A 55,654-nucleotide genomic window follows, 5' to 3' on the forward strand; every position below is an offset into this window, starting at 1 on the left:
ATTCGCCATGTGAAAGTAGGACACCGCCAGACGCCCCATTGCAAAGCCCAGCTCAATCGAGCTGGGCTTTATGCATTGTGCTGACCGCCAGACGGCGCGATCGAACTCTCCTCCCTGTCTTTCCTCCTCTTTGGCTTTCTCCTTGATTATTAAGCCATTGTTCTTTTTGTGGCTGTATTTTCACTTATTTTTACTGAAATTTCGTCTAATTACTCAGCAGAACCTATTGGTTATGAATAGAATTCCAGCATCAAGATCGGGAATCGAGGCGGGAATTTTGAGAAATTTCAGGCGGGATGGTGTGCATTTATTTGTATTGGCCTGGGCTCTCTGCGCCTTGTTGGTGACGGTGCTGTGGGGGATGGGGGAGCTGCAGCGTTTGAGGGACGAGTTCGAATCAGTGGCGCAACGGGCGCATGCAATGGTGGCGCGCAAGCTGGACCAGAATGAGTCGGTGCTGTCTTCCGTGGATGCGCTGATGGCGGCAAGCCGGCCATTTGAGGCATCTGAGCTATCCACCTTTGCGCGCGAGCTATTGCCCCATTATCCGCAGCTTCATTCCTTTATCTTTTTTCAAAGCGTGCCCTTGGCGGAGAGGCCGCTCTTCTTGCGCCAGATGAGCGGCAAGTTTGGTGCGACCTTTTACATTCGCGATTTCGACGTGGCGGGCAATCGGGCATGGCGGCCGGCCGCCGTGCGTCCGCAGTCATTGGTGATTTCCATGCTGGAGCCGGATCGGCCGGAAGCCGGTCCGATGTTTGGCTACGATATTTTGGGCGATGCTTATTTCCGGCCGGCCTTGAGCAGGGCCTTGGAGACTGGGCAGCGAGTGGCCAGCGGCGCGTTCGAGTTGCACGAGGGCGGTGGACGCGCTTATTTCTTGTTCCAGCCCTTGTTCGAAGATAGGGAGAAGGCGCCGGGCAAATTGGTTGGCGTGGTGGGCCTGGTGGTGTTTTGCGATCGCCTATTGCAGGCGCCGGCTCTGGAGCGCTTGTTGCCTGGATTGGACTTGACCCTGTACCAGGACGGCGTCCTTGCGCCGGGCGCGCCCTTGTTTCAGCGCCTGCATACTTCGTCCGAGCGTGATTGGTGGCCGGTGTTGCGTAGGCTGGAGGCTCGGCTTCCGCTGTCCAGCGTGGCCCAGCCTTTTGTGCTGGGCGTGGCTCGGGATGTCAGAGTGACGGACTTGGCGTTGTTGCCTTGGCTGTGGCAGCAGTCTTTGTTGCTCGCTTTCTTCGTGTTCGCCGGCCTGGTTCACTTGCAAAGAATGGCTTTGCGGCATGAACGTCAGCAATCGGACGAGGCGATCTTTCTGCAGAGCGAACGGGCATCCGTCACGCTGAGCGCGATTCATGACGGGGTGATCATTCTGCGCCAGGATCATGCGATCGAGCTGGCAAACCCGATGGCCTTGGAGTTGATGGGCATGGCGGCGGAGGAGGTGGTTGGCCGCGTCTGCCACGAGGTGTTCCACTTGCAGGCCGAGTTGGCCGCGGAGCTGGCGGAGGATCCGATCCGAGAGTGTTTCCGGACCGCGCAGCCGGTGGTATTGGCGGAGAGGATGCAGCTGACGTCGGCGCGAGGTCAGATTCGTTCGGTGGAGGGCGGGGTATCGCCGTTGTTCTCGCGGGAAGGGGGGCTGATCGGCGTGGTGTGCGCCTTGCGCGACCTGGGGCCTTTGCGGCAACGCACGGTGGCGGCGTTGGAGGCCAGCGAGAGCAAAGTCAAAGAGCATTTGGAGAAATTGTCCCATGTGGCCCGGTTGCATACGATGGGCGAAATGGCGTCCGGCATCGCGCATGAGCTGAATCAGCCTCTGACGGCGATCGCTAATTATTGCCAGGCCAGCATTCAGTTGCTGGAGGGGGTTGAGGAGGCGCCGGCCCAGGTGAACGCGGCGCTGCGTCTGGCGGTGGCGCAGGCAGAGAGGGCGGGGGAGATCATCAAGCGCTTGCGCGCCTTGGTCAGCAAGCGCGCGATCGAGACGCGGCTGATCGATTTGAACCAGGTGGTGGGCAATTGCATGTTCCTGGCCGAGTACGATCTGAAGGAGCGCGGCATCGAGGTGGTTCAGCTGTTGTCGGGTTATCCGGTGGCGGTGCTGGCCGACAGCATTCAGCTGGAGCAGGTGGTGCTGAATCTGCTGTCAAACGCGATGGACGCTTTGCGCGACGAGCCGATGATGAAGCGTCATGTGATCGTGCATACCCGGCGAGAAGGCAAGAAAGCGATTCTGGAGGTGCGGGACACCGGTCGCGGCATTACGCCGAGTTCATTGGAGGTGCTGTTCCATCCATTCTTTTCAACCAAGCCAAACGGAATGGGGCTGGGTTTGTCCATCTGCCAGACGATTGTGGAGCAGTACGGCGGCCTGATCTCGGCGGAAAACATCCCGGCCAGCGGCGCTTGCTTCCGGATCGAGTTGCCTTTGTCGCGCCAAGGCGAGCCGGAGCGTGCTCCGGTGCCCTCGCCTGACGGCTGCGGCGCCGGTGTTTGACGGTGCTAGCTCTTGGGGGCCGGAGCCGGCGATGCGGTCTGCGTGCGATGCGAGCGTTCTTCGCGCGGGGTGATGCCGAAATGGTTGCGGTAGGTGCTGGAGAAATGGGGGCCGCTGGAGAAGCCGCAGGCCAGACCGATCTGTACGATGGATTTGCTGGTTTGCTGCAATAGCTGGCGCGCTCGGCTCAGGCGCAACTCCAGGTAGTATTTGGACGGCACCGTGCTCAGGTATTGTTTGAACAGCCGTTCCAGCTGGCGTCGGGAGACGCCGACATAGTAGGCGATGTCGTCGGTGCTCAGCGGCTCTTCGATATTGGCCTCCATCAGGCTGACCGCTTCCGTCAACTTGGGCTGGCTGCCGCCGATGCGGGTGGCCAGGGGGATGCGTTGGCGTTCATTGCCGGGACGGATGCGTTCCATGCTGAACAGTTCCGACAGCTGAGCGACAAATTCGTGGCCGTGCTGATTGCCAACCTGGGTCAGCATGAAATCGAAAGTGGCCGCTCCGCCTGCGCAGCTGAGGCGTTTGCCGTCGATTTCAAATAGATTGGACGAGGTGATGATGTCCGGAAACTCTTCGGTGAAACGGCTGATCTCGCGCCAGTGTATCGTTGCGCGCAGGCCGTTGAAGTGTCCGGTGCGGGCCAGCCAATAGCTGCCGCAGCCGATGCCGCCCAGTTGGATTTTATCCGGGCCGCAGGCGGTGAGCCCCTTGCTCAGGACGTCCAGGCTGAAGTCGGGATTGATGTCGTCGGCCAGGATCAGCAGGCAATCCAGCTTGGGGGCGCCGTCCAGCGGCAGATCCACCGCCAGCCGCGTGCCGTTGGAAAGCGGCACCGCTTGTCCGTCCAGGGAAAGCAGCAGGGTTTCGTAGAGTTTTTTCTCCGCCAGCCAATTGGCGTGCAGCAGAACCTCGGAGGCGATGGCGTAATCCGCCATCGAGGCATGGGGCAAGAGCAGGAAGCCGTAGCGCAGAGGCTTGGCGGGGTGGGACGGATGCTGACCCATTGGTTTTCGCGGCGAAGGGTGGAGATTACAAAAACACACCATGCCGGGCATGAGGCCGGCATGGTGTGCGACATTTTCCTATTGTACGATTTATTTCAGGCTGCCGGAGAGGAATTGTACCAATCGCTCGCTTTGCGGGCGGATCAGCACTTCCTTGGGGTGACCTTGCTCCTCTATCCGGCCCTGGTGCAGGAAGATGACGTGATTGGACACTTCGCGGGCGAAGCCCATCTCGTGGGTGACCACCACCATGGTGCGGCCTTCGCCGGCCAAGTCTTTCATCACGCGCAGCACTTCGCCGACCAGTTCCGGGTCCAGCGCCGAGGTGGGCTCGTCGAACAGCATCACTTCCGGTTCCATCGCCAGCGCGCGGGCGATGGCGACCCGCTGCTGCTGGCCGCCGGACATATGGGCCGGATACTTGTCTTCGACGCCGCGCAGGCCGACCTTGTCCAGGTATTTGCGGGCGCGGGCGCAGGCTTCGTCCCGGCTGAGCCCCAGCACGTGAATGGGCGCTTCGATGATGTTTTCCAGCACCGTCATGTGCGCCCATAGATTGAAGTGCTGGAACACCATGGCCAGCTTGGTGCGGATGCGCGCCAGCTGATTGGCGTCGGCGGCCTTGAGCGCGCCGGTCTTGCGATCGGATACCAGCTTGAGTTCTTCGCCGGCGGCGAGAATGCGGCCGCTATTGGGCTGCTCCAGCATGTTGATGCAGCGTAGAAAGGTGCTTTTGCCTGAGCCGGAGGAGCCGATAATGCTGATGACGTCGCCGGCGTGAGCGGTCAGCGACACGCCCTTCAGCACTTCGTGTGAGCCGTAGCTCTTATGCAGATCGCTGACTTGCAGCTTCAGATTCTTATCGGTGGGGGTGTGCATGATGGTGTTCCTGTATCGCTATCCGCATTAGTGCTTGCGTGGCGCCAAATAGGCCAGCCAGCGTTTTTCCGCCTGCTTCATCAACCAGACCAGCAGGAAGGTGAGCGCAAGGTAAATGGCGCCTGCGGTGAGGAAGGGCTCGAAAGCCATGTAACTGTCCGCGTAGATGCGGCGAGCCACGCCGGTGATGTCCGCCAGAGTGACCAGGCCGGCGATGGCGGTGCTTTGCAGCATCATGATGACTTCATTGCTGTAAGCGGGCAAAGCGCGGCGCAGCGCCGAGGGCAGCACAATGCGGCGCATCATCAGCCATTTACTCATGCCCATGGCCTGGGCGGCTTCGATCTCGCCCCAGTGGGTGTTGCGGATCTGGCCGGCGATGATTTCGGTGGTGTAGGCCGCCGTGTTCAGGGTGAAGGCGAGGATGGCGCAGAAATAGGCTTCCTGCAGGTAGTGCCAGGCCCAGCTGTCGCGGATCCAGCCAAACTGGGCCAGACCGTAATAAATGATGAACAGCTGGACCAAGAGCGGCGTGCCGCGGAAGACATAGCCGTAAACGCGGACCGCGCCGGAGGCCAGCCGGTTTTTGGAGACTTGCATCAGCGCCATCGGGACGGCCATCGCCATGCCCAGAATAAGGGAGATGAACAGCAGTTCCAGCGTCATCACCAAGCCGTCGCGGCTGCTCATGACGGCGTTGCCGTCTCCGCCGCCGAAGAAGGCGGGCAGTTTGTCCAGAATCAGTTGGAAGTCGATCACAGTCCGCTCTCCTTGACGCCCAGCGAATAGCGTTTTTCCAGTTTGCCCAACAGCAGATTGGACACCCCGGTGATCGCCAGGAACAGCAGGCCCACGATCAGATAGACGGTGAAGGGTTCCTGGGTGGTGGATTTGGCCGCGTCGGCGCGATACATCACGTCGTTCAGGCCGATGACCGAAACCAGGGCGGTGGATTTGACCAGCACCAGCCAGTTATTGGAGAAACTGGGCAGGGCGAAGCGAATCATCTGCGGAACGGTGATGCGGAAGAACACGCGCAGCGGCGTCATGCCGTAGGCCATGCCGGCCTCCATCTGTCCTTTGGGCACCGCCATCATCGCGCCGCGGAAGGTTTCCGTCATATAAGCGCCGAAGATGAAGCCCAGGGTCAGCACGCCGGCGACGAAGGGATCGATATTGGGACTTTCCCAGCCCATGCGGCCGCAGAGGTCGTTGATCATCATCTGGACGCCGAAGAACAGCAGAAACATCCAGACCAAATCGGGCACGCCCCGGACCACGGTGGAATAGAGTTCCGCCAGCCAGACCAGCGGTTTGGAGTGAGCGGATTTGAATAGCGCGCCAATCAGGCCCAGCACGATGGACACGAGCAGTGCTGAGCCGGCCAGCTGCAATGTGAGCACTGCTCCTTGCAATATGCTGGGAAGGTAACCTTGCAAAAACATGGTGTTACTGCCTCATTCATCAGCCTTGCGCGCAAGGCCGGTCCTTGCTCGGCCGCTGGGGGAACGGCCGAACAAAAAAGTCCCGGCGAGGCGCGCGGTGCGGGCGGCAGCAAGCCGCCCAGCGCCTGGGGCGCTTGGCCGGGACGGATGCGGTTACGAGGGGTTTAGCCGCCGTAGACGTCGAAGCTGAAGTACTTGTCTTGGACTTTCTTGTAGCTGCCGTCCTTGCGCACCTGATCAATCGCCTTGTTCAGGCGTTCGGCCAGCGCCTTATTGCCTTTCTTGACGGCGATGCCCGCGCCCAGGCCGAAGTATTTGACGTCGGCGTAGTTCGGGCCGACAAAGGCGTAGCCCTTGCCGTTGGCGGTTTTCAGGAACTCTTGATCGCCGACGGCGCCATCGACGAAGACGGCGTCAACACGGCCGGACTTCAGGTCCAGGAAGGACTCGGGCGACTTGGCGTACGGCACGATGGTGGCGCCGGATTTGCCCCAGTAGTCCTTGGCGAACTTTTCCTGAGTGGAGGCGCGCAGCACGCCGATCTTCTTGCCCTTGAAGCTGTTCTGGTCAACGGCGGTGCCGGATTTGGCGACGATGCGGCTGGCGATGTTGTAGTACTTGCGGCTGAAGTCGACGGCTTTCTTGCGCTCCTCGGTGATTTGCATCGAGGACAGGATGGCGTCGAACTTGTTGGCGTTGAGGGCGGGAATCAGGCCGTCCCAGTCTTGCGGAACGATTTGACAGCTGACTTTCATGGCGGCGCAAAGGGCATTGGCCATGTCGATGTCGAAGCCTTGCGGCTTGCCATCGGCGCCTTGTTTGGAGAACGGCGGGTAGTTGAGGTCAACCCCAAAACGCAGAGTCTCTGCTTGGACGGAAAAACCGGACAGCAGAGCTGCCGCTGCGGAGGCGATCAGGACTTTTTTCATGGCGTGGATTTCTACTTCTCTATCGGGTGTTCGCGTCGTTGCGACGAACGCAAACCCAAGCTTGTAAACCCGGCGCTTGGAACGAGGCTGCTCACGGTGTCTCGCCCAAGCCGGAACCATTGTAGTTTTTTCTACTTTTGCCAGTAGTTGGCCGCAGCTTGCAACGGTTATCCGCCGTGCGCAAGATGGGGCCATTGTCTGGCAATCGGTGTGAGCAAGTGTTCGTATTTTAACCGATATTCTTGCTTCATGTGAAATATGCGAAAAATCAATGGCTTATATTTCTTTTTTGGACTTGTGTACAATGTGGGGCTGGGAGAGAAACTTGTAAGCCGCCGTCGCATTGCTATAAGGCTAAAAGTGGCGTCCGCCACGATTTATCCCTGCGGCATTCGATGGGGGCGAACAGGCTTTTCCATGAAAATGTACGTCCACGTCGCATTAAGGAAATCCCGGCATGAAGGGGGTATCTACAATGCCTCGACACACTCCGTGCACACAACAAGAGAAGCAACATGTCGCTTACCAATAAGACCGAACTCGCGAGCCTGATCGCCGATATTCAGGCTGTAGCAGAGACCAAGCTTTCCGAAAAGGAGAAACACCAGCTCGAACCCTTCTTCCCGATCTACTTCGAGGAAGCCGAGCATGCCGACCTTAGACAGTTTTCGTCGCTGGATTTGTTCGGCGCCGCGTCGGCGCATTACGCGTTCGGCGCCAAGCGCGCGGCCGGTCAGCACAAGGCGCGCATTTACAATCCGGATTTCGAGCGCGACGGTTGGCAAAGCACCCATACCGTGATTGAAGTGGTCAACGACGATATGCCGTTCCTGATCGACTCCATCACCATGCTGCTGTCGCGCCATAGCCTGAACCTGCACCTGCTGGTGCACCCGGTGCTGTCGGTGGGCCGCGACAAGAACGGCGCGATCCAGGCGGTCAAGCGCACCGAGGACCGCAGCCTGCCGCTGGAGTCCTTCATCCACGTGCAGATTGACAGAGTCACCGATCCGGCGGTGTTGAAGCAGCTGGAAGCGGATTTGAACCGCGTGATTGTAGACATCCGCTTGGTGGTGAGCGACGAGCCCAAGATGCGCGAAGTGTTGGCCGACATCAGCAAGGACCTGTCCCTGGTCAAGGGCAAACGCGCGGCGGAAGCCAAGGAGGCGGTGGACTTCCTGGCCTGGATGTCCAAGCGCAACTTCCTGTTCATGGGGTATTGCGATTACGACCTGGTGCGCCGCAACGGCAAGGACAGCCTGAAGATCGTCAAAACCTCCGGTCTGGGCATCTTGAAGGACCAGGGCGACAAGGAATACTCCGCCAGCTTCGAACAGCTGCCGCAGGAGCTGCGTGAACTGGCTCACCTGCCGCAACTGATCATTCTGAACAAATCGCAGACCCGCTCCATCATTCACCGCCCGGCCTACATCGATTTTGTCGGCATCAAGCGTTTCAACGACAAGGGCGAAGTGATAGGCGAGCGCCGCTTCCTGGGCCTGTACACCGCCAGCGCCTACCAGGACTCCCCCAAGGACGTGCCCATCCTGCGCCAGAAAGTGGCGACCGTGGTCAGCAACTGCGACTACGTGGACGACAGCTATAAATCCAAGACCTTGAGCTTTGTGCTGGAGGCCTATCCGCGCGACGAGCTGTTCGAAATCCCGGCCGAGGTGTTGGGACCGATCTCCGAGGGCATCGTCAGCCTGCAGGAACGCCCGCGCGTGCGCCTGTTCGTGCGCAAAGACCGCTACCATCGCTACGTCAGCTGCCTGGTCTACGTGCCGCGCGACAGCTTCAACACCGAAGTGCGCCTGAAGATAGAGAAGGTGCTGATGAACGCCTTCAACGGCACCAGCGCCGAGTTCAGCGTGCAGATCAGCGACGGCTCGCTGGCACGCGTGCATTACATCATCCGCACCAACGCCGCCAAATTGCCGGAATTCCACGAGGCCGACATCGAGGCCGAAATCGCCCGCCTGGTGCGCGGCTGGGTGGAAGAGCTGCATCAACTGCTGGTGGAAACCCACGGCGAAGAACTGGGCAACGCGCTGTTCAACCGTTACAAGGGCGCTTTCCCGGTGGCTTACCGCGAAGAGTTCGCGGTGCGCAACGCGGTGCTGGACATCCAGCATATCGAATCGGTCAACGCCGACTCCCCGCTGGCGATGAAGTTGTACCGGCCCTTCCATCGCGGCGCTTCGGCCTTCAATCTGAAGCTGTTCCGCGAAGGCGAGGCGTTGGGCCTGTCCGCCAGCCTGCCGATTTTGGAAAACATGGGCGTCAAGGTCCGCGACGAGCATCCGTACTGCGTGCAGCGCGCGGACGGCCGTCAGGTGTGGATCAGCGACTTCGGCCTGGACGTGGGCTCCGCGGAAGAGCAGATCGCCAGCGAAGAAGTGCAGCAGGACTTCCAGGAGCTGCTGACCCAGGTGTTCGCCAAACGTTGCGAGAACGACGGCTTCAACCGCCTGGCGCTGGTGGCCGGGTTGGACTGGCGTGAAATTTCGCTGGTGCGCGCCTTGGCCAAGTACCTGCGCCAGGGCGGCCTGACCTTCAGCCAGGCTTACATCGAGCAGTGCGTGGCCAATTACCCGGCCATCACCCGCTTGCTGGTTGAACTGTTCGCCGTGCGTCTGGACCCGGCGCATGCCGACGACGCGCGCGCCGACGCCTTGCTGGCCAAGCTGCGCGAGCAGCTGGACGGCGTGGCCAATCTGGACGAAGACCGCATTCTGAACGGTTTCCTGTCGGTGATTCTGGCCACCCGCCGCACCAACTTCTGGCAGAAGGGCGCCGACGGCGAGTTCAAGTCCTATATCTCGTTCAAGCTGGAATCCAATCTGCTTCCCTTCCTGCCGCAGCCGCGCCCGATGTTCGAAATCTGGGTGTACAGCCCGCGCGTGGAGGGCGTGCATCTGCGCGGCTCTAAAGTGGCGCGCGGCGGCTTGCGCTGGTCCGATCGCATGGAAGATTTCCGCACCGAAGTGCTGGGCCTGGTGAAGGCGCAGATGGTGAAGAACTCGGTGATCGTGCCCATGGGCTCCAAAGGCGGCTTCGTCGGCAAGCAACTGCCGGCGCCTAGCGACCGCGAGGCGTTCCTGGCGGAAGGCGTCGCCTGCTACAAGATCTTCATCTCCGCGCTGCTGGACGTCACCGACAATCTGGTGAACGGCCAGATCGTGCCGCCGGCGGATGTGCGCCGCCTGGATCCGGACGATCCGTACCTGGTGGTGGCGGCAGACAAGGGCACGGCCACTTTCTCCGACATCGCCAACGGCATTTCCGCCGATTACGGCTTCTGGCTGGGCGACGCCTTCGCCTCCGGCGGTTCCGCGGGTTACGACCACAAGGGCATGGGCATTACCGCCCGCGGCGCTTGGGAATCGGTCAAGCGCCATTTCCGCCACCTGGGCGTCAACACCCAGGAGCAGGATTTCAGCGTGATCGGCATCGGCGATATGGCCGGCGACGTGTTCGGCAACGGCATGCTGCTGTCCGAGCACATCTGCCTGAAAGCGGCGTTCAATCACCTGCACATCTTCCTGGATCCGACGCCGGACGCGGCCAAGAGCTACGCCGAGCGCGCGCGTCTGTTCAAACTGCCGCGTTCCAGCTGGACCGATTACAAGCGCGAGCTGATCTCCAAGGGCGGCGGCATCTTCGAACGCTCGGCCAAGTCCATCCCGCTGTCGCCGGAAGTGAAGGCCTGGCTGGAGACCGACAAGGACAGCATGGCGCCGAACGAGCTGATCCACGAGATCCTCAAGGCCAAGATCGACCTGCTGTACAACGGCGGCATCGGCACCTACGTCAAGGCGTCCAGCCAAAGCCACGCCGACGCGCGCGACCGCGCCAACGATCCGGTGCGCGTCGATGGCCGCGATTTGCAAGCCCGGGTGGTGGCCGAAGGCGGCAACCTGACGTGCACTCAGCTGGGGCGCGTCGAGTTCGCGCTGAACGGCGGCCGCATCGCCACCGACGCCATCGACAACTCTGCCGGCGTGGACTGCTCCGACCACGAGGTCAACATCAAGATTCTGCTGGGCGGCGTAATGCAGGCCGGCGACATGACCTTGAAGCAGCGCAATCAACTGCTGGCGGAAATGACCGACGAGGTGGCGCAGCTGGTGTTGCGCAACAATATCCAGCAGACCCAGATCCTGGCGATCAAACGCCAGGAGGCCGCCGCGATGCTGACCACCCATGCGCGCATGATCGCGCACATGGAGAAAACCGGCGAACTGAACCGCGAAATCGAGTACCTGCCGTCCGAAACCCAGATCAATGAGCGCCGCCTGGCGCGTCAGGGTCTGACCGTGCCGGAAATCGCGGTGCTGCTGTCCTACAGCAAGATTTCGCTGGATCAGGCGATTCTGGCGACTGATGTGCCGGACGACGCGGACTTCCTGTCCATCCTGACCCATTACTTCCCGAAACCGCTGCAGCAGCGCTTTGGCGCGCAGATGCAGCAGCATCAGCTGAAGCGGGAGATCATCGCCAACCAGTTGGCCAACCAGATCATCAACCGCATGGGCACCACCTTCGTGTTCCGCATGCAGGAAGAGTCTCCGTTCTCCGCCGGCGACATCGCCCGCGCCTGGTGGATTGCCAGCCGCGTGTTCGACGCCGAGCGCCTGTGGAGCGAGATCGAAGCGCTGGACAACAAGGTGTCGGCGGATCATCAGGTGGAAATGATGGTGCTGGTGCGCACGCTGGTGGAGCGCGTGACGCGTTGGGTGCTGCGCAACAAGCGTCCGTTCTCCTCGGTGAACGCCGTGATCGAGCAGTACGCCGCCAAGGTGAAGGCGCTGTTGGCGCAACTGCCTCAGCTGATCGCTTCCGGCAGCTATCCGGCAGTGGAGGCGTTGGAAGCGCGCCTGAGCCAGCCGGGCATGCCGCAGCCGCTGGCGCAGGTGCTGGCGCGTCTGGAGTTCGCCGTGCCGTTGATGGACATTATCGAAATCAGCGAAGGCAGCACATTGCCGCTGGAGCAGCTGGCCAAGAATTACTACCAGTTGGGCCACGCGATGCAGCTGGATTGGCTGCGCGACGCGATCACCAGCCTGCCGCGCGACAACCGCTGGCAGTCGCTGGCGCGCTCCGCGCTGCGCGACGACTTGTACCGCGTGCATCGCAATCTGGCGGGGCAGGCCTTGCAGGACGCCGCTGGCGCGGAAGCGTTTGCGCAGCAGTGGATGGAGAAGCGCCATCACGAAGTGGAGGTGTGCGCGCAGATGTTCGCCGAGCTGCAGTCGTTCAGCGTGTTGGATCTGGCCATGCTGTCGGCCGGCATGCGCGAACTGAGCAACCACCTGCTGGCCTGATCGGCCGTTAGGGATCGCGTCAATTGAAAACCGGCTCCTAGGAGCCGGTTTTTTTTTGCGTCCGGAGGACCTGCTTGGGATGCGGGGCAGGGCAAATTTGGAATCTGTTTACGATGGGCCGCGCGTCGGCAGGATGGAGGACGAAGGGCGCTGCAACCATCTTCGAAAGGCTTGGATGGTTTGAGCGGGTTCCGCTTGCCTGCTTTAACGGGCGCCTAGAACAGATCGATCTCGCCAAAGCGTTGCGCATTGTCCAGTTGGCCGCCGGCGACCAGCTCTTCATAACCGCATACCAGGTTGCGGCCATGCGTTTTGGCGTAATACAGCGCCCGGTCCGCCTGTTCCACCAACTGGCCCGGCAAGAGCTGCGGCAGGATGCGGGTGAAGCCCAGGCTGACGGTCAGGCGGCCCACCTGGGGAAACGAGTATTGCTCGACGCGCTGGCGGAAGCGCTCCAGCGCCACCGCGGCTTCGTTTGGAGGCAAGCCCTGGAAGATGATGGCGAACTCCTCGCCGCCGTAGCGGAACAAGCTGTCGTCTTCGCGAAACGACTGTTGCATCAGCTGGGCCAGCAAGAGCAGCACCTCGTCGCCCACCATGTGGCCGAACTGGTCGTTGACCTGCTTGAAATGGTCGACGTCCAGCAGCGCCAAGGTGCAGGCGTGGTTTTCGCCGGGGGATTGCAATTGCGCCGCCATCAGGTTGAACAGGCGCAAATCGAATTTACGGCGATTGTTCAGCGCGGTGAGCATGTCCCGGTCCGCCTCGAACAGCAGGCGCAGGAAGTTTTCGTGAATCCTGGCCATGGCTTTCAGCATGGCCTTGTTGACCTTTTGCTCCGCCGTCACATGGATGACCAGCAGGGACACGATGCTGCCCATGCAACGCAAGGGCAGGCATAGGCCGTGGGGAATGCGGAAAATGCCCTCGTCTCTGTCCAGCGAGTTGAGCAGGTCGTAAAGGAAGATGGGCGGCGGCAGCCAACTGTCGTTGGCGGTTTCCGTAATCTGGGTCTTGCCGTCCACGGAGGAGGCGCTCAGGCGCCGGCGGGTGTAGGGCACGCCGTTGACCCAGCGACAGGCGAACAACTCCACCTTGTCCACCCGCATCACCTCGACCAAGGTGGAGGCCAGACTGCTTTCCAGCATGTCCTGTTCGCGCTGGGAGGTGAGTTCGACCAGATTGTCGAGAATCCGCTTGCTGTCGTCCTCTTGAGGGGCTTGCGTCATGCCTGGACATCCTTTGCCGGCGATTGAGGGCGGTGGTCGCGTGCGCGGCGCAAGCCGGCCGTGCGAGGCCGGCTGCGCTACGGTGTGAGTATAGGCAATCGCGCGGCGACCGGCCTCAGTTGCGTCCGGTGCTGCCGAAGCCGCCGTCGCCGCGTTCCGAGCTGTCGAAGTCGTCGACGATATTGAAGCCCACCTGGACGATGGGCACGATGATCATCTGCGCGATGCGTTCCAGCGGCGTCAGCCGGAACGGCTCGTGTCCGCGGTTCCAGACCGATACGAACAACTGCCCCTGGTAGTCGGAGTCGATCAGGCCCACCAGATTGCCCAGCACGATGCCGTGCTTGTGGCCCAGGCCGGAGCGCGGCAGCAGCATGGCGGCCAGGTTGGGATTGGCGATATGGATGGCCATGCCGGTGGGGATCAACTGGGTTTCGCCCGGAGCGATGGTGATGTCCTGCTCGATGGCGGCGCGCAGGTCGAGCCCGGCGGAGCCCGGCGTCGCGTAGTTGGGCAGATTCTGCTTCAGACGCGGATCCAAGATCTTGACGTCGATGACGGGTTTTTTCATGAGAGTCCTTTCTTGTCGGCTGCGCGGGGCAGCCGCGGTATTGATGGCTTATTGCTTGTGCGGCAACAGCTGGGCCAGATGTTCGACAATGGCCTTGGCCACGTCCGGTTTGGGCATGCCGGGCAAGGGGTGGGGGCCATTCTGGTCCAGCAGCACCACCTGATTGTCGTCGGCGCCCATGGCTTGCTGCGCCAGGTTGGCCACCAGCAGCGGCAGCTTTTTGCGCAGGCGTTTGGCTTCGGCGAACTCCAGCAGGTTCTGACTTTCCGCCGCGAAGCCGACGCAGAACGGAGCGGCGGGCAAGGAGGCGACGGCGGCGAGAATGTCCGGGTTTTCCTCCAGTTCCAGGCTGGGCGGCGCCGCGCCTTTCTTGATCTTGTGGACAGACGGGTTCTTGACTCGGTAATCGGCCACCGCCGCGACGGAAATGAAAATATCGCTGCGTCCCACCTCGGTCATCACCGCGTCGTGCATTTGCCGGGCGCTGGCCGCGTCGATGCGGCGCATGCCCAGCGGGGCCTCCATGCCGGTGGGGCCGGAGATCAGCGTGACTTCGGCGCCGGCGTCGCGGCAGGCGCGCGCCAGCGCGTAGCCCATCTTGCCCGAGCTGATATTGGTGATGCCGCGCACGGCGTCTATGGCCTCGTAACTGGGACCGGCGGTGAGCAGCACCTTCTTGCCGGCCAGCACCTTGGCCCGGAAAAACCCTTCCAGCAGTTCCGCGATCTCCTCCGGCTCCAGCATGCGGCCCTCGCCGGTTTCGCCGCAGGCCTGGGCGCCGTTGGCCGGTCCGAAGACGGCGACGCCGTCGGCGCGCAGCTGCGCCACATTGCGCTGGTTGGGCGGATTGTCCCACATCTGCCGGTTCATCGCCGGCGCCACGATCAGCGGACAGGCGCGGGCGGCGGCCAGCGTGGATAATAGATCGTCGCAGGCGCCGTGGGCCAGCTTGAACAGCGTGTTGGCGGTGGCCGGCGCGATCAGGAAAACATCGGCGCGGCGCGACAGGTCGATATGGGCCATTGCGTTGCTGGGGCGCTCGTCCCACAGATCGGTGTACACCGCATGGCCGGACAAGGCCTGGAAGGTGGCGGGAGTCACGAAGCGCGTGGCCGCTTCCGTCATCACCACTTCCACGCTGTGGCCGGCTTTGACGAGAAGGCGGGTCAACTCCGCCGCCTTGTAGGCGGCGACGCCGCCGGTAATGCCTAGCAGAATTTTCTTGCTTGTCATGGACTTGTCGCAACAGGCGGTAAATGTCCAATTTTAGCGGATTTCCACGGACTGGGCGCGCTGGCGGGCATATTGCTTCGATGATATGGTGAGCCATGCCTCATCGCGTTTGGTCTGACCTTGAAAACAGTGCTATAGCCAGAGGAGGAGCGTGCAGATGTCTATCGCCCATTGGCCGGAGGCCGAGCGTCCCCGTGAAAAGCTGTTGGCCCAGGGAGCGACGGCGTTGTCTGACTCCGAATTGCTCGCCATCTTTCTGCGCACCGGCATGCAAGGCTTGAGCGCGGTGGAGATGGCCAGGCAGTTGATGCTGGACTTCGGTTCGCTGTCCGGCTTGCTCAACGCCAGTTTTGACGAGTTCCGGGCGCGCAGGGGCCTGGGCGCCGCCAAATACGCGCAGCTGATGGCCTGCAAGGAGTTGGCGCAGCGGGCCTTGGCGGAGAATATGAGTCTGACGGACGCCTTGCGCGATCCGGGGCAGGTGCGCGATTTTCTGAGGCTGGCGATTGCGGGCAAGGACGTGGAAGTGTTCGTCGCCGTGTTTTTGACCGTGCAGAATCGAGTGATAGCGGTAGAAGAGTTGTTTCGAGGCACCCTGACCGAAACCCGGGTCTATCCGCGCGAACTGGTGCGGCGGGCCCTGGCCAATAACGCGGCGGGGGTGATCATTGCCCATAACCATCCATCCGGCGTGTGCGAACCATCCGCTGCCGATCATTCTCTAACCAATACATTAAAAGCTGCGCTGCAGTTGGTCGATATAAGGTTGCTGGATCACTTCGTCGTGACCGGCGCGCGGGCGGAATCCTTTGCCGAGCGAGGCTGGTTGTAGGCGTTGAGCCGTTGCGGGGAGCGCTCGCGACGCTTGGAACCGGCGCCGCCTTTGCTGTCTTGTTGGACCTTGTCTCTCACCGCATCATTAGGAGGTCGCCATGAACATCCTGCGTCTGCTGAATGAGTCCGACTATATTCAGGTTAACAATCAGTTCGTGAAGCCGGATTTCCATACGGCTTCCGAAGAGTTTTCCGATGACGACGATGTGGTGCTGGAGGCCAATCTGGATGGTCAGGAGTTGGTGTTGACCGTGGCGGATCTGGAGGAGGCGACGCCGTTGGCCGATGGCGGTTTTTGGTTGGAGGGCGTTGGCTATCTACGCTTTTTGTCGCAGCAAAATCTGCATTGAACCCCTTCTAGGCTTTACGCTCGCAGGCCCGGCGATGTCCGGGCCTGCTGCATTGTGGGGCCTTCCCGCAGCTCCGCTTGATTTGGCTCAAATAGCGACCCGGGCTAAAGCTGTTACAGTGCGGTGTTTATTTGATAGTCATATTCAGGTGGCCGCATGGAACAGATCAAAGTAGGCATGATAGGCGCGGGTGAAACCGGAACGCCGCTGTTGCGGCAGCTGTTGGACGCTCCCTTCGTCGGGATGGTGGGGGTGGCGGACTTGAATCTGGATTCGCCGGGCATTTTGCTGGCCCAGCAGCGCGGCATTTCCGTCACCGATAATTTCATCGAGCTGGCCGAGCAGGGCAGCAGCATCGACATCATCATCGATGTGACCGGCTCGCGCAAAGTGCGCGAGGACTTGCGGCGTTACATGCAGTTTTCCGGCAATACCCATACCGTGATCGTCCATGAACGCGTCGCCCTGCTGATGCTGTCCTTGGGCGCGGGCAAGCTGGTGACGACCCGGCATGACGATTCGCTGGCGTATTGATGGAGAAATCCAGGATTTGACTGGCGGGCAGCTGGTCGAATTTTGAGGACGCTGGGGGGCTTTCGCCCCCCTTTTTTTATGGTCTACGTTTCTTTCCTTCCGTTCGATCGGGCAGCCGTTTCATGCTGAGGTGCTATATTTTGATGGCGGCGTCGACGCCGCGCATATTCAGAAGTCCCGGGCAAAGCATCCGGGGCGGCGGTCGTTTCCATTCGACGGGGGTATTCATGCAGACGTCTTTTCTGACGAGGCGCGCCTTGCTGCTCTGCCTCAGCTTCAGCCTGTTCTCCAGTCCTGCCTTGGCCACCTTGGGGCAGCCCTTGCCGGCGGGCCGCGCGGCCGCTGCTCCGCAAGCGCTGGCTTTGAAGGCCGCGCCGCCCGCGGTCTATTCCGTGGCGCAGAGCCGGGACGAGGCCGGCCGCCTCATCCGCGAGTTCGTCCGGCAGACGGACGGCGTTGTGTTCGCGGTGGCGTGGCAGGGCGCGTCGCTGCCGGATATGAGGCAGCTGCTTGGCGATTACTTTCCCAGTTATGTTTCCTCGCAGCAGTCCAATCGGGCCGGTCTGAATCGCTTGGAAGGCCGAGGGCCTGGGCTGACGGTGATCTCCGCCGGGCGCGCGCGCGCTTTCTTCGGCCTGGCCTATGTGCCCGCGCTGGTGCCGGCGGGCCTCGACATCGATCAACTCAAATAATCAGGGCGGGGACGAGATGAAACAGGCTATCTTTGGGCTGGTGTTGAGCTGCGCCTTATTGTTGACGGCGTGCGGAGGAGGGGGCGGCGGGGTCGGCAGCGTCGCGCCGCCGGACAATGGTGGATCGACGGCCAATTCGGTGACGCTGACGGTAGACAGCGGGCCGGTGGCTAATGTTTATCAGATCAATATGCCCTATGTGTCGGTGACGGTGTGCGCGCCGGGCGGCAGCCAATGCCAGACGATCAGCCGGGTGCTGGTGGATACCGGCTCCAGCGGTTTGCGCCTGTTGGCCAGCGCCGTGAGCGGATCGACGCTGGGCAGCCTGCCCGGCGTGACGTCGAATAGCCGGCAACTGGCGGAGTGCATGCAGTTCGCCAGCGGCTTCACCTGGGGCAGCGTCCGCTACGCCGATGTCAAAATGGCCGGCAAGACGGCGTCCTCCCTGCCCATCCAGATCATCAGCGATCCGGCCTACGGCTTCATCCCGGGCGCGTGCAGCGGGACGGGGAGTAATTTGGGCAGCGTGTCGGTCCTGGGGGCAAACGGCATTCTGGGCGTCGGCCTGCGGCAGCAGGATTGCGGCAGCAACTGCGTCAACTTTAGCAATAACGGCTTTTACTACACCTGCCCCACCGCCTTGACCTGCCAGCAGGCGCCGGCGGCCGCGGCCTTGCAGGTGTCCAATCCCGTGGCGGCCTTCGCCGGCGACAATAACGGGGTGATGCTGCAATTGCCGGCGGTGGCGATCAGCGGCGCGCCCAGCGCCGCCGGAACGCTGTACTTCGGTGTGGGCACGCAGAGCAACAACGCTTTGGGTTCGGCCAAGGCTTTTCCCACTACGCTGGACGGCAATGGCGTGGACGCGATCACGACCAACTATAAATCGCTCAACTACAGCAGCTTTCTGGATAGCGGTTCCAATGGGCTGTTTTTCGCCGATGCCACGATCGCCACCTGCGTGGTGGGCAGCAGCACCTGGTTCTGCCCCGGCGGCACCGTGAATCTCAACGCCACCTTGAGCGGCGGCGGCAACAGCAGCGCGGTGGGCTTCAATCTGGGCAATGCTGGAACACTGTTGTCGCAAGGTTACTCCGCTCTGCCTGCGGTGGGCGGGCCGGCCAGCGGCTTTCTTAGCAGCTACTTTGACTGGGGCTTGCCCTTCTTTTACGGCCGCAAGGTGTATATCGGCCTGGAAGGGAAGGGCAATCCGTTAGGCAGCGGGCCGATGTTCCTGTTTTGAGAAGGCTTTGCGGGTTTCTTGCAACGCAATATAAAGCGTCCTATATCTGGATAGTCATCTCGATGACTTCTCCTTTGTTGAAATTAGCAATCTGTACGCCCGGCGAGCGCCGGGCTTTTTTTATTCGCGCCGGCGGGGCCTCCGAGTCTCCGGCTAGAATAGCCGCTTCATGCTTTCTCGAGTTTGCTTATGTCCCGTTTGCTCGCAGTCGATCTGGCGAAATCCTATCGTTTATTGAATCATGGCCCCACGGTGCTGGTGTCCAGCGCGGCCGGGGAGCGCAGCAATGTGATGGCGGCGGCCTGGGCGATGCCGCTGGATTTCGATCCGCCCAAAGTGGCGGTGGTCATCGACAAGGCGACCCATACCCGGGAGTTGATCGAGGCTTCGGGCGAGTTTGTGCTCAATCTGCCTTGCCGCGCCCAGGCCGCCGCGGTGTTGCGGGCCGGCGGCGCCGACGGCAGGCGGGTGGACAAGTTCGCGCATAGCGGCCTGAGCCGGATCCCGGCGCAAGAGGTGGCCGCGCCGCGCGTGGACGGCTGCATCGCCTATCTGGAGTGCAAGGTGATCAGCGAGCCGCTGAACCAGCAGCGCTATGATCTTTTCATCGGGGAAGTGGTGGCGGCGGAGGCCGACGCGGAGGTGTTCGCCGACGGTCATTGGCGTTTCGACGACGAGGCCAAGCGCAGCTTGCACTATATCGCCGGCGGCGCTTTTTTCGCGACCGGGGAGGCTTTTGAAGTGGGAAAGTGAGGCGAGGGCGATAAAAAAGCGGCCGTGACGGCCGCTTGGTCTTATGCGCGCGTTGCGCTCAGCGCCATTCCACCAGCGCGTAATTCTTCTTGCCGCGCTTGAGCAGGGTGTAGCGGCCAAACAGGCGCTCGGCGTCGCCGAAGCGCTGCTCCAGGCTGTCGGCCTTGTCGCCGTTGACGCTGACCGCGCCGCTCTGGATGAAGGTGCGCGCCTCGCTCTTGGATTTGGCCAGGCCGCCGGCGGCCAGCGCGTCGATCAGGCTGTCGGCGTCGCGTTCCAGCTGGATGCTGGGCAGGCCGTCTTGCGCCAGTTGGGCGAAGTCGTCGGCGGTGAGGCTGCTCAGATCGTTGTTGAACAGGCTTTGGGTGATGCGCTGCGCGGCCTCCAGGGCGGCCGCGCCGTGCACCATGGTTGTCATCTGCTCGCCCAGGATGCGCTGGGCTTCCGGCTTGCCGTCGCGCGCCTGGTCGGCGGCCTCGAGCGCGGCGATTTCTTCCAGCGACAGGAAGGTGAAGTAGCGCAGGAATTTGTACACGTCGGCGTCGGCGGTGCCCAGCCAGAACTGATAGAAGGCGTAAGGCGAGGTCTTCTTGGCGTCCAGCCAGATGGCGCCGGATTCGGTCTTGCCGAACTTGGTGCCGTCGGACTTGGTCACCAGGGGAACGGTCAGGCCGAAGACCTGTTGCTGTTGCAGGCGGCGGGTGAGGTCGATGCCGGCGGTGATGTTGCCCCACTGGTCGGAGCCGCCGATCTGCAGCTTGCAGCCGAAGCGACGGTTCAGCTCGGAGAAGTCGTAGCCTTGCAACAGGCTGTAGGAGAACTCGGTGAAGGAAATGCCCTGGTCTTCGCGGTTGAGGCGCTGCTGCACCGATTCCTTCTTGATCATCGCGTTGACCGAGAAATGCTTGCCGATGTCGCGCAGGAAATCCAGCGTGTTCATTTGGCCGAACCAGTCGTAGTTATTGGCCATCAGCGCCGCGTTGTCGCCTTCGAAGCTGAGGAAGGGTTCGACTTGGCCGCGGATCTTCTCCACCCAGCTCTGGATCACGTCCGGGGTGTTCAGCTTGCGCTCGGCGGCCTTGAAGCTGGGATCGCCTATCATGCCGGTGGCGCCGCCCACCAGCGCCACCGGGCGATGGCCGGCCTGCTGGAAGCGACGCAGCATCAGCACCGGCACCAGGTGGCCCAGGTGCAGGCTGTCGGCGGTGGGATCGAAGCCGCAATAAAGGGTTACCTGCTCCTTGCTCAGAAGTTCTTCCAGCGCAACGGCGTCCGTGGTTTGCGCAATCAGGCCGCGGGCCTGCAGATCCTGAATCAGGGGGGCATGGTTCATTTATCGGGTCTCCAACAACAGGGTGATGCGCGGCAATGGCGGAATGAACGCGCCGCCGCAAAAAGTTAGGCCGCCCGTTGGCGGGCGGCGTAGCCGGACTCGCCAGGCGAGCCCAATCAAGGATATTAACCGAAAACCGGTGGTTTTTGCCCCCTTTTTGTCGGTAGAATCCGGACAAAACCCCATTTGGCTTAGGGTTTGTCCCGCCGGCACGGTATCATCATGTTGCAATGCATTAATTCGGGTACGCCTGAGCGGGCGAGTTTTGGATTCAAGGAGTGAAAGCGCAATGACGCAAATGGTAAAAGTGTGGGATGTTCCCACTCGCTTGTTTCACTGGACGCTGGTGATTCTGTTCGGCTGCATGTGGTATAGCGGCGAGCAGGGCGGCGATTGGCTGCAATACCATATCTGGTTCGGCTCCTGTCTTGCCAGCCTGTTGCTGTTTCGTTTGATCTGGGGCGTGATCGGCAGCCAGACCGCGCGTTTCAGCAACTTCATCAAGGGGCCGCGCAACATTGTCCGCTATCTGCGCGGCGAGCTGAGCGAGAACGAGCAGCCGGGTCACAATCCGCTGGGCGGCCTGATGGTGCTGGCGATGTTGCTGGCCTTGCTGGCCCAGGTGAGCACCGGCCTGTTCGCCGCCGACGTCGACAGCTATCTGTACGACGGCCCATTGGCCAAGCTGCTGAGCGGCGACATGGCCGAAGCCGCGACCTCGTTTCACAAGAGCTTTTTCAATGTGATTCTGGGCCTGGTCGGTCTGCACTTGCTGGCCATCATCGCTTACCGGGTGTTCAAGAAGAACAATCTGGTCAAGGCGATGATCACCGGCAACAAGGCCATCGCCGGCGATGTGCCGCGTTTGGCGTTCGCGCCCGCCATCATCGCGCTGGTGGCCCTGCTGGTGTCCAGCGGCGGCGTCTATGTGCTGTTGACGCGTTTGTAAGCGGCGGACCGCGGCGTCAGCGGGGCGAAAAGGGCGGGCATCCGCCCTTTTTTCATGGGCGTCGCTTATTTCTCCGGGCCGCGGAAAGCGTCGTGACAGGCTTTGCAGCTTTGCGCCACCGCGCCGTAGCTTTTCTTGATGGCGGCGAGCTCGCCGCCGCGGGCGCTCTGTCCCAGATCGGCGACCGATTTCAGGAACACGTCCTTGTCGGCCTGAAACTTGGCGGGCTGGCTCCAGATTTCCGGTTTGGCGCGGCTCTTGCCGCTGATGCTGTTGGCGGGGAAGTGATTGAAGGGCTCGGCGGCGATCTGTTGCAAGGCGTCGGCCTGACGGATGAAGGCGTCCTTCCGGTACGGATCCCGGCCGCGCACCACCGCGCCCATGGGCTCGAAGGCCAGCAATATTTTCTTGAAGGACTTGGTGCGGGTTTCGGCCGGCGTGTCGGCCAGCGCCAGCGGCGCCGCGACGGCGCCCAACAGCAATACGGTCAGCAGTTTTTTCATTCCGGGGTCTTCGGGGGTGGGGTCTGGCTGGGGGTGGGCAAGCAAACAGCCCGCTGGCGGGCGGGCTGCTGGGGTCGCGACGCGACGGGGCTCAGTCCTTGCGGAAGGCGTCGTGACAGGCCTTACAGGTTTTCTGGGTGGCGCCGAACTGCACCTTGATCGCGCCCAGATCGCCGGCGGCGGCCACTTGCTTCAGTTTGGCGGTGGCGGCCTTGTGGTTGTCGATGGCTTTTTGCCATTCGGCGGGCTTGCTCCAGATTTCCGGCTTGGCGTCGGTCTTGCCGGCGGTGCTGCCGGCCGGGAAGTGCTGCCACGGCTTTTGGGACAGGGCTTCCAGTTCGCCGGCGAGTTTGGCGAACTCGTCTTTGTTGTAAGGGGTTTCACCCTTCACCATCTTGCCCATGCCGCCTACAACCGGCTTGTATTGCTTGAAAACATCCTGGCGCTGCGCGATGGGATCGGCGGCGAAAGCCTGCCCGGCGAATACGGCGGCCACCACGGCCATCATCAGTGTTTTCATGTTATTTCCTTATATGAGCGATGAGGGATAAGCCATAAGCCTATCATGGACATTCTGGAGCACAAAGCTACCACGACCGACGGCCATGATAAACCGATGAATGATTAATCCTTGTGAATTCGATATGTTATACAGTAACATTGCGTCCTGATTAAACAAGCGGGTGTCCTGCATGGACCATCAAGCCTATCTGGCCGCGGCGGAGCGGCATTGCGAACGGCGCGGCAGCAAACTGACCGCATTGCGCCGTCAGGTGCTGGAGCTGGTGCTGCGTTACAGCGGGGTGGTCAAGGCTTACCAGGTTCTGGCGGATTTGCAGCAAGAGCGCGGCGCCGCCGCGCCGCCCACCGTCTACCGCGCGCTGGATTTCCTGGTGGAGCACGGTCTGCTGCACAAGGTGGACGCCTTGAACGGCTTCATCGTCTGCGATCATTTCGAATGCCAGCACGAAGGGCTGATCCTGGTCTGCGGCGATTGCGGCCAGGTGCAGGAGATCGACGCCGCGCCGGCCTTGAGTGCGCTGCGCCAGGCCGCGCAAGCGGTGGCTTTTTCCCTGTGTCCGCAAAACCTGGTGCTGACCGGCCGTTGCCAGTCTTGCAGCGCCTGAATCCAAGAATTCCCTGATCCATGAAAAAAACCATAGTCAATTTGTTCACCGGCTTTCTCGGGGTGGGCAAGACCACGGCGTTGCGCCATTTGATCGATCGTCGTCCCGCGCATGAAAAGTGGGCGATCATCGTCAACGAGTTCGGCGAGGTCGGCATCGACGGCGCGGCGCTGAGCCAGGACGAGCTGGCGGTGGCGGAAATCGCCGGCGGCTGCCTGTGCTGCGTGGCCGGACCGCAGATGACCGCCACGGTGGCGACCTTGCTGCGCCGCGAACGCCCGGACCGTCTGCTGATCGAGGCCAGCGGCCTGGCGCACGCGGCCGGCGTCATCGACGAGCTGCGCGCCAAGCCCTTGGGCGAGGCGCTGGAGGTGGGCGCGGTGCTCACCCTGGTGGACCCGCGCCAGTTCATTCAGCCGGACTATCATCGCCAGCCGCTGTACCGCGACCAGATTTCCATCGCCGACGTGCTGGTGGCCAACAAGATAGACACCGCCGACGTGCCGACGATGGAGGCTTTCCGTCGGCAGGTGGCGGCCTTGTTCCCGCCCAAGTCCTTGGTGGGCGAGGTGCGCAACGGCGAGCTGGATCCGGCCTGGCTGGACGCCGCCGCCGCGCCCAAGCCGCGTTACCGGCCGGCGGTGCCGGACGATGCCGCCGCGCAATGGCGTTCCATGGGCTGGACTTTCGAGCCGGAGCAGGCTTTCGACGGCGAGCGGCTGACCCGTTTCTTCGATGAGCTGCCCGCCTTGGTGCCGGGCCTGGTGCGCGCCAAGGGCGTGTTCAAAGTGCTGGACAGCTGGGTGTGGCTGAACTGGGCGGCCGGACAGTGGGGCGCGGCCCAGGTGTCCTGGAGACGCGACAGCCGCTTCGAACTGATCGCCGAGGATTTCGACGCCGCCGCGATCGAGAACACCTTGCGGAGGTGCTTCGAATGACGCCCAAACATCAACACACACACGCGCACCGGCACCTGACGCCGGACAATTTCAAAGCGCCGTTCAGCCTGCTGGCGCTGTCGGCCTGGCAGCGGCTGGGCCTGGCCGGCGCCGCGTTGGCGGTGCTCTGGTTCTTGGTGATCTGGGCTTTGCGGGAGGCGGCATGAGCGTCAGTCTGCAGAACCTGACGGTTTCCTATCAGCGCCATCCGGCGGTGCACCATGTCAGCGGTTGTTTCGCCGCCGGCGACGCCACCGCCATCTTCGGCCCCAACGGCGCCGGCAAGAGCACCTTGCTCAAGGCCATGATAGGCGCGTTGAAGCCGGACTCCGGCTCGGTGCAGCTGGGCGGCTTCCGGCGGCGGGACATTGCTTATCTGCCGCAGCAATCGGAGATCGACCGCTCCTTGCCGGTCAGCGTGCTGGACCTGGTGTGCACCGGGCTGTGGCACGACACCGGCGTGTTCGGCGGCGTCAGCCGCCGCGGCCGCGACCAGGCCTTGCTGGCCTTGGAGCAGGTGGGGCTGGCCGACTTTGCGCTGAGGCCGATCTCGGCGCTGTCCAGCGGCCAGTTCCAGCGCGTGCTGTTCGCCCGCATCCTGGTGCAGGACGCGCGGCTGATCCTGTTGGACGAACCGTTCAACGCGGTGGACGCCAAGACCACTTACGATCTGTTGGAGCTGGTGCGCCATTGGCGCGAGGAAGGCCGCACCGTGGTGGCGGTATTGCATGATTACGAGCAGGTGCGCGCGTATTTCCCGCACACCTTGTTATTGGCGCGCGAAGTGGTGGCCTGGGGCGATACCGCCGAGGTGTTGTGCGACGCCAATCTGAAACGCGCGGTGGACACCGCCGCGCATTGGCAATCCCAGGCCGCGGTCTGCGAAGTGGATGGAGCGCAAGCCTGATGCTGCACTTATACGATTTACTGGTGGCGCCGTTCGCCGAATTCGCCTTCATGCGCCGGGCGCTGGTGGGCTGCCTGGCCCTGGCCTTGGGCAGCGGCCCCATCGGCCTGTTCCTGGTGATGCGGCGCATGAGCCTGATGGGCGACGCAATGAGCCACGCGGTGCTGCCCGGCGCCGCGGTGGGTTTCATGATGGCAGGTCTCAGTCTGCCGGCGATGAGCTTGGGCGGTTTCTTCGCCGGCGTGCTGGTGGCCTTGCTGGCCGGCCTGGCCACGCGTTTCACCAGCATCAAGGAAGACGCCAGCTTCGCCGCCTTCTACCTGCTGTCTTTGTCCATCGGCGTCTTGCTGGTGTCGCGCGGCGGCAGCAATGTGGACTTGATGCACATCCTGTTCGGCTCGGTGCTGGCGGTGGACGACGCGGCGCTGTACCTGGTGGCCGGCGTCGCTTCCTTCACCCTGTTGGCGCTGGCCTTGATCTACCGCCCCTTGCTGCTGGAAAGCCTGGACCCGGTCTATCTGCGCGCCGTGGGCGCGCGCGGCGGCCTGTGGCACATGCTGTTCCTGATGCTGGTGGTGCTGAACCTGGTGGCCGGTTTCCAGGCGCTGGGCACTCTGATGGCGGTGGGCCTGATGATGTTGCCGGCGATTACCGCCCGCTTGTGGACCGAGCGCATCGAGGCCCTGCTCGGGCTGTCGGTGGCCATCGCCTTCCTGGCCGGCCTGGGCGGCCTCTTGCTGTCCTATCACTTCGAACTGCCTTCCGGGCCGGCCATCATTCTGCTGGCGGGCCTGGTCTATCTGCTGTCGCTGCTGTTGGCGCCGGTGGGTGGGGCTTTGCCGCGCTACATCCGCGCCCGGCATCTGGAATCCTGAACCCTTGATAAGGAAGTCGCCGATGAAGAAATCAATCATGGCCCTGTTGTTGCTGGGCCTGCCCTTGTCCGCCTGGGCCAAGCTGCCGGTGGTCGCCAGCTTCAGCATCGTCGCCGATATGACGCGCGAGATCGGCGGCGATCGCGTCGAAGTCTCCTCGCTGGTGGGGCCGGATCAGGACGCCCACGTGTTCCAGCCGTCGCCGGCCGACGTCAAGAAAGTGGCCGCCGCCAAGCTGCTGGTCACCAATGGCCTGGGCATGGAAGGCTGGATGGTGCGGCTGAGCAAGGCCGCTCATTTCAAGGGCGTGCAAGTGGAGGCGGGCAAGGGCATCAAGACCCGCGAAGCGGAAGACGAGGATCACCACGGGCACGACCACGGCCATGCCGGGCATGACCACGGGGCCGTCGATCCGCACGCCTGGCACGACCCCAAGCGCGTGCTGACCTATATCCGCAACATCGAGGCCGGCCTGAGCCAGGCGGACCCGGCCGGCAAGCCGGAGTACGCCCGCCGCGCCGCCGACTACGCGGCCAAGGTGAAGGAGATGGACGCCTGGGCGGCCAAGGCCTTCGCCGCCGTGCCCGCGGCCAAGCGCAAGATGCTGACCTCGCACGACGCCTTCGCTTATCTGGGCGAGCGTTACCAGCTGCAAGTGCTGGCCATCCAGGGCGTCAGCACCGAGTCCGAGGCGTCGGCCAAGGCGGTGGCGCGGCTGGTGCGTCAAGTGCGGCAGGAAAAAGTGGCGGCGGTATTCATGGAGAACATGACCGACAAGCGTCTGTTGGAGCAGCTGGCGCGCGAGGCCAAGGTGGCGATAGGCGGCAAGTTGTACGCCGATGCGCTGTCCGGCCCGTCCGGTCCGGCGCCCAGCTATTTGGCGATGTTCCGTTACAATGTGGACACCATTTTGAAATCGTTCAAATAAGCGTCCGCAGCAACTGCCAGGCGCCGATGCCCGCAACGACCAGTCCCGCCGTCAGGCGGACTGGTCGTTGTTGCATCCAGCGGCGCAAGCTATCGGCGAAAGCGCCCATCAGCAGGAGATTGGGCAAGGTGCCGAGCCCGAAGGCGAGCATGGCCAGCGCGCCGCCGGACGCGCTGCCGGTGGCCAGCGCCGACAGCGAGGCGCTGTAAACCAGGCCACAGGGCAGCCAGCCCCAGACCATGCCGGCCAGCAGCGCGGCTTGCGGCGAGCGGACCGGCAGCAGGGGGCCCAGCAGCGGCTGCAAGCGCCGCCAGATCGGCGCGCCCAGCCGTTCGATCAGATTGACCGCGCCGGACAGGCCGGCCAGGTACAGGCCCATGGCCACCAGCATCAGGTTGGCCAACAGCGCCAGCGCCAGTTGCAGGCCGCGGATGTCCAGCAGAGCGAGGCCGGTGGCGGCCAGGCCGCCCAGCAGCGCGCCTATCAGCGCGTAGCTGCCGACGCGTCCCAGATTGTAGGCCAGCATGATGCGCCAGCGGCTGGTCTCGGGGGGCAGATTCAGCGTCAGCGCGGCGACGATGCCGCCGCACATGCCCATGCAGTGGCCGCCGCCCAGCAAGCCCGCCAGAAACAATATCCACCCGCTCGTTTCAATCATGCCGCAACCTGTCTCAGAAAGCTCTATGGTAACAGAGTGGCGGCTCGCGCTTGCGCGCGCGGCGGTCATATTTGCTTTTGGCATTTATTGCCTTTATCAAAATTTTACTTGGCATCTCCTTAAAGAAAGTTATAAAAAAAATGATGGTCTAGCTGGCCGACTACTGGTCAAAAGGTCAGTTTGCAATGAGAATGCTGCTTTGGCTTCGGACCTATGCGCAATGGGTCCCCCGCTGAGGATCCAGGCGCTCGACCTGGTCAAAACATATGCATTAGCGATGTAATCCATGGGGATAGAGTGAGGAAAATATGGCCAAGTATCTGACACTTGAGCGGCTGGGCCAGTCAGCGATCGTGACTCTCAAAAACGCGCCGGCGAATTTGCTGACCACGGAGAGCCTGAATGAGCTGGCTACGACGATGCGGTCGCTGGATGCGGATCCGGCTGTGCGTTCGGTGGTGTTGACCGGGGCGGGCGACGCGTTTTTTTCCGCCGGCGCCGATTTGAAGCAATTCGCGTCCGGCGACGCGGCCGAGGCGGACAAGGTGTTCGACGCCTTCGCCGGCGCTTTGCGCAGTTTGCAGCAGTACCGCGGCGTCACGGTGGCCGCGATCAACGGCTACGCCCTGGGCGGCGGTCTGGAATTGGCGTTGGGCTGTGATTACATGGTGGCCGAGCGCGGCGCCAAGCTCGGGCTGCCGGAAGCCAAGGTGGGCATCATCCCGGCGGCGGGCGGCACCAAGACGCTGGCGGACAAGGTGGGCGTTTCCTGGGCCAAGCGCATTATTCTGGGCGGCGAAGTGGTGACGGCGGAGAAGGCCCTGACCATCGGGCTGATCGAGGAAGTGGTGGACCAGGGCTTCGCCAAGATCGTGGCGATCAGCCTGGCCAACAAAGTGGCGAACCAGGCGCCGGGCGCGGTGGCCGCCGCGCGTAGGCTGATCGAGGAGAGCGGCAATCTGACGCTGGCTCAGCATCTGGAGCGCGAGCGCGCCGCGGTGCGCCAGCTGATGGGCAGCGCGGAGCAGATCGAGGGCGTCAGCGCCTTTATCGCCAAGCGCAGCCCCAGCTGGGTCGAGTCCGGCGATGATTGAACGGTCCGCGTCCCATACAAAACCGCCTGCCGCCGTTTCGGCCGCAGGCGGTTTGTTTTGATGCCCGCATCTGTTCCGCCGGGCCGGGCGGGTCAGCGCAGTTGGCGCAACAGGAAGGCGTATTCCATGGCCGCGATATCGGCTTCCTGCTGATGGTTGGCGGCGGCGCCGTGCCCGCCCTCGGTGCGCTCGAAATACTGCACCGGGGCGCCCATCGCCTGCATGGCCGCGAACATTTTGCGGGCGTGGCCGGGATGAACCCTGTCGTCCAGCGTCGAGGTCATGAACAGGGTGGCCGGGTAACGCGCGTCCGCTTTCAGGTTCTGATAGGGCGAGTAACGGCGGATATAAGCCCAGTCTTCCGGTAAATCGGGGTTGCCGTACTCGTCCATCCAGCTGGCGCCGGCCAATAAGCGGTTGAAGCGGCGCATATCCAGCAGCGGCACCTGGCAGACCACGGCGTTGAACAGCTCCGGACGCTGGGTCAGCATCACCCCCATCAACAGGCCGCCGTTGCTGCCGCCCTTGATGCCCAGATGACGGGCGTCGGCCACGCCGCGTTTGGCCAGGTCTTCCGCGATGGCGGCGAAGTCGTCGTAGGCGTTCTGGCGCAGCTGTTTGCGCGCCGCCTCGTGCCAGGCCGGACCGTATTCGCCGCCGCCGCGGATATTGGCCAGCGCGTAGACGCCGCCGCGCTCCAGCCAGGCCTTGCCCAGCGCGCCGTTGTAGCGCGGGGTCAGCGACACTTCGAAGCCGCCGTAACCGTACAAGAGCGTGGGGTTGGAGCCGTCCAGCTTGATGTCTTTGCGGCTGACCAGGAAATAGGGCACGCGGGTGCCGTCGCGAGAGGCGGCGAACCACTGTTGGATGCGGTAGGGGCCGGCGTCGAAAAAGCCGGGCTGCTGTTTCAGCGTCCGGCGCTCATCGCTGCCGGTTTCGGCCAGGGCCAGCGTCGGCGGCGTCAGAAAATCGGTGAAGCTGTAGAAATAGCGGTTGTCGCGGTCGGGATCGACCGCGCGCACGCTGATGCTGCCGAAGCTGGGCGTGGCCACCGGGCGCGACCGCCATTGGCCGTCCACGACCTTCCATTCCATTAAGCGACTGCCGACATTGTCCAGCATGGTCAGCAGCAAGCTGTCGCGAGTGGACGTCTGCTCCGCCAGCGAGACGGCGGCGCTGGGCTCGAACAGGGGGCTGAAGCCGCGTTCGTCGGCCAGGTAGGCGTCGGCCTTGATGGCCAGCAAGGAGCCGCCGCGCCAGGTCTTGCCGCCAGCGGTCCAGTCTTGCTTGGGCGTCAACAGCAGCCAGTCGCCGAAGAAATCGACGCCGACATGGTCGGGCTTGTCCAGCTTGCGCCATTTTCCATCCACCAGCAGCCGCGCCTCGGTGCTGAAGAAAGTGGGCGCGCGCGTGATCAGGTCGTAGCGGCGGCCTTGGGCGTCTATCCTGGCCGCGTGCACGGCGACGTCGGCCTGCTGGCCTTCGAACACGGTTTGCGCTTCGGCCAGCGGCTGGCCGCGGCGCCAGGTCTTGACGACGCGGGGATAGCCGGAGTCGGTCAGCGACCCGGGGCCGAAGTCGCTCATCACATAAAGGGTGTCGCGGTCCTGCCAGCTGACTTCGCTCTTGGCTTCGGGCAGTTGGAAGCCGTCCTTGACGAAGGCCTTGGCGGCCGGGTCGAATTCACGCACCACCGCGGCGTCGCCGCCGCCGCGGCTTAAGCGCAGCAGGCAGCGTTCCTGATCGGGGCGCAGGCAGTCGGCCCCTTGCCACACCCAGTTTTCCCCCTCGTCCTTGGCCAAGCGGTCCAGGTCCAGCACGGTTTCCCATTGCGGCGCGGCCTTGCGGTATTCGTCCAGTGTGGCGCGTCGCCACAGCCCGCGCGGGTGGTCTTTGTCGCGCCAGAAGTTGTAGTAGAGCCCGCCTATCTTCTCCACGGAGGGGATGCGGTCGTTGGAGTCCAGGATGGTCAGCAGTTCGCGGCGCAGCGCCGGGTAGTCGGTTTGCCGGCCGAGGTCCTGGCGCGTGTTTTCGTTTTGCCGGCCGACCCAGGCCAGCGCTTCCTTGCCTTGAATCTCCTCCAGCCATAGATACGGGTCTTGCGCGGCATTCGCCGCGGCGCAGAGCGCGAGCAGGGCGAAGGACAGTGGGGTGCCTAAGGTTTTCATCCGGACGGGTTTCCCTTAATTCAGCCAATGGCTGTAGACAGTGGATTTGTTTTGATGTGTCCGAATACTGTAACGTCCGAGAATTTGTTTGTCATCAAGCGCCGCGCGGGGGGAGAAGACGAACGGCGGCCATGTCTAGACGTGGCCGCCGTTGGCGGGGAGGGCGAGGGGCGGGGCCTTGGCAGCCGTTCACGGTAGGCTGCGCGGCCTAGGGCGCGACTCGGTGCGTGCCGCATTCGGAATGCTCATGCGTCCCATGAGCAAGGCCGCTTTTTCAGCGCTTGCTTTCAGCAGGTCACGCCCCTGCGCGCGGCTTTGAACAGGCGCTTAGCAGCCGTCCAGCCCGCACATCGGCGGCAGCTCGGCCGAGCCTGAGAGGGTGGCGGCGCCGAGTTGCGCCAGGTGCTGGCTGAACATGTCCGGCTTGCCCAGATAGGAGCCCATATCCAGGGCTTGGAAGCGGCCGCCCACTTCCAGCGCCGCGGACGGGAAGCCGCGCAAGCCCAGGCGGGTCATCAGCCGGCGGCTGTGGTCTATATGCTCGACGCTGCGCGCCAGACCGCCGACGTAGGCGTCGGCGAAGCGGTCGGCGGACACGCCCAATTCGGCCGCTAGCCGGGCGAGCACCGCGATGTCGGCGATCTCAAGCCCGTGCAGGTAATGAGCGGCTTGCACGCGGGCCAGCATGGTCTGCGGCGCAATGCCCAGTTCCGGCGCGGCCAGGACGGCTGCGATGGGCGGCGTCGAGTCCAAACGCGCCTCGCTGCGCAGCAAGCCGTCGAAGTAGGCGTCGCCGAAGGGCTGGCCGCTGAGGGCGGCGATGCGGTGATCGTGCGGCATCACGTAGCCGCGCCACTCCAGGTTCATGCGGCGGTTGTGCGGCGCGCTGAGCATGCCGCCGCCGTGCAGCGCCAGTTCGACTTCCGGCCGCGCCGCGGCCGCCAGCAGCAGCGGCGAAGCGCCGTAGCACCAGCCGCACAGCGGATCGTAAAAGTAGTGCAGCCGGATCGTGGAGGCGCTTACCATTTCATCTCGCCCTTATTGACCTTGGCGCCGATCTCCAGCGTCATGTCTTCGCCCGCTTGCGGGAAGGCTTGCTTCATCGCCTGGATCAACTGGGCGCTATTGGCCGATTTGGCCAGATTCAGTTCGAACTGCTGCAAGTACCGGCGGGTGAAGCGCACGGCGCTCAGATCGGTTTTGTCGCCCGCCTGCATGTGGCCGGGGACTACGATTTCCGGTTGCAGCGCTTCCATTTCGTCCAGCTGCTTGATCCAGGCCTGGCGTTCGGCCGGGCTCTGGGTGTCCGCGGTCCAGACGTGCATGCTGGGCGCGGTGACGCCGACATTGCCGACAATCGCGCGCAGGGACGGAATCCACACATAGCCGCGGTGCGCCAGCACGCCGCGCGCGCCCTTGATTTCCAGCGCCTTGCCTTCCAGTTCCAGACGTTCGTCTTTCAGCGCTTCGGGCAGCAGCGGCGCGCTGGGCGCGTTGACGCCCATTTGCGGGCCCCAGTAAGCGAGCTTGCCCTGGATATTGGCCTTGATCTTGGCCAGGGTCGGGCCGTTGCTGAGCACTTGGGCCTGCGGGAAGATCTTCTTCAGTTCGGCGGCGCCGAAGTAGTAGTCGGGATCGGCCTGGCTGATATAGATGGTTTTCAGTTGCTTGCCGCTGTCCAGCACCTTGGCGGCGATGCGGTGGGCGTCGGCGCGGGTGAAGCCGGTGTCGATCAGGATGGCGTCTTTCTCGCCGCTGACCAGGACCGAGCTGACATTGAAGCTATTGCCGTCGGCGTTGTAGATGGACAGTTTCAGCGGCGCGGCGACGGCGGCCGTTGCCGCCAGGGTCAGGGCGCCGGCGATCAGGGTTTGGCGGAACATCGATTCATTCTCCATATGGCCCGGCTTCTATCGCCGGCGGTGAGTAGGCTGGATTTCGACGCTCACTATAAAACGCGCGCTTAATGGGAATAAACCATCTAAATCGCAATAAATTGTTGCTTGTTTCGATCTAATTGGTCGGAGCCTCAGGGGCTTTCCATCGTCTACTCAGGCGCTGGGCCACGACGGGGGAGGGGATGGACGCTTGTTCAGACCGGCTCCAGGGATCGCGGGCAAGGGCGAGAGCTTGGGCGGCGTCTTAGACAGTTGCAGCCAAGACGGACTGAATGGGCTATGTTTCAGCCATAAAAGCGCGGAGGCCGGAATGTCGGATGGGCGCTGTAGGCGATGGCCCTGTTCTTGCTTGATGTTTGATGCGCCGCGGCATGCAATTTTTGTCGACTTGGGGCGCTATTTTGGGAGATTGTATCCATTCGAATCGCGAAAGCGAGCGAATGTTGTAATGCGAATTCTTTGATGGGCGTCTTTTCGAAAGCGAACATATTTTGCGCCGAAGCATGATCAAAATCTGAAAAACGACCTGCTGGCCCAGGGTTTTCCTTTATCCGGAGAAATTCAAAATTTCTTTGGCCGGTTTCGTCTTGTTTTTTGAAAAAACGCATGAAAAACAATGTGTTATATTGTTTTTAAATGGGCTTGATTTGGTGCCGTTTTAACCAATCTTTAAGATTGACAGTCGCTGGAATCCGCCTACATAATCCGTTCGCCTGTCTGACAGAATCCAAATAATCAAGGCTCGTCCGGGCACTCAAGAACAGGCAGCAGCCAATAAGAGGGGAAACCCCGCAAGCTGCCGGTCGTCAATACAAAGGAGATCTCCCAACGTGGACATTTTTCTGCAACAAATCCTGAACGGTCTCGTTCTGGGTAGCATTTATGCGTTGATCGCATTGGGCTACACCATGGTGTACGGGATCATGGGGCTCATCAACTTCGCCCACGGCGAAGTGGTGATGTTCGGCGCCATGGTCACCATCTCCGTCGTCAACGCCTTGTCCGGTTCCGGCCTGCCCGGTCCCGCCCTGGTGCTGATTGGATTGCTGGTGGCGATTGCGGCCTGCATGCTGCTGGGCTTCACCGTAGAGCGCATCGCTTACCGCCCGCTGCGCGGCAAGCAAAGACTGGCGCCGCTGATCACCGCGATCGGCCTGTCCATCGTGCTGCAGCAGGTGGCCATCCTGATCTGGGGCCGCAACTACATTCCCTTCCCGCAAATCCTGGACCACGACGTGGTGTCCTTCTTCGGCGCCAGCATCACCAAGCTGCAGATCACCATCATCGTGCTGTGTCTGGTGATCATGGCCGGCCTGCTGCTGATGGTGGAGCGCACCAAGCTGGGCCGCGCGATGCGCGCCACCAGTCAGAACCCGGCGGTGGCCGGCCTGATGGGCGTCAACGTCAACACCATCATTTCCGCCACCTTCGTCATCGGCTCCAGCCTGGGCGCGGTGGCCGGCGTGATGGTGGCCACCAACTACGAGCAAGCTCATTACTATATGGGCTTCATGATAGGTCTGAAGGCCTTCACCGCCGCGGTGCTGGGCGGCATCGGCAATCTGGGCGGCGCGGTGGCCGGCGGCTTGCTGCTGGGCATCATCGAAAGCCTGGGCGCCGGCTATATCGGCACGCTGACCGGCGGCTTCCTCGGCTCCAACTATCAGGACATCATCGCCTTCATGGTGTTGATCATGGTGCTGATTTTCCGTCCGTCCGGCCTGCTGGGCGAAAAGATGGCCGACCGTGCCTGATCCTGGAGACGACATATCATGACCATGGCACTCAATATCAACAAGATGGACACCGGCAAGAAAGTCGGCCTGTTCGTGCTGTCCGCGGTGGCGATGGCGGTACTGCCTTTCCTGGTGGGCGGCCTGCTGGGCAACTCCTGGGTCCGCATCGTCGACTTCGCCTTGCTCTACGTGATGCTGGCGTTGGGCCTCAACATCGTGGTGGGCTTCGCCGGCTTGCTGGACTTGGGCTTCATCGCCTTCTACGCGGTGGGCGCCTACACCTTCGCCTTGCTGGGCTCGCCGCATTTCGGCCTGCATCTGCCGTTCTACATCACCATCCCCTTGGGCGCGGTGCTGGCGGCTTTCTGCGGCATCTTGCTGGGCACGCCGGTATTGCGGCTCAAGGGCGACTATCTGGCCATCGTGACGCTGGGCTTCGGGGAGATCGTGCGCATCTTCATGAACAACTTGAACACCCCGGTCAACATCACCAACGGTCCGCAGGGCATCAACCTGATCGATCCGATCAAGGTGGGCGGCGTATCGCTGGGCGAGACGATGGAGCTGTTCGGCCTGAGCTTCCACAGCGTTTATCTCTACTACTATCTGTTCCTGGCGCTGACCGTGGGCGTGGTGATCATGGCCTGGCGCTTGCAGCATTCGCGCATCGGCCGCGCCTGGGTGGCCCTGCGCGAAGACGACATCGCCGCCGCGGCGATGGGCATCAACATCCGCAACATCAAGTTGCTGGCCTTCGCCTTGGGCGCCTTGTCCGGCGGCGTGGCCGGCGGCCTGTTCGCGTCCTTCCAGGGCTTCGTGTCGCCGGAATCGTTCAGCCTGCTGGAATCCATCATGATTCTGGCGATGATCGTGCTGGGCGGCATGGGTCACATCCCGGGCGTGATTCTCGGCGCCGTGGTGCTGACCATCGCGCCGGAGATCCTGCGCGAAGTGATAGGCCCGCTGCAGATGAAAACCTTCGGCAAAATGCTGATCGATCCGGAAAACGCCCGCATGCTGTTGTTCGGCTTGGCGATGGTGGTGATGATGCTGGTGCGGCCGGAGGGCATGTGGCCGTCCAAGCGCCGTAAAGCCGAGTTCCGTGACGATAGAGAAGCCGCAGGGCAGAAAGGTTGAGCCATGGCTGAAGTTTTGCTGAAGATAGAAGGCATCCATAAACGCTTTGGCGGCCTGCACGCGCTCAACAACGTGGCGCTGACCATCAACAAGGGCGAGATTTACGGCCTGATCGGCCCCAACGGCGCGGGCAAGACCACGCTGTTCAACGTGTTGACCGGCTTGTATGTGCCGGACGAAGGTGCGTTCGAGTTCGACGGCCACAATCTGTTCCAACAGAAGCCGCACGTGGTGGTGGCCGCCGGCATCGCCCGCACCTTTCAGAACATCCGTCTGTTCGCCGAAATGACGGCCTTGGAAAACGTGATGGTGGGGCGTCACATTCGCTCCAAGGCCGGCGCCTTGGGCGCGGTGCTGCGCGACAGACGCACCATGGCAGAAGAAAGGGCGATCACCGACAAGGCCTGGGAACTGCTGGAATACGTGGGCATCGCCGATGTGGCGCATGAGCGCGCCCGCAACCTGTCCTACGGCCATCAGCGCCGACTGGAAATCGCGCGCGCGCTGGCCACCGAGCCCAAGCTGCTGGCGCTGGACGAGCCGGCCGCCGGCATGAACCCGCGCGAGACCGAGGAACTGAAGACCCTGATGTCCAAAATCCGCGCCGGAGGCGTGACGGTGCTGCTGATCGAGCACGACGTCAAACTGATGATGGGCTTGTGCGACCGCATTGCGGTGCTGGACTACGGCAAGAAGATTGCCGAAGGCGTTCCCGAAGAGGTGCGCAAGAACCCGAAAGTGATTGAGGCCTACCTGGGAGCGGCACACGCATGAGCATTTTGGAAGTCAAAGACCTGCAAGTGGCCTATGGCGGCATTCAGGCGGTCAAGGGCGTCGATTTTCACATCGAGCAGGGCGAGTTGGTGACCCTGATCGGCGCCAACGGCGCCGGCAAGACCACCACGCTGAAAACCCTGGTGGGCATGGTGAAAAAATCCGGCGGCAGCATTCGTTACGACGGCAAGGACATCTCCACCATCGCGCCGCACAACTTCGTGCGCCACGGCCTGGCCATGGTGCCGGAGGGCCGCGGGGTGTTCGCCAAGCTGACGGTGGAAGAGAACCTGCTGATGGGCGCTTATTATCGCGACGATAAGGCCGCGATCCTGAGCGAAGCCGAGCGGGTGTACGAGTTGTTCCCGCGTCTGAAGGAGCGGCAGAAGCAACTGGCCGGCACCTTGTCCGGCGGCGAACAGCAGATGGTAGCCATGGGCCGCGCCATGCTGTCCAAGCCCAAGCTGCTGTTGCTGGACGAACCGTCCATGGGCCTGGCGCCCATCATCGTGGAGAAGATCTTCGAGATCATCCAGATGGTGGCCAAGGAAGGCGTGACCATGCTGCTGGTGGAGCAGAACGCCAAGCTGGCGCTGGAAGTGTCGCAGCGCGGCTATGTGATGGAAAGCGGCCGCATCACCATGAGCGGCCAGGCCAAGGATCTGCTCAACGACGAGCGCGTGCGCAACGCCTATCTGGGCGAGTGAGTTCGCCGCGCGTCGCCAAACCCCGGACTTGTCCGGGGTTTTTTGCTTTCAGAGCGCGGCGTCGATGGCGGCTTGCAACATGGCCTGCACGCCTGGATGCTGCAGCCGGCGGCGGTTGGCGATGGCGTAATAATGCTCCCAGACCCCGTCGACCTCGCCCAGCGCCTGCGGCGCGTTCGCGTCGCCGCCGCTGGGCGCCGTGCTGGGAAACAGGCCGAAGCCTTGGCGGCCGAAGGCGTCCAGCAAAGCGCCGTCGTCGAACTCCGCGACGATGTCCGGCTTGATCCGGCGCTCCTCGAACCACTGGTCCAACTGGCTGCGCAGCACATGATGGCGGCTGGGCAAGAGCATGGGCGCCTGGTTCAGGCTGGCGGGGAAGCCTTCGGCGTAGCGCCGCCACAGTTCGGCCGCGCCGGCTATCATCACCGGGCAGCGCATCAGCAGCCAGGATTGAAAAGGCTGCGATCCGCCGGCCGCCATTGGGCGGTCCGCCAGCACCACGTCCAGCCGGTGGCGGGTCAGGTCGGCCAGCAACTCGTCGAAATCGCCTTCGCCGCATTGCAGCCTGACCTTGGCGTCCAGCCGTAGCGCCGGTTCCAGCAGCTTGAGCGCGATGGCCTTGGGCAGCACGTCCGAGATGCCCGCCGCCAGGCGGATGGTCTTGTCCAGCTGCGCGTCTTCCAGCGTTTCCTGCAATTCCTCGCCCAGCATGAAGATCTGATCGGCGTAGCGCAGCGTCACATGGCCGGCCTCGGTCAGAACCAGCTGGCGTCCCTGTTGTCGGAACAAGGTTCGCTCCAGGCTCTGTTCCAGCCGCGAAATCTGGCCGCTGACGGTTTGAGCGCTGACGCCCAATTGTTCCGCCGCGCGGGTGACGCCGCCGGCGTGGGCGACCGCCCAGAAGTAATGCAGATGCTTGAAGTTGATCCGTTCGGACATAATGGTTCGAAAAAACTTGATGTATTTTCTGATTATATTTGATTTTTTCCGAGGGACGCAGCGTCTAGAATGCACTGTGTCGGGCGTTCCTCGGAATGCCGTCGAATTCAACGCAAGGGCCAACACCATGAAACGAGTCATCCTATTAATCGCCACCAACATCGCCGTGATGGTGGTGCTGAGCATTGTGGCCAGCTTGTTGGGGCTGAACCGCTTCATGACGGGCAACAGCCTGAACCTGGGCACGCTGCTGGGCTTCGCCGCGGTGATGGGTTTCGGCGGGGCCTTCATCTCGCTGATGTTGTCCAAGACCATGGCCAAGTGGAGCACCGGCGCGCGGGTGATCGAAACCCCGAGCAACGACACCGAACGCTGGCTGGTGCACACCGTGCAGAAGCTGGCCAGCCGCGCCAATCTGCCGATGCCGGAAGTGGCGGTGTACGAGGGCGAGCCCAACGCCTTCGCCACCGGCCCGAGCAAATCCAACTCGCTGGTGGCGGTGTCCACCGGTCTGCTGGCCTCGATGACGGAAGAAGAAGTGGAAGCGGTGCTGGCGCACGAAATCGCCCATATCCAGAACGGCGACATGGTGACGCTGACGCTGATCCAGGGCGTGGTCAACACCTTCGTGTTCTTCCTGGCGCGCGTGGTCGGCTATTTGGTGGACAACTTTTTGCGCCGCAACGACGAAGAATCCAGCGGCCCGGGCATTGGCTATATGGTCACTGTGATCGTCTGTGAGATCGTGTTCGGCATCCTGGCCTCCGCCATCGTGATGTATTTCTCGCGTCAGCGCGAATTCCGCGCCGACGCCGGCGCGGCCACCCTGCTGGGCGGCGCGCGTCCCATGGTCAACGCCTTGCGCCGTCTCGGCGGCGTCGCCGCCGGCGACCTGCCGCAGAATATGGCGGCCTCCGGCATCTCCGGCGGGCGCGGCGGCCTGATGGCGCTGTTCTCCAGCCACCCCAGCATCGAGGAGCGCATCGGCGCGCTGGAACACGGTCGTTAAGCTTTGATCCGCCTCCGCGGCAGCGGAGGCGGCTGATGTGAATTCAGGCCCCGGGGCGGCTCGCTCGGCCCGGGGCCTTTCTATTGCCTAAAGGAATGCTTATGGAATGGTTGAGCGCCGGCTTCGCCGGCTACCCCTTGTGGGTGTGGTTGATGTTCATGGCGATTGTGCTGGCTCTGCTGGCTTTCGATCTGGGCGTGCTGCACAAAGAGGAAAAGGAGATCGGGGTCAAGGAAAGCCTGATGCTGTCGGCTTTCTACATCGGCGTCGGCCTGGCCTTCGGCGGCTGGATCTGGTGGTATCAGGGCGCGGACGCCGGCATGCAGTATCTGACCGGCTATGTGGTGGAGAAGTCGCTGTCCATGGACAATGTCTTCGTGATGTCGCTGATCTTCTCCAGCCTGGCGGTGCCGCGCTTGTACCAGCACCGGGTGCTGTTCTGGGGCATTCTCGGCGTGATCGTGATGCGGGCCTTGATGATAGGCCTGGGCGCGGCGCTGGTGGCGCAGTTCCAGTGGGTGCTGGTTTTGTTCGGCCTGTTCCTGATCGCCACCGGGATCAAGATGCTGTTTTCCGACGACGAGCACGCGCCCATCCAGGAAAACCGCATGTACCAATGGCTGCGCGGCCACCTGCGGCTGACGCCGGACTTGCACGGCAAACAGTTTCTGGTGCGCGGCGAGGCGCATGGCTTGGCTCGCGGCTGGTGGGCGACGCCGCTGCTGTTGGCGCTGATCATGGTGGAGAGCGCCGACCTGGTGTTCGCGGTGGACAGCATCCCGGCCATCTTCGCCATCACCCAGGACCCGTTCCTGGTCTACACCTCCAACATCTTCGCGATCCTGGGTCTGCGCGCGCTGTACTTCGCGCTGGCGGCGATGGTGCATCGCTTCCATTATCTGAAGTACGCCTTGTCGCTGGTATTGGTGATGATAGGCGTCAAAGTGGGTCTGGTGTTCTTCAACGACGTGGGCTGGGTGACGTTCAAGATCCCCACCGCCTGGTCCTTGGCGGCGACGCTGGGTCTGTTGCTGGCGGGCGTGCTGTATTCGCTGCACAAGACGCGAGATCAGAACCCCAACGATTGAGGCGGACGCATAAGTTCGCGCCGGAGCAGGGCTCCGGCGGGCAAGGGAAACCGGCCATGCGCAATGCGCGTGGCCGGTTTTTTGTAAACCTTCTGTAAACCTCTCTCATTTGGCCACGATTTCTCCCTCAGCCCGGCGGGCGGGCGCGGTATCCTTAGAGCCGCTAACCAAACCTCGCAGAGAAGCTGAGCCTAGACGCGCCGACGCAGGCAGTACAAGTTGTACGGCCAGGAGGCGCAAGGCAGGATCAGGGCTTGGGTTAGCGGGTCTTATAATAAAGCCGCAATGGAGGTGAGCTGTTATGACTGTCGAAGTGCCAAGATTGCTGGTGGTGGATGACGACCCCGACCTGCGCGACCTGCTGCGCGACTACCTGGGCAAGCAGGGTTTCGCCGTCGACGCCGTCGGCGACGGCCAGGCCATGCATCAGGCGATTGCCGCGCAGAACTACAATATGTTGATTCTGGACCTGATGTTGCCGGGCGAGGATGGCCTGACCCTGTGCCGCAATCTGCGCGAGCGCTCCTGCATGCCCATCCTGATGCTGACCGCGCGCGGCGACGAACTGGACCGCATCATCGGCCTGGAAATGGGGGCCGACGATTATCTGACCAAGCCGTTCAGCCCGCGCGAGCTGCTGGCGCGGATCAAGAGCATTTTGCGCCGGGTGTCGGATCAGCCGGCGAACGCGGCCAGCGTGCGCCGGCTGCGTTTCGCCGGCTGGACGCTGGACCTGAACGCCCAGCATCTGCTGGACGAGGCCGGGGTGGTCACTCCGCTGTCCGGCGGCGAATTCAAACTGCTGCAGGCCTTGGCGGAAAACGCCAACGCGGTGATGTCGCGCGATCAACTGATGGAGGCGATGAACGGCAAGGAGGCCGGACCGTTCGACCGCACCGTCGACGTGATGATAGGGCGGGTGCGCCGCCGGCTGGGCGAGGACGCGCGCGAGCCCGTGCTGCTCAAGACCATACGCAGCGGCGGCTATATGCTGGCCTGCGAGGTGGAAGCCTTGCGATGAGGTGGTTGCCGCGCACATTGTATGGCCAGATTTCGCTGACGCTGGTGGGGGGCTTGCTGCTGGCCAACGCCTTGGGCATTTATTTCATTCTCAGCGACCGCGACCGCTTGAGCAATTCCTTGCGCGTGCAATACACCGCGCAGCACATCGCCGACATCGTCAATCTATTGGACGAGTGTCCAAGCAAATATCGGGAACAGGTGATTTCCGCCCTGAACCAGCCCACGCTGCTGGTGCGCATGGACCGGTTCTGGGAGCAGCCAGAAAATACGCTGAGCCGGCATGGCCGCTCGTTTCAGCAATTGATCAAGCGCGACCTGATCAAGCCTTATCAGCTGCAGGTGTTGTCCAAGCAGCAGGACTCGTCGGCAGGCGGCCGCGCGGCCTTGATCGATAGGGTGGGCGGGCTGGGGATGAAAAATTTCACGCCCACGCGGGACGCCGGCCTTGCCGGCTCCATCGTCGGCGAAGAACTGACCGCCCTGGGCCCGCTGGCCGAATTCAAGACCCATCTGGCCACGGTGCAGGCCAGGCTGAGCGACGGCACGGTATTGACCTTCAACGCCTCGCGGCCCATTTCGCTGGCCGATCAGCCCATCCGCATCCTGGCCTGGCTGCTGCTGGTGGCCTTGACCGCCGCTATTCTGGGCGCCTGGGCGGTGCGGCAGCTGATCCGGCCGCTGGGCCTGTTCGCGCAGGCGGCCCGAGGCCTGGCCAGCAATCTTAATCAGGCGCCCTTGCCGGAAACCGGCTCCGAAGAAGTGGCGGAAGCCGCCCGAACCTTCAATCGGATGCAGACCGAGCTGCAGCGCCTGCTGAAAACCCGCAATCAGATGCTGGCCGGCGTGTCGCACGATCTGCGTTTGCCCATCACCCGTATCCGTCTGCGCCTGGAAGGGTTGGCCGAGTCGTCGGAAAAGCAGGCGATAGAGCGCGACCTGCTGGAAATGGACCAATTGATCAACGACTCGCTGACCTATCTGCGCGGCGGCTGCGGCAGCGAGCAGGTGGTGAAGCTGAATCTCAACGCTTTGCTGGAAAGCGTGGTGGAGGATATGGAGGCTTTCGGCGCCGACATCCAACTGCACAGCGAAGCGGTGGCGCCGGTCGCCGGCAAGGTCGGCGCCTTGCGCCGTTGCCTGGGCAATCTGCTGGAGAACGCGCGCCGTTACGGCGGCGCGGGGATCGAGGTCAGCCTGCGGCAGCGGGGAGACTGGGTGGAAGTGCGGATTCAGGACCAGGGGCCGGGCATCGCCGAGGCGGAGCTGGAACGGGTGATGGAGCCTTATGTCCGCTTGGAGGATTCCAGGGCGCGCCATACCGGGGGCAGCGGCCTGGGCCTGGCCATCGCGCGGGCGATTGCGCGCGACCATGGCGGCGATCTCAAACTGAACAACCGGCCTCAGGGCGGTTTGTGCGTGAAACTGAGTTTGCCGGCCGGACATTGAACGCATTGATCTTGTGGCGAGCCGCGCTAGCGCGGCTTTTTTTGTCCGTTCGCCGGGCTGCGATGAGAGAGGGGGCGGGTGAGCGGCTTTGTATCTGCCGAATTCTCAAAATTTACGATGTGTTCACACTCTATTTACATTAAAGCCGTATTGTAAATGGACATTTACAAAGTGATTGATTACAATCAGTGTCAGAATTCACTGATACAGATTCTTTTTCGCTTCTTTGAATTCGAGTCAAGTCTATCCAATCTTCAGCCCGCCGCGTGCGGGCATTTTTTTGCTCAAATGCTTGTGGTTAATGAATTTTAACAAGTTGAGAGTGAAACTTCGCCTGAGTGTTTCAGTCTGATTGCCTGAAGTCTGATGTTGTTTTTTTGACACTACTGTTGTTTAATGACCACAAGTTTGCATGGCTAGTTGCAAATGTGAAACACAGCAACTAGTATTCGCTCACTTCCTAAGTAAACAAGAAGGATAGCCACATCATGAAAAAAAGTCTGATCGCTCTGATGGTTGCCACTCTGCCGGCAGCCGCTTTCGCCGACGTAACCGTGTTCGGTACCATCAAAGGTGGTGTTGAGTACGTTGATAACGCCTCCAACAAGCAAACCAATATCGACGACCTGGGTTCCCGTATCGGTTTCAAAGGCAATGAAGATCTGGGCAATGGCCTGAAAGCCATCTGGCAAGTTGAAACCGGCTTCGGCATCGACGGCCAGAGCCGCACCGGCGAAAGCAGCGGCACCTTCGGCAGCCGCGAATCCTTCGTGGGTCTGTCCTCCAACTTCGGTACTTTCCGTCTGGGTCACCTGGCCAACTACGGCGAGTCCGACATGGCTCAAGTTAACCCGTGGGAAAGCAGCAGCAACGCGCTGCAACTGAACGCCTTCACCCGCGGCGACGGCTATGTTAAGAACGCCGTGCGTTTCGACACCCCGGAATTCGCCGGCTTCCAAGCCGCCTTCCTGTACGGCACCAAGGAAGACAAGAGCAACGCTGCTGCTAACAAAGACCGCGAGACCTACAACCTGGGTCTGTCCTACGAGAACAGCGGCTTCTTCGGTAAGTACCAGTACATCCACGAAAGCCCGGTTACCGTTGGTCTGAACGCTAGCAGCAAGGCCAACAACAAGCACCGCATCGAAGCCGGCTACAACGCCAACAACATCTTCGTGGCGCTGGGCTACCGTAACGACAAGGGCGACGCTACTGTTACCCCGGGTTACTTCCTGTCCAATTCCGAGGCTGCTACCGATGGTCGCAAGTACGAATCGCAAGAATACGCGCTGACCGCTGGCTACCAGATCGGCGCCTTCATGCCCAAGTTCACCTACGCTCAGTCCAAAGACGTGAAGATTGACGGCGTGAAGCAAAACGATAGCGGCTACAAACAGTACCTGCTGGGCGTTGATTACAGCCTGTCCAAGCGCACCGTGGTTGGCGCTCAGTACGGCGAAATCAAGATGGACGGCAACGCCAAGGCTATGGTCAGCAACGGTGTTAACACCGACAAGATCAAGGCCTTCGGTCTGAACGTCGTACACAAGTTCTAAGCGTTACGGGCTAGACGTAAAGCTGCGAACAGTTTGGAATGCCGCCCCTGGCAACAGGGGCGGCATTTTTCATGTCCGGCGCTCGGCAAGCGGCTCGCCGTGGGCGGCGACGAGGTCGTCGACGAAGGCCTGCAGCGTCGGATTGGGATGGCCGCGTTTGCGGGTGACCAGTTGGAATTCGGCCAGGTAGCGCCAGCGCGCCGGGTCCAGCGCTCGCAGCAAGTCCCGCTCCGCCAGCGGCGCGGCATAGTGTTCCGGCAAAAAGCCCAGATGACGGCCGGACAGAATCAGGGCGGCGATCGCCTCCATATTGTCGGCGCGGGCGTTGATGCGCCAATCCGCCACCGGCAGCCCGGTATCCGGCAGCGGATAGCTACGCCAGGCCCAGTCGTGGGCGGCCAGCTCGGCGGGGCCAAGCGCGCCGGCCTGCGGGAACAGCGGATGGTCGCGGCCGCAGTAGGCCAGCTGCCGTTCGACGAATAGCAGCCGGTACTCCAGTTGGGGCGCGCGATGCCAGCAATAGCCGATGCCCAGATGAATCCCGCCCGACAGCAGCGCTTCCTCCAGGCCGCCCGGCGGCAACATGGACAGAATCAACTCCACCGCTTGCGGCCGCGCGCGAAAGCGCCGGATCGCCGCCGACAGCCGCGCATTGGCGCCCAGGGCGGTATGGCCGATCACGCCGATGCGCAATTGCCCGACCAACTGCCGGTCCAGTTGGCGGGCTTCCCGACAGAACAATTCCATCGATTCGGACAACTGCCGGCTGGCGGCCAGCAGGCGCTCGCCCTTGGCGGTCAGCGCGAAGCCGCCGCGGCCGCGCTCGCACAGCCTATAGCCCAGCCGGGTTTCCAGCGCCGCCAGCTGATTGCTGATGGTGGACTGACTGATGTTCAGTGTGCCCTGCGCGGCGGAGACGCCGCCAGCCTCGACCACTGCCTGAAACACGCGGATCAGCCGCAAATCCATATTGCTTAAGGTATTGAGCATGGGCCTCCGCGCCGGCGGCGCAATGAGTGGGCACCCGCTGATTAATACATTCATTTTCATCCATGTAAACTGTGGCGTTTGGTGATGTTAGCCGGAGAGGCGGCCGCATAGACTGCGTGATCCCATCCATCAAGACGCAGGAGGTCTTATGTCCGCCCCTTTGCTCAACCAACCGCTGAGCGGCAATGCGATGCCGCGTTTCGGCGGCGTCGCCAGCATGATGCGCCTGCCTCTGCGCGACAGTGCCGCCGGCCTGGACGCCGCCTTCATCGGCCTGCCGCTGGATATCGGCACCTCAAACCGCAGCGGCACCCGCTTTGGCCCGCGTGAAATCCGCAGCCAGTCGGCGCTGCTGCGCCCCTACAACCTGGGCAGCGGCGCGGCGCCGTTCGAACGGCTGCAAGTGGCGGACCTCGGCGATGTCGCCACCAATCCCTATAACCTGGCGGACAGCGTGGCGCGGATCGAGGCCGCCTACGATCTGGCGCTGAGGCACCCGGTGCGTTTGCTGGGCATGGGCGGGGACCACACCGTCACCTTGCCGGCGCTGCGCGCGCTGGCTCGCAAGCATGGCCCGCTGGGCTTGGTGCATGTGGACGCTCACGCCGATGTCAACGACGAGATGTTCGGCGAGAAGATCGCGCACGGCACCACCTTCCGCCGCGCCTGGGAGGAGGGGCTGCTGGCCGAGGGGCGGGTGGTCCAGATCGGTCTGCGCGGCAGCGGCTACGGGGCGGCGGATTTCGACTGGTCGCGCCAGCGCAGTTTTCGGGTGGAGACGGCGGAGCAATGCTGGCATCGCTCGCTGGCGCCGTTGATGGCCGAGGTGCGCGCGCAGCTGGGAGCGGCGCCGGCGTATCTGAGTTTCGACATCGACGGTATCGACCCGGCGTTCGCGCCCGGCACCGGCACGCCGGAAGTGGGCGGCCTGAGTTCGGCGCAGGCCTTGGAAATCGTGCGCGGCTGCCGGGGCCTGGATCTGGTGGGCGGCGATCTGGTCGAGGTGTCACCGCCGTATGACGCCAGCGGCAACACCGCTTTGCTGGGCGCCAATCTGCTGTTCGAAATGCTGTGCGTCCTGCCCGCACCGGCGCGCTAAGCCGCGCTGATTCCATGCCCGAGAGCGCCGGAGAATGCGCCGCGGTCCCGAGAACAAGAGGAGAACGAGATGAGTCTGGATCTATTGACGGTGGCCGCCTATATCGGCGCCATGTTGTGGCTGGGTTGGCTGGGCATGCGGCGGGCCAGCGACCGGGAGCAGTACCTGGTGGCGGGGCGCAATCTGGGGCCGATGATGTATATGGGCACCATGGCGGCGACAGTGCTGGGCGGCGCCTCCACCGTGGGCACGGTCCGGCTGGGCTATGTTTACGGCATTTCCGGCTTTTGGTTGTGCGCGGCGCTGGGCAGCGGCATCGTGGTGCTCAATCTGTTTCTGGCCAAGCCGTTGCTGCGTTTGCGGGTTTTCACGGTCACCCAGGTGCTGGAGCGCCGCTATCATCCGCTGGCGCGCAAGGCCAGCGCGCTGGTGATGTTGTCGTACGCGCTGATGATCTGCGTGACTTCGGTGTTGGCGATAGGCACGGTGATGCAGGTGCTGTTCGAGCTGCCGTTCTGGCTGGCCGTCGTCATCGGCGGCGGCGTGGTGGTGATTTACTCGGCGATAGGCGGCATGTGGTCACTGACCTTGACCGACATCGTGCAATTCGTCATCAAGACGGTTGGCCTGATGCTGGTGCTGCTGCCCATCTGTCTGTGGCGGGTGGGCGGTTGGGAGCAGCTGGCCGTCCGGCTGCCGGCGTCCGCGTTCAGCTTCGAGGGCCTGGGCTGGGGCACGGTGCTGACGTATTTCCTGATCTATTTCTTCGGCATCCTCATCGGTCAGGATGTATGGCAGCGGGTGTTCACCGCGCGCGACGACAAGGTGGCGCGCTATGCCGGCAGCGCCGCCGGCCTGTATTGCCTGTTGTACGGTTTGGTCTGTGCGCTGATCGGCATGGCGGCGCGGGTATTGCTGCCGGAGCTGGAGAACCCTAACAACGCTTTTGCCGCCGTCGTCAAAGGGGTGTTGCCGGACGGCGTGCGCGGCTTGGTGATCGCGGCGGCGCTGGCGGCGATGATGTCCACCGCCAGCGCCGCCTTGCTGGCCGCGTCGACCACCTTGACGGAGGACTTGTTGCCGGGAGGGCGCGCCGGTTTACGCCGCAACCGGGCGGCCACCTTGCTGGCCGGGGCCTTGGTCCTGCTGCTGGCGATGCGGGTGAATGACGTGATCCAGGCGCTGACCCTGGCCTACAACCTGCTGGTGGGCAGCATGCTGGTGCCGTTGTTGGCGGCGATCTGCTGGCCGCGGGCGACGACCGCCGGCGCGGTGGGCGCCATGATGGGCGGTTTGGGCGCGGCGGTGTTCTTCATGCTGCGGGACGGTCTGGACGCCAATACGCCGATTTATTTCAGCTTGCTGACCAGCGCCGGCCTGATGCTGGCGTTCAGCCTGGCGGACGGACGCGCGCGGCCGCGCCCGGCGCGGGAGTAGCCGCCCGTCGTCGGCCGTTCAGGCCAGCAGCTTGGCCACCGCGCCGATGGCTTTGGCGGTCAGCTTGATGGTGTCGCCCACGCGTTGCAGCTGCCGCCCGGCGTGATCGGCCGCCTCGGTCGCCGCTTGCAGCGCGGCGATCGCGTTGCGGAAGTCGTTGGTGTCGGCGTTCAGATCCCGCGCGATCAGCGCCAGGGTCTGGTTGGCCAATTCATCCTGTTGCGCCAGCAAGGCGCGGCTGTCCGCGCCCAGGCTGGCGACGGCCAGATTGTTGATGCGGGATGCCAGGCCGCTGACAAGCTCGGTGACTCGGTGGCTGTCCATATGCTGCCTCCTTTATTTGGCGGGCAGGTCGCGATAAAAATTGCGCAGTCGCCTGGCTTCGGCGGCGAAGTCGCGCAGCGCTTGCAGCTTGGACTGGGGCGCGTCCAAGCTTTGCAGCAACTGGCGGTTGGTGTCGGGAAAGCCCTGAATCGCTTTGTCGCTGGCTTGCAGCGCGGCCTCGATCTGCTCGAATTCGCGTAGCCGGTCGGAGATAGCGAGGTCGAACTGGTAGCGCTCCCAGCTGCCGTAGGGCGGTCGGCTGAAATTGGCGTGACGCAGCAGGCTGTCCCTGAGCACGCTCAGATAGCCGGGCAGCGCGCTCAAGACGCGGTGGCTGCTGACGGCCAGCCGGTCCAGTCCGGGCTGGGCGGTGGCCATGGTGTCGCGCAGCGCGTTCTTGCGTTGCGCGGTGGTGAGCTGGCGGCCCAGCGCATCGGCCGCGGTGGCCAGAATCTTGGCGGCGGCCTCGTCGCCGCCGCGCAGTTTGAGATCCTGAACGCTGTCGGCCAAGTCCTGGGCGGCGGCGTCGACCCGGGCCTCGGCCTCCCGGTCTCCAGCCAGGCTGCGCAGAGTTCGGGCGTATTTTTCCAGCGCGTCCAGCGTCGCCTGAAGCTGGGCCAGGGCGGGGCCGAGGTCGTAGCTGGCGCCGTTGCCGGCTTGCGGGCGGAAGGTGTCCGTGCGCAGCGGGGCGTTGGGCGCGGTAAGCACCGCGTTGAGTCGCGCATTCTGCTGGATGCGCGCAAAAGTACCGGCGGAGCTTTGCGTGACGCTGCGGGCGGCGTTGTCGAAATCGGCGAATGGCGTGTCCGGAGCGTTGGCGCAGGCGGCCAGCAGCGGCAGCAAAGGCAGCAGGCGAAGAAGGGGGCTGGCGGGCATGGCGCTGCTCCATCGGCAGGCGGGCGCTGACGCGACCGCGCGGTTTGCGGGATGAAACGTGCGCGGACGCTATGGCGGGCGCATGTCGTGGTATAGACGATCCGTTGTTGCAGCGAGCCTGTACCAATGATATGGCAATGAAAAGGGCGCTCCGGTACTCCCTTTGGTTTGGCCGTTTTCATCGTTCTATCGAGGTCGGCTAGGGTGGTTCCTTCACGCGTGAGCGCATCTAAGCGGGTTTCGAGCTTTATCATTAGCGCCGTGGTGGCGAATGACGAGCATATCGACATCTGAGCGCAGGCTTGGCAACAAGCTGCACAGGCCAGTCGATTGCCGGCGGCCCGCCAGAACTTCGGCGATGCTGAGTTCGGTCGCCCGGTGCGTTGCGGAAATGTCACCGGCAGCTATGCCGCAACTGGCTTGGCCGGAGGCGGTTTTGGGCGACGGAGGCGCGACTTGATAGCGGGTAAAATATTGGTCTTACTGGTAATACCAGTTAGACCAGTGTAGTTTGCCGTTTATGACTAATCATGTTTTTGATCGCCTGGCCGCCATGTTCACTTCTTCCAAACTGGGCGATGTCGCCGCCCGCAATATTCTTGATGCCATCAAGCGCGGCGTCTGGTTGCCTGGAGAGATGCTGCCGTCGCAGCGCGATCTGGCAGAGCAGTTTGGCATCAGCCGCCCGCCGCTGCGCGAGGCGATTTCGGTGCTTGAGGCCTTGGGCTTTGTCCGCTCCCATCCCGGCAAGGGGGTGTTTGTGCTTAGCACCGATCCCCAGGGTGAGCCGTTGGCGCAGCCGACGGTGCGTCCGGAGGACGTGTTTCAACTGCGCTTGGCGCTGGAGCCATTCGTGGTGGGCTTGGTCGCGCAGTCGATAACTTCCGAAGAACTGATGCAGTTGCGGCTAACGCTGCTGGATATGCGTGAGGCGCTGGCTGCGGGCGAAATGGCTGCGGTGGTGGAGGCGGATATTTTGTTCCACCGGCAGTTGGTGGGATTTAGCCGCAACCCAGTGTTCAAGCAGTCGATGGAGCAGGCCAGCGAGGCCATTGGTCACGCCCGCGCCATCATGCTGGCGCGACCGCAGGAGTTACAGGCGGCGTTGATTGAGAAAGAGGCCATTTTGCGGGCCATCAAGGCGCATGACAGCGCGGCGGCCAGCGCCGCCATGCAACAGCACATCATTCATGCTTGCGAACGCTTGGGGATTCCGGTTCGTGGCACGTCTGTCGTCTGGTCACAACAAGGGGAGGGTGGTACCTAAGCCAGTTGGATGTTGGAAGCCGTTTCCGGAAGGCCGCCGCGTCAACCGTCTTGGCCTGGATGACTTGTCTGGGCGGCTTCTCGCCATACCTCCTCATTAGGAGAAAGGGAAGCCATGCTGCGTTTGACTAAGAAGTCGTTGTTTGTACGAGTCATGATCGGACTTGTCCTCGGCATCTGCGCCGGCTTGTTGTGGCCGGAACAGGCTCTACAGTTGAAACCGTTGGGAGATGGTTTTATCAAGCTGATCAAGATGCTGATCGCGCCGATTGTATTCTGTGTGGTGGTGAGCGGGATTACCGGTGCCGGTGACTTGAAAAAAGTGGGCCGGGTGGGTTTGAAGGCCATTGTGTATTTTGAGCTGGTCACGACTCTGGCTCTGGCTTTGGGCTTGCTGTTGGCTCTGCATAGCAGCATCGGTCTGGGGATGAACGTGGATGTCGGCTCCTTGGATACCCAAGCGATGGCCGCCTACACCGATAGAGCCCAGGCTTTGCAGCATGGCAGCACCTGGTCGTTTTTCATGAACTTGATTCCTGGCACGGTGTTTGGCGCGTTGGCCTCGGGCGATATCTTGCAGGTGTTGGTGTTTGCCTTATTGTTTGGTTGCGCCTTGAATCTAGTGCGCGATTCCGCTGGCGGAGTGATTCGGCTGGTGCATGAGGCGGGCCATGTGTTTTTCAAGCTGATCGGTCTGGTGGTGCAATTGGCGCCGCTGGGAGTGTTCGGCTCCATTGCCTTTACCACCGCCAGTTACGGGGTATCGTCCTTGCAGCAGTTGGGTGGTCTGGTGCTGATGTTTTATCTCACTTGCGCTTTGTTTGTTCTGGTGGTGCTGGGGACTATTTTGCAATTGGCGGGTCTTAACATCGTAGCATTTTTACGCTATCTGAAAGACGAGTTATCGATCGTGGTGGGGACGGCCTCGTCCGACGCGGTGTTGCCGCAAGTCATGCAAAAGCTTGAACATCTGGGCATCGGCAATGCCACCGTGGGCCTGGTGATTCCCACCGGTTATTCGTTCAATCTCGATGGTTTTTCCATTTATCTTACCCTGGCGGCGGTGTTTATCGCCCATGCCACCAATACGCCGCTGTCCAATTACGATTTGTTGACCATTCTCGCGGTGTCGTTGGTGACCTCCAAGGGCGCGCATGGAATTCCTGGCTCTGCCTTGGTGATTCTGTCGGCGACTCTGTCGGCAATACCCGCCATTCCGGTGATCGGGCTGGTGTTGGTGTTGTCGGTGGACTGGTTCATGGGCATTGCTCGGGCGTTGACCAATTTAATCGGCAATTGCGTGGCCGCGGTGGTGGTGGCGCGCTGGGAGCGGGATATGGACTTGGAGCGGGCGCGCAATGTGCTGAGACGCAAGCAGGGTTATGAATATGTGGCAGAGCCGGCTGTCAGCGTCGGTTCCTTGGTGGATCGTTGAAGCAGGTTTTAGCGGTGGTGGCTTTAGCGCGTCTCCATTTTGGCGGGGCGCCATAGGCGTTGCGGATAGTTCGAACGGGGCAGCAATATCTGGGAGCCTTCCCCGGTTGATGTGCTGGAGAAGTCATAAAAAATGCCTGATCATGAATTTGATCAGGCATTTTTTTAGTTTGACGTTCAGCGCACGTCAGCGTTGTTTAGCCGCATTAAAAGGTTACTCACACACCGGCCTCGTGCGCCTGCACGTCGGCGTGGTAGCTGGAGCGCACCATCGCGCCCACGGCGGCATGGACGAAGCCCATTTCATAGGCTTTTTTCTCGAACATCTTGAATACGTCCGGGTGCACATAGCGCAGTACCGGCAGGTGGCCGTCGGACGGTTGCAGATACTGGCCTATGGTCAGCATGTCCACATTGTGGGCGCGCAGATCGCGCATCACTTCCAGAATCTCTTCGTCGGTCTCGCCCAGGCCCACCATCAGGCCGGACTTGGTGCGGACGTCGGGGTTCTTGGCCTTGTAGTCCTTCAGCAATTGCAGCGAGTGCGCGTAATCCGAACCCGGACGCGCCTGCTTGTACAGCCGCGGCACGGTTTCCAGATTGTGGTTCATCACGTCCGGCGGGGTCTGGCTCAGAATGTCGACGGCCACGTCCAGGCGGCCGCGGAAGTCCGGCACCAGAGTTTCGATCTGGGTGTTGGGCGACATTTCACGCACCGAGTTGATGCAGTCGGCGAAGTGCTGGGCGCCGCCGTCGCGCAGATCGTCGCGGTCCACCGAAGTCACCACCACGTACTTCAGCTTCATCGCGGCCACGCTCTCCGCCAGGTGGCGCGGTTCGTCCGGATCCAGCGGATTGGGGCGGCCGTGGCCCACGTCGCAGAACGGGCAGCGGCGGGTGCAGATATCGCCCATGATCATGAAGGTGGCGGTGCCTTTGCTGAAACATTCGCCGATGTTCGGGCAGGTGGCTTCCTCGCACACCGTGTGCAGCTTTTGTTCGCGCAGAATCTGCTTGATCTCGTGGAAGCGCTGGCCGTTGGGCAGCTTGGCGCGGATCCATTCCGGTTTTTTCAGTTTTTCGTCCAGCGGGACGATCTTGATGGGGATGCGGGCGGTTTTGGCCGCGCCCTTGTGTTTGACCCCAGCCTGGTTTTCCGGCTTCATGTCAGTTCCTTGGTGCTGTTCAGGAGGCGCTCCAGATGCGGCAGCAGCGTATCGGCGGCGGCGGCAAGGCTCAGCTCCACTCCCAGTTGTTTCAGGTCGGTCACCTTGAGGTTGGCGTAACCGCAAGGATTGATGGAATCGAAAGGCGCCAGGTCCATGTCCACATTGAAGCTGAGGCCATGGTAGACCGCATGGTTTTTGATGCGCAGGCCCAGCGAGGCGATCTTGGCGCCGGCCACGTAAACGCCGGGCGCGTCCACATCGCCGTTGCCGTGTATGCCCAGCTCCGCCAGCGTGTCTATCACCGCCTGTTCGATGCGGCGCACCAGCTCGCGCACGCCTATGCCCATGCGCTTGAAATCCACCAGCAGATAAACCACCAACTGGCCCGGCCCGTGATAGGTGATCTGGCCGCCGCGGTCGGTTTTCACCACTGGAATGGCGGTGGCGTGCAGCAGGTGCTCCGGCTTGCCGGCCAGGCCCTGGGTGTAGACGGGCGGATGTTCGACCACCCACAGTTCATCGGGGGTATCGGCGTTGCGGGCGTCGGTGAACGCCTGCATGGCGCGCCAGGTTGGTTCGTAATCCACCCGGCCCAGATGTTTGACGATGCGCGACACGGCAATCTCCAGGTGCTTAAAGCACCATTTTCACCATCGGATGGCCGGTCAGCGACAGATAGATATTGTCCAGCTGTTGACGCGAGGTGGCGGTGACGGTGACGGTCAGCGCGTAAAAGCGGCCGTTGGCGCTTTCGCGCAGCGTCACGTCGTGGTCGGCCAGGTCGGGCGCGTTGACGCGGACGACCTCGGTGATGGTGAGGACGAAATCCTCGTGACGCTCGCCCATCACCTTGATGGGGAAGCGACAGGGGAATTCCATGAGTTCCTGTTTTTCAGACATATGCAATCAAATCCGCTAAGAACGTGTTTACGATTGCGTGAGCAAGAGCGAGACAAGGCGAAAACAGTTGAGAAAGCGGAGTGTACACACGGTACATGAGCATTTCGAAGCGGTTTTCAACGCGGTATCGCCGAAGCGCAGCAGATCGTAAACAGGTTCTAAAGACGCCGAACCCGAAACGGGCAAAGGCGCAGCAGCCAGTTGTACTGCAAACCGGGCCGCCCGCGCCAATACATTTTACGGTCGTCTTTATTACTAAAACGTCACATCATAATACAGCCGCGGCGTCCGGGCGATGCCCGGCGCAGCGATTAACGGCGGACGCCGTTTATTTCCAGCCCAGCATCAGCTTGATGCTGTCCCACAGCCGGCTGAAGAAGCCGCCTTCTTCCACCGCCTTCAAGGCCACCACCGGGCGCTCGAACAGCGGCTTGCCGTCCAGCGACACCACCAGCTTGCCCACCACCTGGCCGGCTTTGACCGGGGCGATCAAGGGCTGCATGGTGGTCAGATCGGCCTTGAGCTTGGCGGCCTGGCCCTTGGCCACGGTGGCGTAGACGTCGCTGGCGAAGCCGACGGACACGGTTTTGGCCGCGCCCTTGTAGATGGGCAGCTCGGACACCGGCTTGGCGCCGCTATACAGTTTGGGCGTATCGTAAAACTGCAAGCCGTAGTTGAGCAGCTTGGAGCTTTCCACCGCGCGCGCCTCCGGGCTGGCGGTGCCCACCACCACCGAAATCACGCGACGGCCGTCGCGGTGGCTGGTGGTGATCATATTGTAGCCGGCGCTGTCGGTGTAGCCGGTCTTCATGCCGTCGACGTTGGGGTCGCGGTAGAGCAGCAGGTTGCGGTTGGGCTGCTTGATGTTGTTGTAGGTGAAGGACTTGATCGAGTAGATCGGGTAGAACTCCGGGAAGTCGCGGATCAGCGCGCCGGCCAGGATGCCCAGATCGTGCACGGTGGTGTAGTGCTCGGGATTGGGCAGGCCGGTGGCGTTGCGGAACTGGGTGTTCTTCATGCCCAGTTTCTGTGCCTGCTGGGTCATCACCTGGGCGAAGACTTCCTCGCTGCCGGCGATGGCTTCAGCCAGCGTCACGCAGGCGTCGTTGCCGGATTGCACGATCATGCCCTTGATCAGGTCGTCGACCTTGGCCGGCACCTTGGGATCCAGGAACATGCGCGAGCCTTCGGTTTTCCAGCCCTTTTGCGACACCGTCAGCGTCTGTTCCAGAGTCAGCCGTTTTTCCTTCAGCGCCTTGAAGGTGAGGTAGGCGGTCATCAGCTTGGTCAGCGAGGCCGGCTCCACGCGGGAGTCCGGGTCGCGCTCGGCCAGCACTTGCCCGCTGTTGAAGTCGGTCAGGTAATAAGCCTTGCCGGCGATTTCGGGCGCGGGCGGCAGAAAGGCGGCGGAGGCGAAAGAGACGGACGGCAGCGCGATCGCCGCTGCCGTGAGAATGCTGGTGAATGTTTTCATTGTTCCTATGGGCAACGCTGGGGGTTGAGGTCCAAATAGTAGCCGTTGATTATACACGCGGATTGCCGTCCGGTTGCCGCGAAGTGGGGATTTTCTGCGGGCGGGGCGGACGGAGCCGTTGCGATACCGCAATGCAACAATCCAATATTATCAAGGCTTCCCGTCTGCTTGGAGTTCCTGCTACTCTGGCAGTTCAAGCAAAATAATGATCGGGACAAAGGCTTTGCCATGCAAGAGAAGCAAGACTATCTGGAACGCATCCTGACGTCGCGGGTTTACGACGTCGCCATCGAAACGCCGCTGGAGCTGGCGCCCAATCTGTCGCGCCGCTATCGCAACACGATTCTGCTCAAGCGCGAGGATCTG

The 55,654-nt window shown here is 62.4% G+C and carries 54 protein-coding genes (1 of these 54 cut by a window edge); 30 read left to right on the forward strand and 24 right to left on the reverse strand.

The window, feature by feature from the left end; translation table 11 throughout:
- The first annotated feature begins 142 nt into the window (after window positions 1-142).
- Entirely contained in the window at window positions 143-2,497 is a 2,355-nt protein-coding gene (locus ACODRW_RS07535) for an ATP-binding protein (protein WP_488877345.1), read from the forward strand.
- Window positions 2,498-2,502: 5 nt separating this feature from the next.
- Here ACODRW_RS07535 and ACODRW_RS07540 read toward each other — a convergent pair whose 3' ends face one another.
- From ACODRW_RS07540 to ACODRW_RS07560, 5 genes are all read right to left on the reverse strand, one after another.
- On the reverse strand, window positions 2,503-3,507 hold the full coding sequence (locus ACODRW_RS07540; protein WP_107798587.1) for a GlxA family transcriptional regulator: 1,005 nt from the start codon (window positions 3,505-3,507) through the stop codon (window positions 2,503-2,505).
- A gap of 90 nt (window positions 3,508-3,597) precedes the next feature.
- Window positions 3,598-4,386 carry an ABC transporter ATP-binding protein gene (locus ACODRW_RS07545; protein ID WP_486635615.1) on the reverse strand — a complete coding sequence of 263 codons (789 nt, stop codon included), beginning with the start codon at window positions 4,384-4,386 and terminating at the stop codon, window positions 3,598-3,600.
- Window positions 4,387-4,413: 27 nt separating this feature from the next.
- Window positions 4,414-5,145 carry an ABC transporter permease gene (locus ACODRW_RS07550; protein WP_107798589.1) on the reverse strand — a complete coding sequence of 244 codons (732 nt, stop codon included), beginning with the start codon at window positions 5,143-5,145 and terminating at the stop codon, window positions 4,414-4,416.
- Window positions 5,142-5,831 carry an ABC transporter permease gene (locus tag ACODRW_RS07555; RefSeq protein WP_107798590.1) on the reverse strand — a complete coding sequence of 230 codons (690 nt, stop codon included), beginning with the start codon at window positions 5,829-5,831 and terminating at the stop codon, window positions 5,142-5,144. Before ACODRW_RS07555 ends, ACODRW_RS07550 begins: the two co-directional genes overlap by 4 nt.
- 164 nt (window positions 5,832-5,995) lie before the next feature.
- Window positions 5,996-6,760, reverse strand: a complete 765-nt coding sequence (locus ACODRW_RS07560; RefSeq protein ID WP_048407703.1) for an ABC transporter substrate-binding protein — start codon at window positions 6,758-6,760, stop codon at window positions 5,996-5,998.
- A 515-nt stretch (window positions 6,761-7,275) separates the two neighbouring features.
- Between ACODRW_RS07560 and ACODRW_RS07565 the strand changes: the two genes are divergently transcribed.
- On the forward strand, window positions 7,276-12,087 hold the full coding sequence (locus ACODRW_RS07565; RefSeq protein ID WP_107798591.1) for an NAD-glutamate dehydrogenase: 4,812 nt from the start codon (window positions 7,276-7,278) through the stop codon (window positions 12,085-12,087).
- A 215-nt stretch (window positions 12,088-12,302) separates the two neighbouring features.
- Here the strand turns inward: ACODRW_RS07565 and ACODRW_RS07570 are convergent, their stop codons facing one another.
- The 3 genes from ACODRW_RS07570 to coaBC all read right to left on the reverse strand — a co-directional run bounded on the left by ACODRW_RS07570 (window position 12,303) and on the right by coaBC (window position 15,120).
- The gene (locus tag ACODRW_RS07570) at window positions 12,303-13,316 is read right to left on the reverse strand and encodes a GGDEF domain-containing protein (protein ID WP_227104347.1); all 1,014 of its coding nucleotides are present in this window, start codon (window positions 13,314-13,316) and stop codon (window positions 12,303-12,305) included.
- Between the two features lie 115 nt (window positions 13,317-13,431).
- Window positions 13,432-13,887: a dUTP diphosphatase gene (gene dut, locus ACODRW_RS07575; RefSeq protein WP_107798593.1), complete on the reverse strand. Its 456-nt coding sequence runs from the start codon at window positions 13,885-13,887 to the stop codon at window positions 13,432-13,434.
- A 48-nt stretch (window positions 13,888-13,935) separates the two neighbouring features.
- The gene (gene coaBC / locus ACODRW_RS07580; RefSeq protein WP_227104345.1) at window positions 13,936-15,120 is read right to left on the reverse strand and encodes a bifunctional phosphopantothenoylcysteine decarboxylase/phosphopantothenate--cysteine ligase CoaBC; all 1,185 of its coding nucleotides are present in this window, start codon (window positions 15,118-15,120) and stop codon (window positions 13,936-13,938) included.
- A 157-nt stretch (window positions 15,121-15,277) separates the two neighbouring features.
- Here coaBC and radC point away from each other — a divergent pair, with 157 nt between their 5' ends.
- From radC to ACODRW_RS07610, 6 genes are all read left to right on the forward strand, one after another.
- On the forward strand, window positions 15,278-15,952 hold the full coding sequence (gene radC, locus ACODRW_RS07585; protein ID WP_488905449.1) for a RadC family protein: 675 nt from the start codon (window positions 15,278-15,280) through the stop codon (window positions 15,950-15,952).
- Window positions 15,953-16,052: 100 nt separating this feature from the next.
- Complete coding sequence (locus ACODRW_RS07590) at window positions 16,053-16,304, forward strand: hypothetical protein (RefSeq protein ID WP_019101157.1); 252 nt, start codon at window positions 16,053-16,055, stop codon at window positions 16,302-16,304.
- A gap of 156 nt (window positions 16,305-16,460) precedes the next feature.
- The gene (locus tag ACODRW_RS07595) at window positions 16,461-16,838 is read left to right on the forward strand and encodes an oxidoreductase (protein ID WP_019101158.1); all 378 of its coding nucleotides are present in this window, start codon (window positions 16,461-16,463) and stop codon (window positions 16,836-16,838) included.
- A gap of 227 nt (window positions 16,839-17,065) precedes the next feature.
- The gene (locus tag ACODRW_RS07600; RefSeq protein ID WP_227104343.1) at window positions 17,066-17,530 is read left to right on the forward strand and encodes a DUF2844 domain-containing protein; all 465 of its coding nucleotides are present in this window, start codon (window positions 17,066-17,068) and stop codon (window positions 17,528-17,530) included.
- Between the two features lie 16 nt (window positions 17,531-17,546).
- The gene (locus ACODRW_RS07605; protein WP_488905450.1) at window positions 17,547-18,773 is read left to right on the forward strand and encodes a DUF3443 domain-containing protein; all 1,227 of its coding nucleotides are present in this window, start codon (window positions 17,547-17,549) and stop codon (window positions 18,771-18,773) included.
- A gap of 189 nt (window positions 18,774-18,962) precedes the next feature.
- Window positions 18,963-19,526, forward strand: coding sequence for a flavin reductase family protein (locus ACODRW_RS07610; RefSeq protein ID WP_488905451.1), 564 nt, complete (start codon window positions 18,963-18,965; stop codon window positions 19,524-19,526).
- A 58-nt stretch (window positions 19,527-19,584) separates the two neighbouring features.
- Here ACODRW_RS07610 and tyrS read toward each other — a convergent pair whose 3' ends face one another.
- The gene (tyrS, locus tag ACODRW_RS07615) at window positions 19,585-20,859 is read right to left on the reverse strand and encodes a tyrosine--tRNA ligase (protein ID WP_107798599.1); all 1,275 of its coding nucleotides are present in this window, start codon (window positions 20,857-20,859) and stop codon (window positions 19,585-19,587) included.
- A 289-nt stretch (window positions 20,860-21,148) separates the two neighbouring features.
- Here tyrS and ACODRW_RS07620 point away from each other — a divergent pair, with 289 nt between their 5' ends.
- Window positions 21,149-21,808 carry a cytochrome b/b6 domain-containing protein gene (locus ACODRW_RS07620; RefSeq protein ID WP_235087392.1) on the forward strand — a complete coding sequence of 220 codons (660 nt, stop codon included), beginning with the start codon at window positions 21,149-21,151 and terminating at the stop codon, window positions 21,806-21,808.
- Window positions 21,809-21,873: 65 nt separating this feature from the next.
- Here ACODRW_RS07620 and ACODRW_RS07625 read toward each other — a convergent pair whose 3' ends face one another.
- Together ACODRW_RS07625 and ACODRW_RS07630 are read right to left on the reverse strand one after the other, a co-directional pair.
- A complete protein-coding gene (locus ACODRW_RS07625; RefSeq protein ID WP_235087393.1) occupies window positions 21,874-22,311 on the reverse strand; it encodes a c-type cytochrome in 438 nt (145 codons plus the stop codon).
- Between the two features lie 91 nt (window positions 22,312-22,402).
- A complete protein-coding gene (locus ACODRW_RS07630; protein WP_107798602.1) occupies window positions 22,403-22,831 on the reverse strand; it encodes a c-type cytochrome in 429 nt (142 codons plus the stop codon).
- A 172-nt stretch (window positions 22,832-23,003) separates the two neighbouring features.
- On the opposite strand from ACODRW_RS07630, the gene ACODRW_RS07635 reads away from it, so the two are divergent.
- From ACODRW_RS07635 to ACODRW_RS07660, 6 genes are read left to right on the forward strand one after another with little or no spacing between them, the layout of a single operon-like run.
- Entirely contained in the window at window positions 23,004-23,438 is a 435-nt protein-coding gene (locus ACODRW_RS07635; protein ID WP_019101166.1) for a Fur family transcriptional regulator, read from the forward strand.
- A 20-nt stretch (window positions 23,439-23,458) separates the two neighbouring features.
- Entirely contained in the window at window positions 23,459-24,376 is a 918-nt protein-coding gene (locus tag ACODRW_RS07640) for a CobW family GTP-binding protein (protein WP_488905452.1), read from the forward strand.
- Window positions 24,373-24,543: a hypothetical protein gene (locus tag ACODRW_RS07645; protein WP_227104334.1), complete on the forward strand. Its 171-nt coding sequence runs from the start codon at window positions 24,373-24,375 to the stop codon at window positions 24,541-24,543. Before ACODRW_RS07640 ends, ACODRW_RS07645 begins: the two co-directional genes overlap by 4 nt.
- Entirely contained in the window at window positions 24,540-25,283 is a 744-nt protein-coding gene (locus ACODRW_RS07650; RefSeq protein WP_227104332.1) for a metal ABC transporter ATP-binding protein, read from the forward strand. Before ACODRW_RS07645 ends, ACODRW_RS07650 begins: the two co-directional genes overlap by 4 nt.
- A 2-nt stretch (window positions 25,284-25,285) precedes the next feature.
- On the forward strand, window positions 25,286-26,158 hold the full coding sequence (locus ACODRW_RS07655; RefSeq protein WP_199225997.1) for a metal ABC transporter permease: 873 nt from the start codon (window positions 25,286-25,288) through the stop codon (window positions 26,156-26,158).
- Between the two features lie 22 nt (window positions 26,159-26,180).
- On the forward strand, window positions 26,181-27,086 hold the full coding sequence (locus ACODRW_RS07660; RefSeq protein WP_107798606.1) for a metal ABC transporter solute-binding protein, Zn/Mn family: 906 nt from the start codon (window positions 26,181-26,183) through the stop codon (window positions 27,084-27,086).
- On the opposite strand, the gene ACODRW_RS07665 is transcribed toward ACODRW_RS07660, so the two are convergent.
- Window positions 27,079-27,744 carry a sulfite exporter TauE/SafE family protein gene (locus ACODRW_RS07665; protein WP_107798607.1) on the reverse strand — a complete coding sequence of 222 codons (666 nt, stop codon included), beginning with the start codon at window positions 27,742-27,744 and terminating at the stop codon, window positions 27,079-27,081. The two genes, ACODRW_RS07660 and ACODRW_RS07665, sit on opposite strands and share 8 nt — an antisense overlap.
- A 308-nt stretch (window positions 27,745-28,052) precedes the next feature.
- Here ACODRW_RS07665 and ACODRW_RS07670 point away from each other — a divergent pair, with 308 nt between their 5' ends.
- Complete coding sequence (locus ACODRW_RS07670) at window positions 28,053-28,838, forward strand: enoyl-CoA hydratase (RefSeq protein WP_107798608.1); 786 nt, start codon at window positions 28,053-28,055, stop codon at window positions 28,836-28,838.
- A 92-nt stretch (window positions 28,839-28,930) separates the two neighbouring features.
- On the opposite strand, the gene ACODRW_RS07675 is transcribed toward ACODRW_RS07670, so the two are convergent.
- The 4 genes from ACODRW_RS07675 to ACODRW_RS07690 form a co-directional block, all read right to left on the reverse strand.
- Window positions 28,931-31,006, reverse strand: coding sequence for a prolyl oligopeptidase family serine peptidase (locus ACODRW_RS07675; RefSeq protein ID WP_488905453.1), 2,076 nt, complete (start codon window positions 31,004-31,006; stop codon window positions 28,931-28,933).
- A gap of 327 nt (window positions 31,007-31,333) precedes the next feature.
- Window positions 31,334-32,032 carry a DsbA family protein gene (locus ACODRW_RS07680; protein ID WP_488905454.1) on the reverse strand — a complete coding sequence of 233 codons (699 nt, stop codon included), beginning with the start codon at window positions 32,030-32,032 and terminating at the stop codon, window positions 31,334-31,336.
- A complete protein-coding gene (locus ACODRW_RS07685) occupies window positions 32,026-32,889 on the reverse strand; it encodes an MBL fold metallo-hydrolase (RefSeq protein WP_488905455.1) in 864 nt (287 codons plus the stop codon). Before ACODRW_RS07685 ends, ACODRW_RS07680 begins: the two co-directional genes overlap by 7 nt.
- A gap of 299 nt (window positions 32,890-33,188) precedes the next feature.
- On the reverse strand, window positions 33,189-33,512 hold the full coding sequence (locus tag ACODRW_RS07690) for a hypothetical protein (protein ID WP_488905456.1): 324 nt from the start codon (window positions 33,510-33,512) through the stop codon (window positions 33,189-33,191).
- Between the two features lie 222 nt (window positions 33,513-33,734).
- Between ACODRW_RS07690 and ACODRW_RS07695 the strand changes: the two genes are divergently transcribed.
- Genes ACODRW_RS07695 through ACODRW_RS07710 form a run of 4 tightly spaced genes read left to right on the forward strand, consistent with a single transcriptional unit; the run spans window position 33,735 to window position 37,258 of the window.
- On the forward strand, window positions 33,735-34,658 hold the full coding sequence (locus ACODRW_RS07695) for a branched-chain amino acid ABC transporter permease (RefSeq protein ID WP_107798612.1): 924 nt from the start codon (window positions 33,735-33,737) through the stop codon (window positions 34,656-34,658).
- Window positions 34,659-34,676: 18 nt separating this feature from the next.
- Window positions 34,677-35,777 carry an ABC transporter permease subunit gene (locus ACODRW_RS07700; protein WP_107798613.1) on the forward strand — a complete coding sequence of 367 codons (1,101 nt, stop codon included), beginning with the start codon at window positions 34,677-34,679 and terminating at the stop codon, window positions 35,775-35,777.
- 3 nt (window positions 35,778-35,780) lie between these two features.
- Window positions 35,781-36,551 carry an ABC transporter ATP-binding protein gene (locus ACODRW_RS07705; protein ID WP_227104323.1) on the forward strand — a complete coding sequence of 257 codons (771 nt, stop codon included), beginning with the start codon at window positions 35,781-35,783 and terminating at the stop codon, window positions 36,549-36,551.
- A complete protein-coding gene (locus tag ACODRW_RS07710) occupies window positions 36,548-37,258 on the forward strand; it encodes an ABC transporter ATP-binding protein (RefSeq protein ID WP_107798615.1) in 711 nt (236 codons plus the stop codon). Before ACODRW_RS07705 ends, ACODRW_RS07710 begins: the two co-directional genes overlap by 4 nt.
- A gap of 48 nt (window positions 37,259-37,306) precedes the next feature.
- On the opposite strand, the gene ACODRW_RS07715 is transcribed toward ACODRW_RS07710, so the two are convergent.
- Window positions 37,307-38,197, reverse strand: coding sequence for a LysR family transcriptional regulator (locus ACODRW_RS07715; protein WP_474454160.1), 891 nt, complete (start codon window positions 38,195-38,197; stop codon window positions 37,307-37,309).
- 127 nt (window positions 38,198-38,324) lie between these two features.
- Between ACODRW_RS07715 and htpX the strand changes: the two genes are divergently transcribed.
- The 5 genes from htpX to ACODRW_RS07740 all read left to right on the forward strand — a co-directional run bounded on the left by htpX (window position 38,325) and on the right by ACODRW_RS07740 (window position 44,319).
- Entirely contained in the window at window positions 38,325-39,206 is an 882-nt protein-coding gene (gene htpX, locus ACODRW_RS07720; protein WP_488905457.1) for a protease HtpX, read from the forward strand.
- A gap of 101 nt (window positions 39,207-39,307) precedes the next feature.
- On the forward strand, window positions 39,308-40,294 hold the full coding sequence (locus ACODRW_RS07725; protein ID WP_107732454.1) for a TerC family protein: 987 nt from the start codon (window positions 39,308-39,310) through the stop codon (window positions 40,292-40,294).
- A gap of 301 nt (window positions 40,295-40,595) precedes the next feature.
- On the forward strand, window positions 40,596-41,315 hold the full coding sequence (locus ACODRW_RS07730) for a response regulator (protein ID WP_107798618.1): 720 nt from the start codon (window positions 40,596-40,598) through the stop codon (window positions 41,313-41,315).
- Window positions 41,312-42,763 carry an ATP-binding protein gene (locus tag ACODRW_RS07735; RefSeq protein ID WP_107798619.1) on the forward strand — a complete coding sequence of 484 codons (1,452 nt, stop codon included), beginning with the start codon at window positions 41,312-41,314 and terminating at the stop codon, window positions 42,761-42,763. The genes ACODRW_RS07730 and ACODRW_RS07735 overlap by 4 nt, the downstream gene beginning before the upstream one ends.
- A 488-nt stretch (window positions 42,764-43,251) precedes the next feature.
- On the forward strand, window positions 43,252-44,319 hold the full coding sequence (locus ACODRW_RS07740) for a porin (RefSeq protein ID WP_118266751.1): 1,068 nt from the start codon (window positions 43,252-43,254) through the stop codon (window positions 44,317-44,319).
- Window positions 44,320-44,388: 69 nt separating this feature from the next.
- Here the strand turns inward: ACODRW_RS07740 and ACODRW_RS07745 are convergent, their stop codons facing one another.
- Window positions 44,389-45,309: a LysR family transcriptional regulator gene (locus ACODRW_RS07745; RefSeq protein ID WP_488905458.1), complete on the reverse strand. Its 921-nt coding sequence runs from the start codon at window positions 45,307-45,309 to the stop codon at window positions 44,389-44,391.
- 148 nt (window positions 45,310-45,457) lie between these two features.
- Between ACODRW_RS07745 and speB the strand changes: the two genes are divergently transcribed.
- Window positions 45,458-46,408 (forward strand): agmatinase, encoded by a 951-nt coding sequence (speB, locus tag ACODRW_RS07750; protein ID WP_488905459.1) that lies wholly within the window; start codon window positions 45,458-45,460, stop codon window positions 46,406-46,408.
- A 69-nt stretch (window positions 46,409-46,477) separates the two neighbouring features.
- Complete coding sequence (locus ACODRW_RS07755) at window positions 46,478-47,845, forward strand: sodium:solute symporter family protein (RefSeq protein WP_488905460.1); 1,368 nt, start codon at window positions 46,478-46,480, stop codon at window positions 47,843-47,845.
- Window positions 47,846-47,863: 18 nt separating this feature from the next.
- Here ACODRW_RS07755 and ACODRW_RS07760 read toward each other — a convergent pair whose 3' ends face one another.
- Both ACODRW_RS07760 and ACODRW_RS07765 read right to left on the reverse strand, forming a co-directional pair.
- A complete protein-coding gene (locus ACODRW_RS07760) occupies window positions 47,864-48,169 on the reverse strand; it encodes a hypothetical protein (RefSeq protein WP_488905461.1) in 306 nt (101 codons plus the stop codon).
- A gap of 12 nt (window positions 48,170-48,181) precedes the next feature.
- A complete protein-coding gene (locus ACODRW_RS07765; protein ID WP_488905462.1) occupies window positions 48,182-49,045 on the reverse strand; it encodes a hypothetical protein in 864 nt (287 codons plus the stop codon).
- Window positions 49,046-49,565: 520 nt separating this feature from the next.
- On the opposite strand from ACODRW_RS07765, the gene ACODRW_RS07770 reads away from it, so the two are divergent.
- On the forward strand, window positions 49,566-50,312 hold the full coding sequence (locus ACODRW_RS07770) for a FadR/GntR family transcriptional regulator (protein ID WP_488905463.1): 747 nt from the start codon (window positions 49,566-49,568) through the stop codon (window positions 50,310-50,312).
- Between the two features lie 114 nt (window positions 50,313-50,426).
- Window positions 50,427-51,746: a C4-dicarboxylate transporter DctA gene (gene dctA / locus ACODRW_RS07775; protein WP_486635600.1), complete on the forward strand. Its 1,320-nt coding sequence runs from the start codon at window positions 50,427-50,429 to the stop codon at window positions 51,744-51,746.
- A 217-nt stretch (window positions 51,747-51,963) separates the two neighbouring features.
- Here the strand turns inward: dctA and lipA are convergent, their stop codons facing one another.
- The 4 genes from lipA to ACODRW_RS07795 form a co-directional block, all read right to left on the reverse strand.
- Window positions 51,964-52,911: a lipoyl synthase gene (gene lipA / locus ACODRW_RS07780; RefSeq protein ID WP_166452149.1), complete on the reverse strand. Its 948-nt coding sequence runs from the start codon at window positions 52,909-52,911 to the stop codon at window positions 51,964-51,966.
- Window positions 52,908-53,531 (reverse strand): lipoyl(octanoyl) transferase LipB, encoded by a 624-nt coding sequence (lipB, locus tag ACODRW_RS07785; protein WP_107798627.1) that lies wholly within the window; start codon window positions 53,529-53,531, stop codon window positions 52,908-52,910. Before lipB ends, lipA begins: the two co-directional genes overlap by 4 nt.
- A 16-nt stretch (window positions 53,532-53,547) precedes the next feature.
- On the reverse strand, window positions 53,548-53,793 hold the full coding sequence (locus tag ACODRW_RS07790; RefSeq protein WP_370445189.1) for a YbeD family protein: 246 nt from the start codon (window positions 53,791-53,793) through the stop codon (window positions 53,548-53,550).
- A 349-nt stretch (window positions 53,794-54,142) separates the two neighbouring features.
- Complete coding sequence (locus ACODRW_RS07795) at window positions 54,143-55,288, reverse strand: D-alanyl-D-alanine carboxypeptidase family protein (protein WP_107798629.1); 1,146 nt, start codon at window positions 55,286-55,288, stop codon at window positions 54,143-54,145.
- 228 nt (window positions 55,289-55,516) lie between these two features.
- Between ACODRW_RS07795 and ilvA the strand changes: the two genes are divergently transcribed.
- Window positions 55,517-55,654, forward strand: the start of a protein-coding gene (ilvA, locus tag ACODRW_RS07800) for a threonine ammonia-lyase, biosynthetic (protein WP_227104302.1). It continues 1,392 nt past the right edge of the window; only the first 138 of its 1,530 coding nucleotides appear in the window; it begins with the start codon at window positions 55,517-55,519; the stop codon falls past the right edge of the window.

The sequence above is a fragment of the Chromobacterium sp. FG89 genome, assembly GCF_057808735.1.

Coding starts and splice junctions, on each gene's coding strand:
- ACODRW_RS07745 (WP_488905458.1), bottom strand. CDS start 45,309: ATGCTCAATACCTTAAGCAATATGGATTTGCGGCTGATCCGCGTGTTT.
- ACODRW_RS07610 (WP_488905451.1), top strand. CDS start 18,963: ATGTCCCGTTTGCTCGCAGTCGATCTGGCGAAATCCTATCGTTTATTG.
- ACODRW_RS07765 (WP_488905462.1), bottom strand. CDS start 49,045: ATGCCCGCCAGCCCCCTTCTTCGCCTGCTGCCTTTGCTGCCGCTGCTG.
- radC (WP_488905449.1), top strand. CDS start 15,278: ATGTCTATCGCCCATTGGCCGGAGGCCGAGCGTCCCCGTGAAAAGCTG.
- ACODRW_RS07595 (WP_019101158.1), top strand. CDS start 16,461: ATGGAACAGATCAAAGTAGGCATGATAGGCGCGGGTGAAACCGGAACG.
- ACODRW_RS07560 (WP_048407703.1), bottom strand. CDS start 6,760: ATGAAAAAAGTCCTGATCGCCTCCGCAGCGGCAGCTCTGCTGTCCGGT.
- ACODRW_RS07555 (WP_107798590.1), bottom strand. CDS start 5,831: ATGTTTTTGCAAGGTTACCTTCCCAGCATATTGCAAGGAGCAGTGCTC.
- ACODRW_RS07600 (WP_227104343.1), top strand. CDS start 17,066: ATGCAGACGTCTTTTCTGACGAGGCGCGCCTTGCTGCTCTGCCTCAGC.
- ACODRW_RS07770 (WP_488905463.1), top strand. CDS start 49,566: ATGACTAATCATGTTTTTGATCGCCTGGCCGCCATGTTCACTTCTTCC.
- dut (WP_107798593.1), bottom strand. CDS start 13,887: ATGAAAAAACCCGTCATCGACGTCAAGATCTTGGATCCGCGTCTGAAG.
- ACODRW_RS07690 (WP_488905456.1), bottom strand. CDS start 33,512: ATGCGTTTTTTCAAAAAACAAGACGAAACCGGCCAAAGAAATTTTGAA.
- ACODRW_RS07605 (WP_488905450.1), top strand. CDS start 17,547: ATGAAACAGGCTATCTTTGGGCTGGTGTTGAGCTGCGCCTTATTGTTG.
- ACODRW_RS07715 (WP_474454160.1), bottom strand. CDS start 38,197: ATGTCCGAACGGATCAACTTCAAGCATCTGCATTACTTCTGGGCGGTC.
- ACODRW_RS07650 (WP_227104332.1), top strand. CDS start 24,540: ATGAGCGTCAGTCTGCAGAACCTGACGGTTTCCTATCAGCGCCATCCG.
- ACODRW_RS07685 (WP_488905455.1), bottom strand. CDS start 32,889: ATGTTCCGCCAAACCCTGATCGCCGGCGCCCTGACCCTGGCGGCAACG.
- ACODRW_RS07790 (WP_370445189.1), bottom strand. CDS start 53,793: ATGGAATTCCCCTGTCGCTTCCCCATCAAGGTGATGGGCGAGCGTCAC.
- ACODRW_RS07795 (WP_107798629.1), bottom strand. CDS start 55,288: ATGAAAACATTCACCAGCATTCTCACGGCAGCGGCGATCGCGCTGCCG.
- ACODRW_RS07635 (WP_019101166.1), top strand. CDS start 23,004: ATGGACCATCAAGCCTATCTGGCCGCGGCGGAGCGGCATTGCGAACGG.
- ACODRW_RS07755 (WP_488905460.1), top strand. CDS start 46,478: ATGAGTCTGGATCTATTGACGGTGGCCGCCTATATCGGCGCCATGTTG.
- ACODRW_RS07710 (WP_107798615.1), top strand. CDS start 36,548: ATGAGCATTTTGGAAGTCAAAGACCTGCAAGTGGCCTATGGCGGCATT.
- ACODRW_RS07760 (WP_488905461.1), bottom strand. CDS start 48,169: ATGGACAGCCACCGAGTCACCGAGCTTGTCAGCGGCCTGGCATCCCGC.
- lipA (WP_166452149.1), bottom strand. CDS start 52,911: ATGAAGCCGGAAAACCAGGCTGGGGTCAAACACAAGGGCGCGGCCAAA.
- ACODRW_RS07700 (WP_107798613.1), top strand. CDS start 34,677: ATGACCATGGCACTCAATATCAACAAGATGGACACCGGCAAGAAAGTC.
- ACODRW_RS07565 (WP_107798591.1), top strand. CDS start 7,276: ATGTCGCTTACCAATAAGACCGAACTCGCGAGCCTGATCGCCGATATT.
- htpX (WP_488905457.1), top strand. CDS start 38,325: ATGAAACGAGTCATCCTATTAATCGCCACCAACATCGCCGTGATGGTG.
- speB (WP_488905459.1), top strand. CDS start 45,458: ATGTCCGCCCCTTTGCTCAACCAACCGCTGAGCGGCAATGCGATGCCG.
- ACODRW_RS07735 (WP_107798619.1), top strand. CDS start 41,312: ATGAGGTGGTTGCCGCGCACATTGTATGGCCAGATTTCGCTGACGCTG.
- ACODRW_RS07725 (WP_107732454.1), top strand. CDS start 39,308: ATGGAATGGTTGAGCGCCGGCTTCGCCGGCTACCCCTTGTGGGTGTGG.
- ACODRW_RS07680 (WP_488905454.1), bottom strand. CDS start 32,032: ATGGTAAGCGCCTCCACGATCCGGCTGCACTACTTTTACGATCCGCTG.
- ACODRW_RS07630 (WP_107798602.1), bottom strand. CDS start 22,831: ATGAAAACACTGATGATGGCCGTGGTGGCCGCCGTATTCGCCGGGCAG.
- ACODRW_RS07705 (WP_227104323.1), top strand. CDS start 35,781: ATGGCTGAAGTTTTGCTGAAGATAGAAGGCATCCATAAACGCTTTGGC.
- ACODRW_RS07645 (WP_227104334.1), top strand. CDS start 24,373: ATGACGCCCAAACATCAACACACACACGCGCACCGGCACCTGACGCCG.
- ACODRW_RS07545 (WP_486635615.1), bottom strand. CDS start 4,386: ATGCACACCCCCACCGATAAGAATCTGAAGCTGCAAGTCAGCGATCTG.
- ACODRW_RS07620 (WP_235087392.1), top strand. CDS start 21,149: ATGACGCAAATGGTAAAAGTGTGGGATGTTCCCACTCGCTTGTTTCAC.
- ACODRW_RS07665 (WP_107798607.1), bottom strand. CDS start 27,744: ATGATTGAAACGAGCGGGTGGATATTGTTTCTGGCGGGCTTGCTGGGC.
- dctA (WP_486635600.1), top strand. CDS start 50,427: ATGCTGCGTTTGACTAAGAAGTCGTTGTTTGTACGAGTCATGATCGGA.
- ACODRW_RS07640 (WP_488905452.1), top strand. CDS start 23,459: ATGAAAAAAACCATAGTCAATTTGTTCACCGGCTTTCTCGGGGTGGGC.
- ACODRW_RS07540 (WP_107798587.1), bottom strand. CDS start 3,507: ATGGGTCAGCATCCGTCCCACCCCGCCAAGCCTCTGCGCTACGGCTTC.
- ACODRW_RS07730 (WP_107798618.1), top strand. CDS start 40,596: ATGACTGTCGAAGTGCCAAGATTGCTGGTGGTGGATGACGACCCCGAC.
- tyrS (WP_107798599.1), bottom strand. CDS start 20,859: ATGAACCATGCCCCCCTGATTCAGGATCTGCAGGCCCGCGGCCTGATT.
- coaBC (WP_227104345.1), bottom strand. CDS start 15,120: ATGACAAGCAAGAAAATTCTGCTAGGCATTACCGGCGGCGTCGCCGCC.
- ACODRW_RS07590 (WP_019101157.1), top strand. CDS start 16,053: ATGAACATCCTGCGTCTGCTGAATGAGTCCGACTATATTCAGGTTAAC.
- ACODRW_RS07740 (WP_118266751.1), top strand. CDS start 43,252: ATGAAAAAAAGTCTGATCGCTCTGATGGTTGCCACTCTGCCGGCAGCC.
- ACODRW_RS07570 (WP_227104347.1), bottom strand. CDS start 13,316: ATGACGCAAGCCCCTCAAGAGGACGACAGCAAGCGGATTCTCGACAAT.
- ACODRW_RS07625 (WP_235087393.1), bottom strand. CDS start 22,311: ATGAAAAAACTGCTGACCGTATTGCTGTTGGGCGCCGTCGCGGCGCCG.
- ACODRW_RS07660 (WP_107798606.1), top strand. CDS start 26,181: ATGAAGAAATCAATCATGGCCCTGTTGTTGCTGGGCCTGCCCTTGTCC.
- ACODRW_RS07670 (WP_107798608.1), top strand. CDS start 28,053: ATGGCCAAGTATCTGACACTTGAGCGGCTGGGCCAGTCAGCGATCGTG.
- ACODRW_RS07675 (WP_488905453.1), bottom strand. CDS start 31,006: ATGAAAACCTTAGGCACCCCACTGTCCTTCGCCCTGCTCGCGCTCTGC.